The following is a 57,671-nucleotide window of genomic DNA, read 5'->3' as shown; positions in this document are numbered from 1 at the left end:
GGAGGATCGGGTTGGAGACCACCGCGAGCCGGGAGCCGTCGTCGAAGACGGCCTCCACGTGCACCTCGGTGACCACGTCGGCCACACCGGGCAGCACATCATCCGGGCCAAGGACGCCTCGCGCCGCCTCGATCGCCTCCGCCAGCCGCTTCCCGTCCCGGGCCGCCTCGCAGACGGTGTCCGCGATGAGCGCGGTCGCCTCGGGCACGTTCAGCCGCAGCCCGCGCGCCCGCCGTGCCCGCGCCAGCTCCGCGGCGCCGAACAGCAGCAGTCGGTCGCGCTCCGTCGGGGTCAGCCGCACCTCGCGATACCTCCCAATCGCCATGCCAGATAATTGAGCGTCACTCTAACAAGTCTCATCCAGCGAGAGAAGTATTGACCGGCTCGCATCCGTAAGCCACATTGAACGCTGCTCTAAATCTCCGACGGCCCCCTGGGAGAACCCCGCATGCAGATCGAGACGCGTGGCGCGGTGACCGTTGCCGCCTGCCTGGCGCTCAGCGCCGGGGAGCCGCGGCCCGTCCCGACCGTGAAGAAGGCCGGGGCGTCCGCGAAGCGGAGCGCGGCGGTTGAGGCTGATGCCCTTCGTCCGGGCTGAGGCCGGGCCGACGAGCCAGTCGGCCTGACCGCGACGTATCGCGTACGACGAAGGCGCGTCGTTTTCCCGCCCACCCGCCCCTTCTCAGGGCTGGGTGGGCGGGAAAGCGCCAGGCGAGGCGGGGCGCAGCGAGGCGGGGAAGCGCCAGGCGAGGCGGGGCGCAGCGAGAGTGCCGGGATCCGGCGAAGGGCCGAGTGCCCGGCAGGGGGCGCGCCTGGCGAGAGGGGCGGGCTCAGCCGCCCAGGCGGTGCATCCAGCCGTGGGTGTCGGGGGCGGCGCCGGTCTGGATGTCGAGCAGGGCCTTGCGCAGCTTCATGGTGACTTCACCGGGCTGCCCGTTGCCCACGGTCCAGTCGGCCCGGGTGGACTTCACCGAGCCGACCGGGGTGATCACGGCGGCGGTGCCGCAGGCGAAGACCTCGGTGAGAGAGCCGTCCGCGTTGCCGTTCTTCCAGTCCTCGACGGAGATCCGGCCCTGGGAGACCTCGTAGCCCAGGTCCGCGGCCAGCCGGAGGAGGGAGTCGCGGGTGATGCCGGGCAGCAGCGAGCCGGACAGCTCCGGGGTGACGATCCGGTCCCCGTACACGAAGTACAGGTTCATCCCGCCCATCTCCTCGATCCAGCGGCGCTCCAGCGCGTCCAGCCAGACCACCTGGTCACAGCCGTGCTCGATGGCCTGTGCCTGGGCGACGAGGGAGGCGGCGTAGTTGCCGCCGGTCTTGGCCGCGCCGGTGCCGCCGGGGCAGGCGCGCACGTACTCCTCCGACAGCCACACCGAGACCGGCTTCACACCACCGGGGAAGTAGGCACCCGCCGGGGAGGCGATGACCAGGAAGAGGTACTCGTTGGCGGGCTTCACACCCAGCCCGACCTCGCTGGCGAACATGAACGGCCGCAGGTACAGCGACTGCTCACCCTGCCTCGGCACCCACGCCTTGTCCTGCGTCACCAGCGCGTCGCACGCGGCGATGAAAGTCTCGACGGGCAGCTCCGGCATGGCCAGCCGGCGGGCGGAGGCCTGGAAACGCCTGGCGTTGGCATCCGGCCGGAACGTCGCCACGCCGCCGTCGGGCTGCCGGTACGCCTTCAGCCCCTCGAAGATCGTCTGTGCGTAGTGCAGCGTCATGTTCGCCGGGTCGATCGATAGCGGCGCGTACGGCACCAGCTGCGCATCGTGCCAGCCCCGGCCCTCCGTCCACTTGATCGTCACCATGTGGTCGGTGAAGTGGCGGCCGAAGCCGGGGTTGGCCAGGATCGCCTCGCGCTCCGCGTCGGAAAGCGGATGCGAAGAGGGCTTGAGCTCGATCGTGGGCGTCGTCATATCTGCGTGTCCTTCACCGTGAGGTCGTTGAGGACCGCACGGCGCACCGTTGCTAGGACGTCCAAGCTTCCCCGGCGAACAGCGGTCCACGGGCAATTATCGCGCGAGTGAATCCGCCGGACGGAACGACGATGGGCGTGCGGCCCTTGGATCGATGGTGGCACCCGCCATCCCCGGTTGTCAGGGGGCAGGAGCCGCCGGCCGTGAGAGGTGTCGCTGACCGGCCGGGCCGGCTGGAGAGGCGGACCTGTGAGGTCCACGACACGGCCCCCGCCACGGAAGGGACGAGGGCCGGTGAGCGGTGGGGCTTCCGGCGGTCAGCCGGATACTCGGGCGGCCAGCGCGTCACCGATCTCATCGGTGGTACGCGCGGTACCGTCCCGCTCGGCCAGATCCTCGGCCACGGCCCGCTCGATCCGGGCCGCCTCCTCGCCGTAGCCCAGGTGCTGGAGCAGCAGCGCGACGGAGAGGATGGTCGCCGTCGGGTCGGCCTTGCCGGTGCCCGCGATGTCGGGCGCGGAGCCGTGCACCGGCTCGAACATCGACGGGAACTCACGGGTCGGGTTGATGTTGCCGGACGCCGCGAGCCCGATACCGCCGGTGACCGCGGCGGCGAGGTCGGTCAGGATGTCGCCGAAGAGGTTGTCGGTGACGATCACATCGAACCGCTCGGGCTGGGTGACAAAGAAGATCGTCGCCGCGTCCACGTGCAGATAGTCGGTCGTGACCTCGGGGTACTCCTCGCCCACCTGGTCGAAGATCCGCTTCCACAGATGACCGGCGTGCACCAGCACATTGTTCTTGTGAACCAGCGTGAGCTTCTTGCGCGGCCGGGCCTTCGCCCGCTCGTAGGCGTCACGGACGACCCGCTCCACCCCGTAGGCGGTGTTGAGGCTGACCTCGGTGGCGACCTCGGCCGTAGTGCCGGTCCGCAGGGAGCCGCCGTTGCCCACGTACGGACCCTCGGTGCCCTCACGGACCACCACGAAGTCGATCTCGGGACGGCCGGCGAGCGGGGTCGCGGTGTTCGGGAACAGCTTCGACGGACGCAGGTTGATGAAGTGGTCGAAGGCGAAGCGCAGTTTGAGCAGCAGCCCGCGCTCGAGCACGCCCGACGGCACGGAAGGGTCGCCGATGGCCCCCAGCACAATCGCGTCGTGCTGCTTCAGCGCCTCCAGCTCCGCGTCCGGAAGCGTCTCGCCGGTCGCGTGCCAGCGCTTGGCGCCCAGGTCGTACTCCTTGGTCTCCAGCTTCACATCCTCCGGAAGGACCGCCGAGAGGACCTTCAGGCCCTGAGCCACCACTTCCTGGCCGATGCCGTCACCGGGGATCACTGCGAGATCGATGCTGCGAGACATGTGGCGCACCCTACTCCTGGTCCCAGTGGATGACACCCGGAGTCCGCCATCCGGACGCCATCGCCCGCCGCCGGAAGCGGCAACTCCGGATCCTTTTGGCTGACGTTCACCGAGTCGCTTGCCCCTCGTCGCAAGTTACTGGGAAGTTAGACCGCCATGGACACACCACGAATGGGGATCCCCGAGCACCTGCAGAGCCGGATGAGCATGCCGGAGCAACACGAGTATCTGCGGGCGAAGTTGTCGCGGCGCCGGGTGGTGCTCGGTGGGGTGGCGGCGGCCGGGGCCGCCGGTGGCACGGCTGTGCTGACCGGCTCGGGCGCTGTCACGGGCACGGCGTACGGCGCCGCCGGCCCGTCCCTGATCACCTCTCCCGCGACCGCCAAGGTCGACGGCTCGCTGGTCGCACCGTTCGGGCGCCATCTCGCCTTCGGGGCCGACCCGAAGACACAGATGCGCATCTCCTGGCAGGTGCCGTTCGCGGTCAAGCGGCCGTACATCCGGGTGGGCCCGAAGCCCTGGGATCTGAGCCGGAAGATCGACGCCGAGGTGCGTGACCTGCACACGCCGTCCCTCGGCAGCAAGCTCCCGGCCGTGGACCAGTACTACCTGCACGCCGCGCTGGACGGCCTGCGCCCGGGGACGACGTACTACTACGGCGTCGGGCACGACGGCTTCGACCCGGCCGAGGCAAGCCGGCTGTCGACCGTCGGCTCGTTCCGCACGGCCCCCGCGCAGCCGGAGAAGTTCGTCTTCACGGCCTTCGGCGATCAGGGCGTGAGCTATGACGCGCTCGCCAACGACCAGTTGATCCTCGGGCAGAACCCGTCCTTCCACCTCCACGCGGGGGACATCTGCTACGCCGACTCCTCCGGCCACGGCAAGGAGTCGGACACCTACGACGCCCGCGTGTGGGACCAGTTCCTGGCGCAGACGGAGTCGGTGGCGGCGAGCGTGCCGTGGATGGTGACCACGGGCAACCACGACATGGAGGCGTGGTACTCGCCCAACGGCTACGGCGGCCAGTCCGCCCGCTGGGCCCTCCCTGCCAACGGCCCGGACCCCGCGAGCGCCCCGGGGGTGTACTCCTTCGCCTACGGCAATGTGGGCGTGGTCGCGCTGGACGCGAACGACGTCAGTTACGAGATCCCGGCGAACCAGGGCTACACCGACGGCAAGCAGACGAAGTGGCTCGACCGGCGCCTGGGCGAGCTGCGCGCCCGGGCCGGCATCGACTTCATCGTCGTCTTCTTCCACCACTGCGCGTACTCCACCGCCACACACGCCTCGGACGGCGGGGTGCGCGACGCGTGGGTCGGCCTGTTCGAGAAGCACCAGGTCGATCTGGTGATCAACGGCCACAACCACGTCTACGAGCGGACCGACGCCATCAAGGGCGGCAAGGTCGGCAAGCCGGTTCCGGTCGGGGAGACGACGGACTCCACGCGCGACGGCATCGTCTACGTCACGGCCGGCGGCGCCGGAGCGAAGCTCTACGACTTCGGCCCCGGCGTGCCGGACAGCTACGAAGGACATGTCAACGACCGCGACAGCATCCTGAGCTTCCACTGGACGAAGCTTCGGGTGCCGGACCCGGACGTGGTGCCGTGGTCGCGCGTGCGCTATTCCGGCTTCTCCTTCATCGCGGTGGAGGCGGAGCCGGGGTCGAGGCCGCGGCTGAAGGTCACGGCGCTGGCGGAGAGCGGCGAGCGCGTCGATGCGTTCGAGGTGGTGCGCTCGCAGTCGTCGTAACGGCTCAATGCCCGGTGGCGCCGCCGTTGTCCCGGCGGTCCAGTGCCCGCTGCAGAGCGGCGGCGGCGTTCTTCCGGGCGAGAGCGTCGGCGGCACGGGCGGCGGAGTGGCGGACCTTGCGGACGGGCGCGGTCTGGTTCATGGCAGGCGGTCTCCCTACTCGAGCAACAACCCCGAGACAGAACATTCGGCAAAGAAACTGGGATCGCCGGCAGGGGCGGGGGCTGCGGTGCGACAGGGGTCACCTGCGTGAGAGCACCAGCCTCACCCGCCGATCGCTGGATCGAGCGAGACGTTCGGCTTCTACAAAGCTAGGACAGCTTGCTCGTGCTGTCTGCATAATTACTCGGACTTCCTACCATCTGAGACGCCAACCGCCCGCCCACCCCTGCGAAGGGGCGGGCGGGCGGTTGGCGAACGCCTGTACCGGGACCGGAAGGGCAGGTCAGCCCATGTGCGGGTAGCGGTAGTCGGTCGGCGGGACCAGCGTCTCCTTGATGGAGCGGGTCGAGGTCCAGCGCATCAGGTTCTGCTTGGCGCCGGCCTTGTCGTTGGTGCCCGAGGCACGGCCGCCACCGAAGGGCTGCTGGCCGACGACGGCGCCGGTCGGCTTGTCGTTGATGTAGAAGTTGCCGGCGGCGAAGCGCAGCGCCTCGCTGGTGCGGAGGGCAGCGGCGCGGTCCTGGGCGATGACGGCGCCCGTCAGGCCGTACGGCGACGCCGACTCCATCTGCTCCAGCATCTCCTCGTACTTCTCGTCCTCGTAGACGTAGACGCCGAGGATCGGGCCGAAGTACTCGTCGCGGAAGATCTCGTTCTCCGGGTCGGTGGAGACCAGGACCGTCGGCCGGATGAACCAGCCCTCGCTGTCGTCGTACGTGCCGCCCGCGACGATCTCGACCGTCGGGTCGGCCTTGGCCCGGTCGATCGCGGCCTTGTTCTTGGCGAAGGCACGCTCGTCGATCACGGCGCCCATGAAGTTCGACAGGTCGGTGACGTCACCGATCTTCAGCGACTCGACCTCGGCCACGAACTCGTCCTTGAGGCCGTTCTCCCACAGGGAGCGCGGGACGTACGCGCGCGAGGCGGCGGAGCACTTCTGGCCCTGGAACTCGAAGGCACCACGGGTCATCGCGGTCTTGAGCACCGCCGGGTCGGCCGACGGGTGGGCGACGATGAAGTCCTTGCCGCCGGTCTCGCCGACCAGCCGCGGGTAGGTCTTGTACTTCTCGATGTTGGCGCCGACTGTCTTCCACAGGTACTGGAAGGTCTTGGTCGAGCCGGTGAAGTGGATGCCGGCGAGGTCGGGGTGGTTCAGGGCCACCTCGGAGACATCCCTGCCGTCACCGGTCACCAGGTTGATGACGCCCTTCGGCAGGCCGGCCTCCTCCAGCAGCTGCATCAGCAGCACGGCCGCGTGGGTCTGCGTCGGCGACGGCTTCCAGACCACCACGTTGCCCATCAGCGCGGGCGCGGTCGGCAGGTTGCCGGCGATCGCGGTGAAGTTGAAGGGCGTGATCGCGTAGACGAAGCCCTCGAGCGGCCGGTGGTCGGTGCGGTTCCACACGCCGGGCGAGTGGGCCACCGGCTGCTCCGCCAGGATCTGCCGGGCGAAGTGGACGTTGAAGCGCCAGAAGTCGACAAGCTCGCAGGGGGTGTCGATCTCGGCCTGCTGCACGGTCTTGGACTGCCCGAGCATCGTCGAGGCGGCCAGGGTCTCGCGCCAGGGGCCGGAGAGCAGCTCGGCGGCCTTGAGGATGATCGCGGCGCGCTCGTCGAAGGGCATCGCACGCCAGGCGGGGGCGGCGGCCAGGGCGGCGTCGATGGCGTCCTTGGCGTCCTCCTTGGTGGCGTTGGCGTAGGTGCCCAGCCGGGCGGCGTGGTTGTGCGGCTGCACGACGTCGAAGCGCTCACCGCCGCCCATCCGCTTCTCCCCGCCGATGGTCATGGGCAGGTCGATCGGGTTCTCGGCCAGCTCCTTCAGCTTGGCCTCGAGCCGCGCACGCTCGGGGGTGCCCGGAGCGTAGGTGTGCACCGGCTCGTTCACCGGGGCGGGGACCTGGGTCACGGCGTCCATGTTTTTCTCCTTCGCCTGGGTGGCATTGCTACGCTACGTAAGTGCCTCAAAGCACCGGGCAGGGCTTGTCCGTTATGAGGTTGTGCAGTGCGCCGAGTAAGAAGCCCCGGCTTCGGTCGGGGAGGAGTCACGGTGGCCGTGTCTCCTTTCAGCGACCCGTGTCGCTGGTCCTTGGGGGACCGACACGACGAGGCCACGTACAGTGATGGAGCGTTGACCATGGGGACGGCGTTGTCGTTCCGGTGGCCAACGCCTCAGCCGCGGGTGGCGAGCGAGCGCAGGAAGAAGGCGAGGTTGGCCGGGCGCTCCGCGAGCCGCCGCATGAAGTACCCATACCAGTCTGTGCCATATGGGACATAAACCCGCATACGGTGTCCTTCCGCTACGAGCCGCAGCTGCTCGGCCTCGCGGATGCCGTACAGCATCTGGAACTCGTACTCGTCGAGCTTGCGCCCGGCGCGCCGGGCCAGCTCCTGGGCGATGGCCACCATCCGCGGGTCGTGCGAGCCGATCATCGGGTAGCCCTGGCCGGCCATCAGGATCTTCAGGCAGCGGACGTACGCCTTGTCGACCTCGCGCTTGTCCTGGAAGGCGACGGAGGCGGGCTCCTTGTACGCGCCCTTCACCAGTCGCACCCGCGAGCCTTCCCCGGCGAGCGCGCGGCAGTCGTCCTCGGTGCGGAAGAGGTACGACTGCACGACCGCGCCCGTCTGCGGGAAGCGCTTCCGCAGCTCGGCGAGGATGGCGAGCGTGGAGTCCACGGCGGTGTGGTCCTCCATGTCGAGGGTGACCGTCGTGCCCGCCTCGGCGGCCGCCTCGACCACGGGGGTGACATTCGCCAGTGCGAGGTCGTGTCCGCCCGGAAGCGCCTGGCCGAAGGCCGACAGTTTCACCGACATCTCGGCGCGGACACCCAGGCCCGCCTCCTTCAGTGCCTCGGCCAGCGCGAGGTAGGCATCGCGGTTGTGCAGCGCCTTGGCCCGGTCGGTGATGTCCTCGCCCAGGTAGTCCAGGGTGACCTCGAGCCCGCGCGCGCTCAGCGCGTGTACGGCGTCCATCGCCTGGTCGAGTCGCTCACCCGCCACGAAGCGGTCCACGACGGGCCGGGTGACAGGCGCGGCCGAGACGACACGGCGGATGGTGTCGCTGCGGGAAGCGGCGAGCAACACGGGACCCAGCACAGGGCACCTCCACGATGATGACGGCCGACGTCCCTCGGACAGGGGGCGGCATGGGGGGCACCACCCGGGCGTCAGCTCTGCGGGAGAACTCACCGTGAAAACTAAGGATCGCTCCGATCCTCGGCCATCGACAGGTGTCACGCATCCGTGGCTGGGATCTCAGACAGATGTATGAGAATGGAGAGCGGTACGGACGGTGAGAGTGCGGGGCGGCGGAATGCGCGGCGACTACCAGCAGCTGGTGGACGAGATCTCAGCGGTGCTCGGCGCGCCCGCGACGCTCGAGGACCGTAACTTCGGGCTGATCGCCTTCGGCGCGCACGACAGCGAGGACGACCTCGCCATGGACCCGGTGCGCACCCGGTCGATCCTGCACCGCCGCTCCACCGAGGCCGTGCGGGCCTGGTTCGAGTCCTTCGGGATCGCCCGGGCGAGCGGGCCGGTCCGGATTCCCCCCGATCCGGCCGCGGGCGTGCTCATGGGCCGTATCTGCCTGCCCGTACGCCACCGGGGCATCGTCCACGGCTACGTATGGCTGCTCGACGACGGGCATCTGTCGTCCCTGGAGACCGGTGGGTCGGGGGCACCGCCGGATCCGCGCCTCACTCAGGCCATGGACACCGCCGCCCGGATCGGAGTGCTGCTGGCGGCGGAAGCCCAGGCAGGGGCGCAGCTGGGCGAGATGCTGCGGGATGTGCTGGCGGGGCCGCCGGCCGGGCGGAACGCGGCCGCGGCCGGGCTGCGCGCCGCGCTGGGCGCGCCGGCGGACGGACCGCTGGCGATCGTCGCGGTCACGCCGTGGCTCAGCGAGGGCAACGGTGACGTGCCCGCCCCCGGAGGGCCGGGGTCCGTCCTGGCGGGGCAGCCGGGGGTGGCGGCCATGTGCCTGGCCCCCGTCGCCTCACCGGCAGGGGCCGGGGCGGGCACCGAAGGGCTGGCCGCGTTGGTGCGGCTGCGCGCGACGACGGCTGTCGAACCTGCCCTGACGGCAGCGCATCGCCTGCTGCGCTCACCTCGCGCAGGTTCGGTCACGGCGGGCACCCAGCCGGGCGGGCCATCTGCGGCGCCCAGGACGTCCGGTCGGGCGGCAGCGGCGGAAACGCCCCAGGCGGCGGCGGGCGTCAGCGGTCCGCGCCGGGGCCTGGACGATCTGCCCGCCGCGTGGCAGGAGGCGGTTGCGGCGTCCCGGGCGGCCCGGGCGGAAGCCCAGCTGGGCCCGGTCGCGCAGTGGTCGGACATCGGCCCGTACCGCATGCTGGCAGGGCTGCCGGCCAAGGCCATGCCTGACCTCGCCGTAGCACCGCTGCTCCGGGCCGAAAACAGCCAACTGGCCCGTACGGCCGAGGTGTTCCTCGACTGCGCCGGGCAGGCGGGCCGGGCGGCGGCGGCCCTGGGCATCCACCGGCAGACGCTGTACTACCGCCTGTCGCGGCTGGAGCAGCTCACCGGCCTCGATCTCGACGAGGGCGAGGACCGGCTGCTGCTGCACATGGCGCTGAAGTCCGCACGCCTGCGCTGAATCCGCCGCGGGCGCGAGCAGCCGGCGCCGCGCCGTGCGAACAACGGCTCGGGCCCGCGAGCGCTGGGTCCGTCAGCCCTGGAGGTTGACCGAGCGAGCGGAGGTCGCGCCGATCTCCTGGGAGATCTCCGCCAGTACGGCCGCCGGAACGTTGTCGTCCACCGTCAGGACGACGAGCGCCTCACCGCCCTGGACATTGCGCGACACCTGCATGCCGGCGATGTTCAGGCCCGCCTCGCCGAGGATGCGGCCCACCGTACCGACGACGCCGGGGCGGTCGGCGTAGCGCAGGAAGACCAGGTGGTCGGCCATCGCCAGGTCCACGTCGTGCTCGCCGACCGCGACGATCTTCTGGAGGTGCTTGGGGCCGGCCAGGGTGCCGGAGACCGCGATCTCCTCGCCGTCCGCCAGCGTGCCGCGGACGGTCACCATGTTGCGGTGGTCGGGGGACTCCGAGCTGGTGGTGAGGCGAACCTCGACGCCGCGCTCCTGCGCGAAGAGCGGCGCGTTGACGTAGCTCACGGTCTCGTCGACGACGTCCTCGAAGACGCCCTTGAGCGCGGAGAGCTCCAGCACCTTGACGTCGTGCTGGGTGATCTCGCCGTACACCTCGACGTCGAGCCGGACGGCGACCTCGCCCGCCAGCGCGGTGAAGATCCGGCCCAGGTTCTCGGCGAGCGGCAGCCCGGGACGGACGTCCTCGGCGATGACGCCGCCCTGGATGTTGACCGCGTCCGGGACCAGCTCGCCCGCGAGCGCCAGGCGAACGGACTTGGCGACGGAGATGCCCGCCTTCTCCTGCGCCTCGCCGGTCGAGGCGCCCAGGTGCGGGGTCACCACGACATTGTCGAACTCAAAGAGCGGGGAGTCGGTGCAGGGCTCCTTGGCGAACACGTCCAGCCCCGCGGCCGCGACCCGGCCCTCCTTCAGAGCGCTGGCCAGGGCCGCCTCGTCGACGATCCCGCCGCGGGCGGCGTTGACGATCCGGACCTCGGGCTTGACCTTGTGCAGCGCCTCGTCGCCGATCAGGCCGATCGTCTCGGGCGTCTTGGGGAGGTGGACGGTGATGAAGTCCGAGACCTCCAGCAGCTCGTCGAGGGTGAGGAGCTTGACGCCCATCTGCGCGGCGCGCGCCGGCTGGACGTACGGGTCGTACGCGACGATCTTCATGCCGAAGGCGGACATCCGCTGGGCCACCAGCACACCGATGCGGCCGAGGCCAACCACACCCAGGGTCTTCTCGGCCAGCTCGACGCCGGTGTACTTGCTGCGCTTCCACTCGCCGTTCTTCAGGGCGGCGTTGGCCTGCGGGATGTTGCGCGCCGTGGAGACGATCAGACCGCACGCGAGCTCGGCGGCGGTGACGATGTTGGAGGTCGGTGCGTTGACGACCATCACGCCGGCCTTGGTGGCGGCGGAGACATCGACGTTGTCGAGGCCGACACCGGCGCGGGCGACGACCTTGAGCTTCTTCGCGGCGGCGATCGCCTCGGCGTCGACCTTCGTCGCACTGCGCACGAGGATCGCGTCGACGTCGGCGATGGCAGGGATGAGCTCGGCTCGGTCGGCGCCATTGCAGTGCCGGATCTCGAAGTCCGGGCCCAGGGCATCGACAGTGGCGGGCGACAGCTCTTCAGCGATGAGTACGACAGGTTTCGAGCTCACGGGGGTCCTCAGTCCTCACTTGGTCCTTGGGGGTACCCCTGTGCCCGGAGGCTACAGGGGTGGACGGCCGTCCCGACGGCCGAAGGCGGTGAAGGGGGGCAGCCGCGTGGAAGACGCACGACGCTGTGAGCCTGAACGCGCTTGTGTAATGAGTGTATCGACGGATCCGGGTCAGTTCTGCGCCATCGCGGAAGGATCACCCGGTCGTGGCTGGACGCGGTGGACAACGAAGGGGTGGACAGCAGGGCCGCGGCAGTGGTCGCGTCTCGCGCTCGCTGCCGCGGCCCTGTTGTCGTGAGGCTCAGGCCTCGTCGTTCACCCAGCTCATGAGCTTGCGCAGGTCCTTGCCGGTGGTCTCCAGCAGGTGAGCGGAGTCGGCCTTCTTGTACTCGTTGTACTTCGGCAGACCCGCGTGGTACTCGTCCATCCAGTTCTTGGCGAAGCTGCCGTCCTGGATCTCGGAGAGGACCTTCTTCATCTCCGCCTTGGTCTGGTCGTTGACGATCCGCGGGCCGGTGACGTAGTCGCCCCACTCGGCGGTCTCCGAGACCGACCAGCGCATCTTCTCCAGGCCGCCCTCGTACATCAGGTCCACGATCAGCTTCAGCTCGTGGAGGCACTCGAAGTACGCGATCTCCGGCTGGTAACCGGCCTCGACCAGGGTCTCGAAGCCCGCCTTGACCAGCGCCGAGGCGCCACCGCACAGAACGGCCTGCTCACCGAACAGGTCGGTCTCGGTCTCCTCGGTGAAGGTGGTCTTGATGACACCGGCACGGGTGCCGCCGATGCCCTTGGCGTAGGAGAGCGCCAGCGCGAAGGCGCTGCCGGTCGCGTCCTGCTCCACCGCCGCGATACAGGGAACGCCGCGGCCCTCCTCGTACTGGCGGCGGACCAGGTGGCCCGGGCCCTTGGGGGCAACCAGGGCGACGTCCACGCCGGCCGGGGGCTTGATGAAGCCGTAGCGGATGTTGAAGCCGTGGCCGAAGAACAGCGCGTCGCCGTCCTTGAGGTTGTCCTTGATGGACTCCTCGTAGACCTTGGCCTGGATCGGGTCCGGAACCAGGACCATGATCACGTCGGCCTCGGCGGCCGCCTGTGACGGGGTGACCACACGCAGGCCCTGCTCCTCGGCCTTCTGCCGGGACTTGGAACCCTCGGGCAGGCCGACGCGCACGTCGACGCCCGAGTCACGCAGGGACAGCGCGTGGGCGTGGCCCTGGCTGCCGTAGCCGAGGACCGCGACCTTGCGGCCCTGGATGATGGACAGGTCGGCGTCGTCGTCGTAGAACAGCTCGGCCACTTGGGGTATCTCCTTGATTCGGGTTGTGCTCCCCCACCGTATGACGGGTGGGCGGGGAACGGATGGGGAGTCTCGTTATGCGGATCGTTCGAGAGCGCGCAGCGACCTGTCCGTGATGGAGCGGGCGCCACGGCCTATGGCGATGGTGCCGGACTGCACCAGCTCCTTGATGCCGTACGGCTCGAGCATCTTGAGCATGGCCTCGAGCTTGTCGCTGCCGCCGGTGGCCTCGATGGTGACGGCCTCCGGGGAGACGTCGACGGTCTTGGCGCGGAAGAGCTGGACGATCTCGACGATCTGCGAGCGCGTCTCGTTGTCGGCGCGGACCTTCACCAGGACGAGTTCCCGCTGAATGGCCGACGACGGCTCGAGCTCAACGATCTTCAGGACGTTGACGAGCTTGTTGAGCTGCTTGGTGACCTGCTCCAGCGGGAGCGACTCGACATTCACCACGATGGTGATGCGGGAGATGTCGGGGTGCTCGGTGGTGCCGACGGCGAGCGAGTCGATGTTGAAGCCGCGGCGGGAGAACAGGGCGGTGATCCGGGCCAGGACACCGGGCTTGTTCTCCACCAGGACGGAGAGCGTGTGCTTGGACATGGGCTGGTCGGTCTCTCTTCTCTCGGTCCCTGACTCAGTCGTCTTCGCTGTAGTCGCCGAAGTCCGGGCGGACGCCGCGCGCCGCCTGGATCTCGTCGTTGGAGGTTCCGGCGGCGACCATCGGCCAGACCATCGCGTCCTCGTGGACGATGAAGTCCACGACGACGGGGCGGTCGTTGATGGCGTTGGCCTCTTCGATCACCTTGTCCAGCTCGGCCGGGTCCTCGCAGCGCAGGGCGACGCAGCCCATGGCCTCGGACAGCTTGACGAAGTCCGGGACGCGGGTGCCGCCGCCGGGCTGCTTGCCGGACCCCGCGGCGGAGCCGGTATTGGACGCTGTGGGGCCGGAGTGCAGCACGGTGTTGGAGTAGCGCTGGTTGTAGAACAGGGTCTGCCACTGGCGGACCATGCCCAAAGCGCCGTTGTTGATGATCGCGACCTTGATCGGGATGTTGTTCAACGCACAGGTGACCAGCTCCTGGTTGGTCATCTGGAAGCAACCATCACCGTCGATCGCCCAGACCACCCGGTCCGGCTGCCCGGCCTTGGCACCCATCGCGGCCGGAACCGCGTACCCCATCGTCCCCGCACCACCGGAGTTCAGCCACGTCCCCGGCTTCTCGTAGTCGATGAAGTGCGCGGCCCACATCTGGTGCTGGCCCACACCCGCGGCGTAGATCGTGCCCTCGGGTGCCAGCTGTCCGATCCGCTGGATCACCTGCTGCGGCGACAGGCTGCCGTCCTCCGGCAGGTCGTAGCCCAGCGGGTAGGTCGCGCGCCAGCGGTTGAGGTTCTCCCACCACTCGGTGTAATCCCCGCGACGGCCCTCGGTGTGCTCGGCCTGGACGGCCTGGACCAGGTCGGCGATCACCTCACGGGCGTCACCGACGATCGGCACATCCGCCGCCCGGTTCTTACCGATCTCCGCCGGGTCGATGTCCGCGTGAACGATCTTGGCGAACGGGGCGAAGGAGTCCAGCTTGCCGGTCACCCGGTCATCGAACCGGGCGCCCAGCGCCACGATCAGATCAGCCTTCTGCAGTGCGGTCACCGCGGTGACCGAGCCGTGCATGCCCGGCATCCCCACATGCAGCGGGTGGCCATCGGGGAAGGCCCCCAGCGCCATCAGCGTGGTGGTGACCGGCGCACCGGTCAGCTCGGCCAGCACCTTCAGCTCAGCGGTGGCCCCGGCCTTGAGCACGCCGCCGCCGACGTAGAGGATCGGGCGCCGGGCCTGGGTGATCAGCTTGGCCGCCTCACGGATCTGCTTGGCGTGCGGCTTGGTGACCGGCCGGTACCCCGGCAGTTCCATCTGCGGCGGCCATGCGAACGTCGTCTGCGCCTGCAGCGCGTCCTTGGCGATGTCCACCAGCACCGGCCCCGGACGCCCACTGGCGGCGATGTGGAACGCCTCAGCGATCGTCCGCGGGATCTCCGCCGGATCGGTGACCAGGAAGTTGTGCTTGGTGATCGGCATCGTGATGCCGCAGATGTCCGCCTCCTGGAAGGCGTCGGTACCGATCGCCTTGGATGCGACCTGACCGGTGATCGCCACCAGCGGCACCGAGTCCATGTGCGCGTCAGCGATCGGTGTCACCAGATTCGTCGCGCCGGGGCCGGAGGTGGCCATACACACACCCACCTTGCCCGTCGCCTGCGCATAGCCGGTCGCAGCATGCCCCGCGCCCTGCTCATGGCGCACCAGAATGTGACGCACCTTCGAAGAGTCCATCAGCGGGTCGTACGCAGGCAGGATCGCACCGCCCGGAATACCGAATACCGTGTCGGCGCCGACCTCCTCCAGAGCACGGATGAGGGACTCCGCGCCCGTCACACGCTCGACGAAGGCGGGCTGCTGCCCGCCGCTACGGGCCCGCGGCTGCGGATGGTGGGCCCCGGTGGCCTGCTCGGTCATCGACATTCTCTTCTCGAAGCTGAGGATCTTACGGGGAGTTCTTGGAGTCGCTCCCCGGGTTGGAGTGCGGGGGGTGTGCGAACTACCAGTGGAGGTGCCTGTCAGGTGCCAGTGCAACAAAAAACCCCTCGTGCCGGGAGGCAAGCGAGGGGAGCGCGCCGGGTGCGGTCCGCAGGTCGTTCATGACGGTCCTGCTTCAGCCGACGCGCTTTCCAAGTACGAGAATTCGGGTGCGCATGGCATGACCCTCCCCCGGCACGGCCCCAGTGTCAAGTGGGTGGGACAGGCGTCTCATTATGTGAACACACTGGAGGACGCGTGATCGCGTCGGGACCGGCCTCCCGCCCCTCACTCACCCCCACCCTTTTGGGCAGCTCCGCGGCCCCGTGAGCGCCGAGCCGTACGGGCAGGGCGCTGCTGGTCAGGACGGCCTCGCGGTCGTCGGCCGGGGTCTCCTCGATCTCCGGCACCGGGTACGTGCCCAGCGCCAGGGCGCGACGCAGCCGGTGTTCGTCGAGTGGGCCGGAGAAGGCATTGCCCTGGCCGTGCGTACAGCCCATGGCCCGCAGGGCCGCCACCTGCTCGGGCAGGTCGACACCCTCGGCGACCGATTTGAGGCCCAGGTCCGCGGCGATGCGCAGCAGCCCGGAGGTGATCTTGCGCAGCCGGGGGGACTCGACCAGTCCCTCGACGAGTTCGCGGTCGAGTCTGAGCGCGTCCAGCGGGAGCCGTTGCAGAGCGCCGATGGCGGCACAGCCGCTGCCGAATCCGTCGAGGGCGATCCGTACGCCGAGGCGGCGCAGCGCGACCAGATCCCGCTCGAGCTCCTCGAGCGGGATCCGGTGATCGGTATCGGTCAGTTCCAGCAGTAGTGATCCGGACGGCAGGCCGTGCCGGGTGAGCATGCTTTCGATGCTGCTGAGGGGCACTCCGCGGTCCACCAGCCGACGGGCCGGCAGGCGTACGGCGACGAGGGCGGGGTGGCCTGCGCGGTGCCGCTCGGCGGCCTGCCCGACGGCTTCCTCCAGCAGCCAGCGGCTCAACTCGGCGATGCTGGCGTCCTCCTCGCCCCGGCCCCCGCCGGCGCGGCCCGGGCCCGAGACGCGCAGGAACTCGGCGGGGGTGAAGAGAATGCCCTGGGCGGAGCGCCAGCGCTCCTGCGCGGCGACCGCGGTGATCCGGCCGGTGTCCAGCGCCACGACGGGCTGGTGCAGCAGGATGAATTCGCCGCCCTGCAAAGCGGTCCGGAGCCGGCCGACCAGCTCGGTCCGGTGCACGACCTCGGCCCGCATCTGCGGCGCGTACAGCTCGACTCGGGCCTTGCCGGCGGCCTTGGCGCGGTACATGGCCAGGTCGGCGTTGCGCATCAGGTCGCTGGGGCCGATGCCGCCCTCGGCGAAGGCGACGCCGATGCTGGCCGCGACCCGCACCTCGGTGCCGGAGACGTGGTAGGGGCGGGAGAGGGTGATGCGCAGCCGGTCGGCGATCTCGAGAATGCGGCACTCGCGGGCGGCGGGGTCCCGGGAGCCGTCGCCGAGGATGAGGGCGGCGAACTCGTCGCCGCCCAGCCGGGCGGCCGTGTCCCCCGCTCGTACGGATTCCCGGAGGCGGCGAGCGGCCTGGATCAGCAGTTCGTCACCCGCCTGGTGGCCGATGGAGTCGTTGACCGCCTTGAAACCGTCGAGGTCGATGAAGAGCACGGCCGTGCCGGGGTCGGTGGTGCGGCGGCCGCTGAGCGCCTGCCGGACCCGTTCGGTGAACAGGGCGCGGTTGGGCAGGTCGGTGAGCGGATCGTGCTCGGCGTTGTGGCGCAACTGGGCCTGCAGCCGGACCCGCTCGGTGACATCCCGGCTGTTGAAGATCAGACCGCCGTGGTGGCGGTTGATGGTGGACTCGACATTGAGCCACTGCGGGCCACCGTCGTTGCCGGAGCGGAAACGGCACTCGATGCGGGTGGTGGGTTCCTCCTCGGGGGAGGCCGCCAGAAAGCGCCGTACTTCGTGCAGCACCCCGCCCAGGTCCTCGGGGTGGATGAGGGAGGCGAGTTCGGAGCCGACGAGGTTCTCGGCGTCGATGCCGTAGACGCCGGTCGCGGCGGGGCTGACGTAGCGCAGCACCCCGGTCGGCGCCGCGATCATGATGACGTCGCTCGAGCCCTGCACCAGGGAGCGGAAGTGGTTCTCCTGCCGAGCCAGTTCCTGCGCGAGGGTGATGTTGTCGAGCAGCATGATGCCTTGCCGGACGATCAGGGCGAGCAGCACCGTGCAGGCCGTGAAGACCACGACGCGGTCGACGTGTCTGCCGTCGATGATCGTGTAGAGGATGCCCAGGGTGCAGACGGCGGCCGCGAGGTACGGGGTGAGGGCAGCAAACGAGCCGGAAGCGGGGCGGCTGGAGTGTATGCGGCGCCCGCGGTCGTACTCGGAGCCGTCGCGCCGGGAAACCCATGGGGCGTACGCGAGGAGTGTCGAGCCCGCGAACCAGCCGGCGTCGAGGAGTTGTCCGGAGCGGTAGTGCTCGCGCAGCAGGGGCGAGGTGAACAGCGCGTCGCACAGCACGGTGAGGGCGAGCGCGGCGATGGCGGTGTTGATCGCGGCACGGTTGGCGGTGGACCGCCGGAAGTGCAGCGCCAGGACCATGCTGACCAGCACGATGTCGAGCAGCGGGTAGGCGAGGGCCAGCGCGGTACGGGACACGCTCCCGCCGTCCCAGTGGGCGGTGTGCGCGAGCGCGAGGCTCCAGGAAATCGTGAGGAGCGAGCCGCCGATGAGCCAGGCGTCCAGGGCCAGGCAGACCCAGCCGGTCCGGTCGACGGGGCGCTTGGCGAGAACCAGCAGGCCGACGATCGCCGGCGGGGCGAAGAGCAGGAAGCAGTAGTCGGCAGCCGAGGGCGTGGGCACGGGCTCCCGCAGGACGACTTCATGCCAGCCCCAGATCCCGTTGCCCAGTCCGGCCATCGCGGAGGAGAAGGCGAACAGCAGCCAGGCGGGTGCTAAGCGGCTCGTGCTCCTGCGCGCGTAGCACAGGCAGGAGACCGCGGCCGCCAGTGCGGCGGCACTGAGTCCGAAGTCGCCCATGATCAGGGCGATGCGCGGGGATCCCCAGCCGAACGCCGCGCCGGTGGCGTACCCGCCGCAGACCACGGCGAAAAGGACGTGGGGCAGCAAACCCGCTCCGCCGACGGGAACCTCACGGCGGGAGGCCTCGACCCCCGGGGGGCTCATCGCACCGCCCTGGGGGCGGCGTTCCTGCGTTTGGTTCTCCGCGTGCGTACGCACTTCAGTCGTGCTCTGCAGCCGCGTCGCGTCGGGTCGTTGGTCCATTGGCCATACATCGCCCGTCGCCCCCCTCGAGTTCCGGTCCACGCTGCGCCCGCCGTTCTGTCCGGGATTGCAGCCCCGTCGGACGATACACCAGATTGGTCACTCAGCGACATACCCAATCTACAGAGCGTAACCGGCAGCGAGGATGTGAACACTCAGCGCAGTCGTACACACTCGCAGCGTGAGATCAAATGATGATCAGCCGCTGGTGGCGACCACGTACCGGAGAGGCTCGCCGGCCGCGAAACGGGTCAACTGCTCGCGCAGCAACCGCTTGGCACGAGGCAGGAAAGCAGATGTCGGGCCGCCCACGTGCGGGGTAATGAGCACGCCGGGCGCGTGCCAGAGCGGATGTCCGGCAGGCAGCGGCTCGGGATCGGTGACATCCAGCGCGGCACGCAGCCGGCCGGAATCCAGCTCCGCGAGGAGGGCCTTGGTGTCCACGACCGCTCCGCGGGCGACGTTGACCAGCAGCGCTCCGTTTTTCATCCGGGACAGGAAGTCGGCTCCGACGAGTCCCCGGGTGGCGTCGGTGAGCGGGGTGGAGAGGATCACGACATCGGCATCCGGCAGGATGGCGGGCAGCTCGGTGAGCGGGTGCACCGGGCCGCGCGTAGTAGTGCGGGCGGAGCGCGCGACGCGCGTGATCCGCCCGCACTCGAAGGGGGCGAGCCGGTCCTCGATGGCACTCCCGATCGCTCCGTAGCCCACAATCAGCACGGACTTGTCGGCGAGCGCCGGGTAGAAGTCCTGCCGCCACTCCTCGGCGTCCTGCGCACGAACGAAGCCCGGGATGTCCCGCAGGGAGGCGAGGGTGAGCGCCACGGCCAACTCGGCGGTGCTCGCCTCGTGCACGCCACGCGCGTTGCACAGCTGTACGCCGGGCGGGAGATCGTGCAGTACGGGCAGGACGTGATCGACGCCGGCGGTCAGGGTCTGGACGACGCGTACGGCCGCCATTCGCGGCAGCGGACGGACGGCGACTTCGGGGCCCTTCATATAGGGGACGCCGTAGAAGACACAGCGCGCGGGGTCAGCCGGGAACTCCGGGGCCTCCTCCCAGTGGAAGTAGTCGAACCCCTCGGGGAGCCCCTCAATCTCGTCGGGTGGAAGCGGCAGCCACACGTCAGCAGTCATGTCGGGAGGCTATGCGAAAGCGTTTCCGCGGCTCACGTTAGTTTGTGGGTGGTACGAGGGAGGGGTGCAAGGCCAGGTGGAGCGCAGGACAATCGGCGCTGGGGCGCTCTCCGTGGGCGCGATCGGCCTCGGGTGCATGCCGATGAGCTGGGCATACACCGCCTCCCAGCAGAACGGCGAGAGCTCGCTGCGCACGGTGCACGCCGCTCTGGACCAGGGCACCACGCTGCTCGACACCGCCGATATGTACGGCCCGTTCACCAACGAGCTGCTGGTGGGACGGGTCCTGAAGGAGCGGCGTACGGACGCCTTCGTCGCCACCAAGTGCGGGCTGCTGGTGGGCGAGCAGCACATCGTGGCCAATGGCCGGCCCGGCTATGTCAAGCGGGCGTGCGACGCCTCGCTGCGGCGGCTGCAGACCGATGTGATCGATCTCTTCCAGCTGCACCGGCCGGACCCGGAGGTGCCGGTGGAGGAGACCTGGGGCGCGATGGCGGAGCTGGTCACGGCCGGCAAGGTGCGGGCGCTGGGCCTGTGCGCGTTTCACAAGGGCGCGCAGCGCTCCCGAAGAAGGGTGGGGGCGCCGGGACTGCCCGCACCGGAGGCCGCGCACAGACCGGTGCAGCGGCGCGCCGGGGCGAGGATGCACGATGCGACGATCCGCCAACTGACGCGGGTTCAGCAGGTGTTCCCCGTGAGCACGGTGCACGCTGAGCTGTCGGTGTGGGCGCCGCAGGCGCTGGAGGCGCTGCTGCCGTGGTGCGAGTCGCGCGGAATCGGTTTTCTGGCGGCGATGCCGCTGGGGAACGGGTTTCTCACCGGGACGCTGACGCCGGGGCAGGGCTTCGAGCCTGAGGACATGCGGGCCCGGCACCCGCGCTTCACGGCCGAGATGATGGCGGCGAACCAGCCGATCGTGGCGGGGCTGCGCCGGGTCGCCGAGCGGCATGGGGCAACGCAGGCGCAGGTGGCGCTGGCGTGGGTGCTGGCGCAGGGTCGGCATGTGGTGCCGGTGCCGGGTACGAAGAAGGAGCGCTGGGCGGTGGAGAACGCGGGGGCCGCCGCGCTCCGGCTCGAGCGTGCGGACCTCGCGGAGATCGCGGCGCTGCCGCCGGCCCGCGGCTCATGGGACTGATCGGGAACCTCGGCGCCTCCCGCGGTGTATGAAGCAGTGTGATGCACTTCTGACCGCCGAGAGGATGGCCCATCGTGCGACGACCTGCTGTCACTGCTGCGACTGCCCTGCTGGCAGCCAACGTGCTTCTGCTGCTGGCGGGATGCTCCTCAGGTGGCGGGCAGGACCGCGCCGGGGATCGTACCGAAACATCCCCGCATGCGTCCCGCCAGTCGCCGGCCGTCGACGGGCCCTCGCCGTCAGCCCCTCCGGCAAAGGGCTCCGTACGGGTGGTTCGCACGGTCGCGGAGAACCTGCCTTCGCCCTGGGGGCTGGCGCCGCTGCCCGACGGCGATCTGCTGGTGTCCTCCCGAGATACCGGGAAGATCTTCCGGATCGCCCCCGACAGCGGGAAGAAGACCGTGGTGGGGTCGGTGCCGGGGGTCTCCCCAGGCGGCGAGGGCGGACTGCTGGGCATCGCCGTGGCGCCGACGTTCGGCACCGACCACTTGGTGTACGCCTACTTCACCACCGAATCCGACAACCGCATCGCCCGGATGATCTACGACGAGAAGCGGCCGCCGGGCGACCAGCTGGGGGCGCCTGACACCATCCTCAAGGGCATCCCCAAGGGCACGATCCACGATGGCGGGCGGATCGCCTTCGGTCCGGACAGGATGCTCTACGCCGCGACGGGTGAGGGAGGTGACTCCGAGCTCGCCCAGGACAAGAAGTCGTTGGGCGGCAAGATCTTGCGGATGACGCCGGAGGGCGAGCCCGTGCACGGCAATCCCGAGGCCGACTCGGTGGTCTATTCGTACGGCCACCGCAATGTGCAGGGGCTGGCGTGGGATGCCGACAAGCGGCTGTGGGCGTCGGAGTTCGGGCTGCACACCTGGGATGAGCTCAATGTGATCCAGCCGGGGAAGAACTACGGCTGGCCCGTTGTGGAGGGCAAAGCGGGCAGGCCGCAGTTCGTCGACCCGGTCTTTCAGTGGAGGCCCGCCGAGGCCTCACCCAGCGGGATCGCCTACTCCCAGGGCTCCATCTGGATGGCGGCCCTGCGGGGCGAGCGGCTGTGGCGGATCCCGCTGAAGGGCACCCAGCTGGCGGCGAAACCACAGGCCTTTCTGCAGGGGAAGTTCGGGCGGTTGCGCACGGTGGTCGCCGACGGTGCGGACAGGCTCTGGCTGGTCACGAACGAGACCGACACCCGGGGCACTCCGGTGAAGGGGGACGACCGGATCCTGCAGCTGAAGGTCACCTGACGTCGGTTCGGTCCCGCAGTCGGTGAGTTGAGCGTTACGTGGCGCTGGGGCGCCGGGGCAGCCGGCCGGCTCCGGTTCGGCGAAGAGTCGCATCCGGTGAGCCAGGGCGGCCGCTCCGCCCCGGCCCGAGATTGCGGGTCCGTGGGCCTTGGGTCCACCAGTCCGGGCGGCCTCCGGACGGCCCCAGCACCCTGAGGCAGCCGGCCGCGGGCTGCCTGAGGTCACCTCAGGTCCTTATGTCGCTAACCACCGATGGACCGGCGCTTCCAGCCGCCGGCTGTGACCTCGGCTGCCTGCGTCGCCACGAGACCGCACTGCGCCCGTACGCGGACATGCCCGCACGAGCGCGGACCGCAAACCTACAGGGAGAAGCCCGTACGACAACGGACGGCCGATTCTGAGAACCAGCCCGCGCACCAGCGCGGGTGCCTACGTCCTCAAGAGCGCGACAGCGTGTCGCCGGTGGTGTCGGCCTGGTCGCCTTGGCGCTGGCCCGGCACGGTCGCCACCGGCCGCGCCTCGGGCGGCTCGATGCTGAACCTCGGCAGCAGCCGGTCGACCCAGCGTGGCAGCCACCAGTTCGCGTGCCCCAGCATGTGCATCAGCGCGGGGACCAGCAGCGTCCGCAGGACGAACGCGTCCAGCGCGACGGCCGCCGCCAGCCCGATGCCGAACATCGCGATGATCCGGTCACCGCTGAGAACGAACGCCGAGAAGACAGAGATCATGATGATGGCCGCGGAGTTGATCACTCGGCTGGTCTCGGCCAGGCCGACGCGGACCGCGCGCCGGTTGTCCCGGGTCTGCTGCCACTCCTCGTACATGCGGCTGACCAGGAAGACCTGGTAATCCATGGACAGTCCGAAGAGCACCGAGACCATGATCACCGGCAGGAAGGGCTCGATCGGTCCCGCCTTGCCCAGCCCCAGCAGCTCGCTGCCCCATCCCCACTGGAAGATGGCGACGACGATGCCGAAGGACGAGGCCACGGCGGCGATGTTCATCAGCGCCGCCTTGAGCGGGATGCCGATGCTGCGGAACGCGAGCAACAGCAGGAGGCAGCCCAGCGCGACGACCATGCCCACGAACAACGGCAGCTTGTCGATGATCAGCGAGGCGAAGTCGTCGTAAGCGGCCGTGACCCCACCCACAGCGGTGTCCAGCGAGGTGCCCTTCTCGGCCTTGGGCAGCACCTCGCCGCGCAGGTGCTTGACCAGGTCGGACGTGGCCTTCGACTGGGGAGCGGTCTGCGGCACCACCGTGATCATGCCGGTGCCGCCGCCGGCGTCGACCACGGCTGAGGACACCTGAGCGACGCCCGGGGTCTCCCGCAAGGTCGCGGGCAGCTTGTCGAACGCGACCCGGTCGGCGGCGCCGTCGATACGGGACACCAGCGTCAGCGGCCCGTTAAAGCCGGGGCCGAAGCCCTCGGAGAGCATGTCGTATGCCTGCCGGGTCGTGGTCCCGACCCGGTCATTGCCCTGATCCGAGGTGCCCAGATGGAGCGAGAAGGTCGGCAGTGCCAGCACGACCATCACGACGGCCGCGAGGCTGCCGAGCAGCTTCGGATGCCGCTCGACGAAGGCCGCCCAGCGGGCGGCCAAGCCGGTGGGCAGCTCGGGCTGCCCCCCGTGCCCAGCCAGACGACGACGCTCTCGGCGGCTCAGCGCCCGCATCCCGATGACGCCCAGCAGGGCCGGTAGCAAAGTGACCGAGGCAGCCACGGTGAGGACGACGGTGAGGGAGGCCGCCACGGCGACGCCGTTCAGGAAGTCCAGCCGCAGGAAGAACATGCCGAGCAGCGCTATGCAGACGGTGACTCCCGCGAAGACGACCGCTCGTCCCGAGGTGGCCACCGCGCGCTGCGCCGCCTCGGCCACCGGCAGCCCCCGCCGCAGCCCTCTGCGGTGCCGGGTGATGATGAACAGCGCGTAGTCGATGCCCACGCCCAAGCCGATGAGCATGCCCAGCATGGGTGCGAAGTCGGCCACTGTCATCGCGTGCCCGAGCAGCCCGATGCCCAGATAGCCGGTGCCGACGCTGACGAGGGCGGTGGCGATGGGCAGCAGCATCGCCGCAAGCGAGCCGAAGGCGAGGAGGAGCACCACCGCCGCGGCGAGGATGCCGACGACCTCACTGGTGTGCGCTTCGGTCTTCTGGGTGAGCCCGATGCCCGCTCCGCCCAGCTCGACCTGGAGATCGCCGGTCTCGGCGGCTTTCGCGGTGTCGATCACCCGCTGCACCTGGCCCCGGGCGAGGTCGTTGCTGGGCTTGTCGAAGGTGACGGTGGCGTACGCGGTGTGGCCGTCCCGGCTGATCTGGCCGGGTCCCTGCGTGCCGTACGGGCTGGTGACGGTGGCGACGCCCGGCATGTCCGCGATCTTGTGGAGCGCCGTGGTCATCCGGTCCTCGACGCCAGTGGCGCGGACCGTTCCCCGTTCCGTGTGCCAGACGATGGTGCCGCGGTCGCCGTCCTGTCCGGGGAAGGCCTTCCGTATGAGCTGCCCGGCCCGGCCCGACTCGGTCCCGGGCACCTTGTAGTCGTTGGAGTACGAGGATCCTGCGATGCCGGCGGTGGTGGCGACGCCGGCGAAGGCGGCGAGCCAGAGCACGATCACGACGAGGCGGTGCCGAAAGCACCACCTGGCGAGTGCGACCAAGATCTCTGCTCCCTGCCTGCTGCGTACCGTGGATCTTTCAGAGGAACCGCCCCTGAAAGGCGCAAGACGTACACAGCCTACTGTTACAGCCGAAAGTGATCTTTTGACCGGTTCGTGGGGTTACTCACACCAGACGCGGGCAACTGCGGCGGGGCGGCCCCACGCGTGCGGGGGCCGCCCCATGGGACGTCTCAGCGGTCAGCCGCTGATGCTCTCGTAGCCGTTCTCGATGTGCCCCATGAGACGCCGGTGAAAGCTGTCATCCTCGGTGACGGCGACGGCCAGGTCGTACCAACCGTGGGCGTCGGCAGCCGAGTGGACGATCGTACGGCTGCGCCCCGGCTTCACCACGACCTCGCGCGTCCAGTTGTCGAGGTCCGCCTCGTCCACGTAGCCGAGCGGGCGCACGCTGAAGGTGACCGGGCGCGTGCCGCGGTTGATGAGCGTGAGGTGGACGTCACGCTCTTGCGCGTCGATACGGGAGGCCACCTCGGGCCCGGCGGCCGCCGTCCCGGCGAACTCCCGGCGGAAGCCGTTCGGCCCGGTCACGGTGAAGCGGTACCTCTCCCCCGGCACGGGCACGTCCCAGTCCGCGGCCCCCTTGACGTCCTTGTGCTGCGGGGTCGCGAACTCGGACGCGTACGGGTAGAGCGCGAAGTGGGCGCTGGAGCGTCCGGTGTTGGCCAGGGACAGCCTGAAGGTCTTGCCGTCGAGCCGGCCGTGAGCGTCCGGCTGGTACGGCAGCGGGCGCGCGGGCCGGACGCCCGGCTCCTGCACGGGCATCTTCTGGTCGGCGGGCGGCTCGGGCCGCCAACGGCCGGTGAACGGCGGGATCGAGCCAGGCTGGTCGACCGCCGGCTGCGGCCGGCGGCGCCGGAAGTCGAAGGCCGAGGTGAGATCGCCGGTCACCGTACGGCGCCACGGGGTGATGTTGGGCTCCTCGATGCCCGTCCACCGCTCCAGGAAGCGGATCACGGAGGTGTGGTCGAAGACCTCGGAGCAGACGTAGCCGCCGACGCTCCACGGGGAGACGACGAGCATCGGCACGCGGATGCCGAGACCGGTGGGAAGGCCGTTCCAGGTCTCGTCCTCGTTCCCCGCCGGCGGAACGGGCGGCGGGACATGGTCGAAGAACCCGTCGTTCTCGTCGTAGGTGATCAGGACAGCGGTGTGCCGCCACACCTCGGGGTGTGAGGCGAGGGCGTCGAGGACCTTGTAGACGATGGTCGCGCCGGCGATCGGCGACGAGGAGCCGGGGTGCTCGGAGTCGACGGCCGACGGCACCAGGTACGAGACCTCGGGCAGCTTGCCGGCGGCGACGTCCTTGCGGAAGGTGTCGGCGAGGCTGCCGGTCGGCTCTCGGCGCAGCGCCCGCTCGAAGAGGCCGCGCTCAGCGGGGGTGAGGGTGGCCACGCCCTCGTCGAGCAGGGCGAGCAGCCGCTTGCGCTCGTCCTCGGAGGTGGCCTGGTCGCGCACCGTGGCGTAGAAGGCCTCCATGTATGTGAAGTCGCCCGCCCTGGCGAGCGCCTTGCGCGCGATCTTCTTGAAGGCGGTGAAGAACTCCAGGTTGTTGTCGGTGAAGTTCTCCCACTCCTGGTACGTCTTCCAGGTCCGCCCGGCCTTCTCCAGCCGCTCGGCGTAGGTGGTCCAGGGGTAGCCGGGGTGGGTGCCCTCGTCGTAGGCGTCATTGCCGACGGCCCGCTTGCCGCCGGCCTCGTAACCGGTCCAGCCGCTCCACAGATGGTTCCGGTTGGGGCTGGTGGAGGTGTGGATGGAGGAGTGGTAGGCGTCGCAGATGGTGAAGGTGTCCGCGAGCTCATAGTGCAGCGGCAGGTCGCGGCGGTCGTAGTACGCCATGGTGGCCGCGGTCTTCGCCGAGACCCAGTTGTCCATCCAGCCGCCGTGCCAGGCGGAGCCTCCGCCGTTCCAGCTGTGGTCCAGGGCGCTGATGTACTGCAGGTCCTTCTTCTGCGCCGCGGCCGCGTCCCAGATGGGGAAGGGCAGGACGGTGCTGCCGCGCGGGCCGGGCTGAGCGAAGACCGGTTTGCCGCCGGGGAGCTCGATCGCGTTGCGGTCGCTGAAGCCGCGCACACCCCGGAGGGTGCCGAAGTAGTGGTCGAAGGAACGGTTCTCCTGCATCAGGATCACCACATGCCTGATCGCTTCCAGACCACCGGTGGGAGGCCCGGCCGCGAGCGCCGCCTGCAGCGAAGGGGGCAGCAGCGATCCGGCGGCCGTCGCACCGACCGTGCCCGCTCCGAGGGCGAGCAGTCGCCGCCGTGAGATGTCCGTCGTCAAGAAAGCCTCCCCATTGAGCTGCTGACGGCGGGACGCTAGCCAGGGCAGATTGACGTGGGAAGGCCGGTGGACGACGTGGCGGGAAACGTCCCGGCGCCCCCGGAAGATCCGGGTGCCCCCGCCGCGCGACGCGACAGATCACCATGAATCGTCCGGAACCGGCCGCTATTCTCAGCCGTGAGTCGGCGGGACGTGAAGAAAGCGAGCCAGCATGTCATCCTCCGCAGAACCGACCGCCGCCCCCACCCCCACCCGCAGGCTCCGGATCGGCATCGGCGGTATGGCGACCGCGTCGAGCGCCTTCTCCCCGCACCGCTCGACGTACGACGACTTCCAGATCAAGCGCGGCCGCGCACTGCTGGAGCGCTACTCCTGGACCCGGCCGGACAGCGACCTGAGCACCCTCGCCGAGTGGGTGCCGCTCGTTCACGCCGAAGCCCTCCCCGGCGGCCCGGTCGACCCGGATACCTACCGGCGCATCAAGACCGAACTCGTCGAACGCATCCGGGAGGCCGCGCCCCTCGACGGCCTGGTCCACGACATCCACGGAGCGATGAGCGTGGTCGACATGGAGGACGCCGACGGCGATCTCACCGGCGCCGCACGGGAGGCCATCGGCCAACAGGCCCTCATTTCCGTCGCGATGGATACGCACGGCCACCTCTCCGAGCCCTTCGTCCGCGACCTCGACCTGATCACCGCCCACCGCCTCTCCCCACACCAGGACGCCGTGCACACGCGCGAACGCGCCGCCCGCAAGCTGGTGGAACGGCTCGTCGCCGGCAAGGCCCGGCCGCATGTGGCCTGGGTGCAGGTGCCCATGCTGCTGCCGGGAGAGAAGGCCGACACCCGCTGGGAGCCGGCCCGGTCGCTGTTCGGGCGGCTGTCCTCCATCGAGGCGATGGACGCGGTGGTGGATGCGGCGGTCTGGGTCGGCTACGCCTGGGGGGACGAGCCGCGCTGCAGGGCGGCGGTCGTCGTCACCGCCGACGATCCGGTGCTCGCCGTCGAGCAGACCCGCTCACTGGCGCGCGAGTACTGGGATGCCCGCCGGGACTTCACCCTCCCCGCACCGGCCTGCGGCGCCGACACGTGCATCGCCCAAGCCGTGGCGTCCGATGCCCGCCCGTTCTTTGTCAGCGACACCGGTGACAACCCGGCCGCGGGCGGGACCGGCGACCTGCCGTACATGCTGCGCAGGCTGCTGGCCAACGAGGAGCTGTGGGCCGGGCGGGTGACCGCTTTGCACGCGGGGATCGCCGACCCGCGCTCCGTCCTCGCGTGCCTCGCCGCGGGCATCGGCGGCCTGGTGACGCTGCACGTGGGCGGCGCGATCAGCGGGGGCACGGGCTCCTACGCGGATGCGTACGTGCTGAGCGGGGAGGTCGTGGCACTGCACCGGGACGACGCGGTCGGCGGCGCTCTGGCGGCAGTGCGCAGCGGCGGGGTCACGGTGGTGCTGACCAGCCGCCGCAAGCCGTTCCGCACGCTCGCGGACTTCGGGGAACTGGACCCACGGACGTACGACCTGGTCGTCGTCAAAACGGGGTGCCTGGAGCCGGAGCTGTACGAGGTGGCCGCGGACTGGCTGCTCGCCCTCACGCCGGGCGCGGTGGACCAGAGCTTGCTCGGGCTCGGCCATCGCCGCCTGCAGCGCCCGCTGTTCCCGTTCGATCCGGACATGACAGCAGAGCTGTCACCGGTGCTGCTCTGAGCACTTTCCCCGCCCACCCGCCCCGCAGCGGGGCAGGTGGGCGGGGAACGTCATGCATGCGAGGCGCTCAGCCCTCGACGCCCAGCTTCTCCAGGATCAGCTCGCGCACCCGTGCCGCGTCCGCCTGGCCGCGGGTGGCCTTCATGACCGCGCCGACCAGCGCGCCCGCCGCCTGCACCTTGCCGCCGCGGATCTTGTCGGCGATCGCCGCGTTGGCCGCGATGGCCTCGTCGACGGCCGCGCCGAGCGCGCCCTCGTCCGAGACGACCTTCAGGCCGCGCTTCTCGACGACCGTGTCCGGGTCGCCCTCGCCCGCGAGCACGCCTTCGATCACCTGGCGGGCCAGCTTGTCGTTGAGCGTGCCCTCCTTGACCAGGGCAGAGACGCGCGCGACCTGGGCCGGGGTGATCGGCAGTTCGGAGAGCTCGACGCCGTCCTCGTTGGCACGGCGGGCCAGTTCACCCATCCACCACTTACGGGCCTGGTCGGCCGGGGCGCCCTCCCGGATCGTGGCGACGATCGGGTCGATCGCACCGGCGTTGAGGACGGACTGCATCTCGTGCTGGGAGATGCCCCACTCCTCGCGCAGCCGGATGCGGCGCTCGCGCGGCAGCTCCGGCAGCGTGGTCCGCAGTTCCTCGACCCACTCGCGAGGGGGAGCGACCGGCACCAGGTCCGGCTCGGGGAAGTAGCGGTAGTCCTCGGCTTCCTCCTTCACACGGCCGGAGGTCGTGGTTCCGGCGTCCTCGTGGAAGTGCCGGGTCTCCTGGATGACCTTGCCGCCCGCGTTCAGTACGGCGGCGTGCCGCATGATCTCGAAGCGGGTCGCGCGCTCAACGGAGCGGAGCGAGTTGACGTTCTTGGTCTCGGAGCGGGTGCCGAACGTCGACTCGCCGATGGGCCGCAGCGACAGGTTCACGTCGCAGCGCATCTGGCCCAGCTCCATCCGGGCCTCGGAGACGCCCAGCGCCCTGATGAGTTCGCGCAGCTCGGCGACGTACGCCCGGGCGACCTCGGGAGCCTTCGCGCCGGCGCCGACGATCGGCTTGGTGACGATCTCGATCAGCGGGATGCCGGCCCGGTTGTAGTCGAGGAGGGAGTGCGTGGCGCCGTGGATACGGCCGGTCGCACCACCCACGTGGGTCGACTTGCCGGTGTCCTCCTCCATGTGGGCGCGCTCGATCTCGACCCGGAAGGTCTCGCCGTCGACCTCGACGTCCAGATAGCCGTTGTACGCGATCGGCTCGTCGTACTGGGAGATCTGGAAGTTCTTCGGCATGTCCGGATAGAAGTAGTTCTTCCGGGCGAAGCGGCACCACTCCGCGATCTCGCAGTTGAGGGCAAGGCCGATCCGGATGGCGGATTCGACGCCGGTCTCGTTGACGACCGGAAGCGAGCCCGGCAGGCCGAGGCAGGTGGGGCAGGTGTGCGAGTTGGGCTCGGCACCCAGGGCGGTGGAGCACCCGCAGAACATCTTGGTCTCGGTGCCGAGTTCGACATGGACCTCGAGGCCCATCACGGGCTCGTAGGCCGCCAGCGCGTCCTCGTACGACACCAGTTCAGTGACGGTCACGGAAAACTACCTCTCAGTCCGCCAGGACATCGTCGTCGCCGATACGGCGGAGTTCGCGTACGAGCAGGGCGACGCCGGTGGCGATGGCGGCGGCGGACACCACCGCATCCAGGAGCATCAGCTTGTCGCCCTCGAGACGGGCCTTCTTCGCCTGCTTCATCACGCCGAGCGCGCCGAAGAGCGTGGTCCCGATCGACAGGTATGTGCCGGGCTTGGACTTCTTGAAGTTCTTCGCCTTCTTCAGCGTGCTCACTGCGCCTCCTCGTTTGCTTCTCCGCCCGCTCGGCGCAGAGGTGCGGGTTTCGCGGCCGGGTGCGGCCCGGCGGCCTCGCGTGCGACGCTCACAGTGCCGGCGCCTCCTCCAGCAGCGGGTGACCCCAGCGGGCGGTGAGGGCGGCCTCGACCGCTGCGCCCACCCGGTAGAGCCGGTCATCGGCCAAGGCGGGGGCGATGATCTGCAGCCCCACCGGGAGCCCGTCCTCCGGAGCCAGGCCGACGGGCAGCGACATCGCGGCGTTGCCGGCCAGGTTGGACGGGATGGTGCACAGGTCGGCGAGGTACATCGCCATCGGGTCGTCGACACGCTCGCCGATCGGGAAGGCGGTGGTCGGGGTGGTCGGCGAGACCAGCACGTCGACCTGCTCGAAGGCCTTCTCGAAGTCGCGCTTGATCAGCGTACGGACCTTCTGCGCGGAGCCGTAGTAGGCGTCGTAGTAGCCGGAGCTGAGCGCGTAGGTGCCGAGCATGATGCGGCGCTTGACCTCGGGGCCGAAGCCGGCCGCCCGGGTCTTGGCCGTGACCTCCTCCGCCGAGCGCGTGCCGTCGTCACCGACCCGCAGGCCGTAGCGCAGGCCGTCGAAGCGGGCGAGGTTCGAGGAGCACTCGGACGGGGCGATCAGGTAGTACGCGGCCAGCGCCCGGTCGAAGGAGGGGCAGGAGATCTCGACGACCTCGGCACCCAGCTCGCGCAGCAGCTCCACGGACTCGTTGAAGCGCTGCATGACGCCGGCCTGGTAGCCCTCGCCGGCGAACTCCTTGACCACGCCGATACGCATGCCCTTGACGTTGCCGTTGCGGGCGGCCTCGACGACCGGCGGGACCGGGGCGTCGATGGAGGTCGAGTCGAGCGGGTCGTGCCCGGCGATGATCTCGTGGAGCAGCGCGGCGTCCAGGACCGTACGGGCGCAGGGCCCGCCCTGGTCGAGGGAGGAGGAGAAGGCGACCAGGCCGAAGCGGGAGACGCCGCCGTAGGTCGGCTTGACGCCGACGGTGCCGGTGACCGCGCCCGGCTGGCGGATCGAGCCGCCGGTGTCGGTGCCGATGGCCAGCGGTGCTTCGAAGGAGGCGAGCGCCGCGGCGGAGCCGCCGCCGGAGCCGCCGGGGATACGGGTGAGGTCCCAGGGGTTGCCGGTGGGGCCGTAGGCGCTGTTCTCGGTGGAGGACCCCATGGCGAACTCGTCCATGTTGGTCTTGCCGAGAACGACGACGTCCGCTGCCTTCAGCTTCTTGGTGAGCGTGGCGTCGTACGGCGGGATCCAGCCCTCGAGGATCTTCGAACCGCAGGTGGTCGGGACGCCCTCGGTGGTGAAGACGTCCTTGAGCGCGAGCGGCACACCCGCGAGCGGGCCCAGCTTCTCGCCGCGCTCACGCTTGGCGTCGACGGCGCGGGCCTGCGCGAGGGCGCCCTCCCGGTCGATGTGGAGGAAGGCGCGAACCTTCTCGTCGACGGCCTCGATACGGGCCAGGTGGGCCTCGGCGACCTCTACGGCCGTGACCTCGCCGGAGGCGATCTTCGCCGCGAGCTCAGCGGCGGTGAGCTTGATCAGATCGGCCATGCGGTTCACTCCTCCCCCAGGATCTGCGGCACCTTGAAACGCTGCTGCTCCTGCGCCGGGGCCCCGGACAGGGCCTGCTCGGGGGTCAGAGACGGACGGACCTCGTCCGCCCGCATGATGTTGGTCAGCGGCAGCGGGTGGGAGGTCGGGGGGACGTCCTCGTCGGCCACATCGGAAACGCGGGCGACCGCGCCGATGATCACGTCGAGCTGTTCGGCGAAGTGGTCGAGCTCTTCGTCGGTCAGCTCCATTCGTGACAGCCGAGCGAGGTGGGCGACCTCCTCGCGCGTGATGCCAGGCATGCAGCGATCCTCAAGGGTGAGTGTGTAGGTTTCGGGCCCAATCCTATGGCTCGCGGCTCGTTCCCCGCGAAAACGCCTCCCCGCTGTGGAATACGTGGCCACCGGGCTCGGCCCGCTGCCCCCCTGCCCAGCGCTCCGCGCCGGGCACTTTTCCCGCCTGCCCGGCCCCAAGGGGCGGCAGAGCGAGCAGCCATTCTGCGCAGCGGCGCGCCCGCGTGGAAGCGACCACCGGGCTCGGCCCGGATGCCCGCTTTCGGCGCTCGGGCCGGGGCACTTCTCCCGCCCGCCCCCAAACGCGGAGCGGGCGGGCAGCCGAAAAGGATGTACGGGCAGCCCCTCTGTGGCGGGGCAGGACCGCGTGCGCCGGCCTTGTGGCCAGTGCCGCGTCAGCCAGGGTTTGCCCCGCTCGCCGCCCTGGCACGGCCATCTGCTGCGTTGCCCGATCGACCGAGTAGGCCCACCACGAGGCCGATCCGGCGCCTTGCAGCTGACCGCACCAGGTCACCTCGCTACCGGGCAAACCCTGGCTGACGCGGCACTAGTTCACCGGTTGGCCGGAAGGGCTGTCGGCCTTCTTGATCGCGGCGGGATCCGGGTTCGCCCGCGGCTCGCGGTGCCAGCCGTGCTTCCCCCGCAGCTGCAGCCACGCCATCGTCTCCTCCGGCGGCATCGCCGCCGCGACGAGCCACCCCTGCACCGCGTCGCAGCCCAGGTCCCGCAGCCGCTCCCAGGTCTCGTCGTCCTCGACGCCCTCCGCGACGACCAGCAGCCCCAGCGAGTGCGCCAGGTCCACCGTGCAGCGGACGATCTCCGCATCCACCGCGTCGACCGCGAGCCGGGCCACGAACGACCGGTCGATCTTGAGTTCGCTCACCGGCAGCCGCCGCAGATGCACCAGCGACGAGTAGCCCGTACCGAAGTCGTCGAGCGACATCTTCACCCCGTGGCCCGTCAGCCCGGCCATGGTGTCCGCGGCGCGCTGCGGGTCCTCCAGCAGCACGTGTTCCGTTATCTCCAGCTGCAGCGCCCCGGGCGGGACCCCGTGCCGGGCCAGCCGGGCGGCGACCGCCCCCGCGAACCCGGGGGTGTGCACATCACGCGGCGAGACGTTCACCGCGACCGGGACCTCCAGGCCCGCCGCCCGCCAGCGGGCGACTTGACTGAGCGCGGCCTCCAGCACGTACTCGGTCAGCTGCGGCATCAGTCCGGACGATTCGGCGATGGCGATGAACTCATCGGGGCTCACCCGCCCCCGCTCCGGGTGCACCCACCGTACGAGCGCCTCCAGCCCGGCGACGCGGCCGTCGAAGCCGACCTTCGGCTGGTAGTGCAGCTCGACCTCACCCGCGTCCAGCGCGCGCCGCAGATCGGCGAGCAGGCCCAGCCGGTCAGGAGTGTTGCCGTCCCGCCTGGCCTCGTACACCTCGACACCGCTGCGGTCCCGCTTGGCCTGGTACATCGCCACGTCCGCACGCCGCAGCAGCCCCTCCGCGTCCACCGCGTGGTCGGGGAAGACCGCGAGGCCGGCGCTGGCTTCCAGGACGAGGGTGAGGCCGTCGAGGTCGAGCGGCGAGCCGAGCGCCGCGACCAGCTGCCGGGCCACGCGCTGCGCACTGGTCGTGGAGTCGGCCACGGGCAGCAGGACGGCGAACTCGTCGCCGCCGAGCCGCGCGGCCTCGGCGCCGCGCGGCAGCGCGACCCGCAGCCGCTCGGCGATCTGGAGCAGCAGCCGGTCGCCCGCCAGATGCCCGAGCGTGTCATTGACCGAGCGGAACCGGTCGAGATCGATCAACAGCAGAGCCGAGCGCGCCCCGATCCGCTCCGCCTCGTCCAGCGCGGTCCAGGTGCGTTCGAGCAGCCACTGACGGTTCGGCAGACCGGTCAGCGGGTCGCGCAGCTGCTCCTCGGCCCGCGCACGGGCGATCCACAGGGTGGAGTCGAGGGCGATCAGCGGCACCGCGAACAGCGGGAGCAGTACGGGCATGTACGCGGCCACCGCGCAGATGAGCGGCGCGATCCCGAGCAGCGCAACCGCTACAAGGGCCTGCCGGGCCAGGGCCGTTCGGGCGATGGTCGGCAGCCGGCCGGTGCGCGGGGCCACCAGGAACCACAGCAGGGCGCGGGTGACCCCGAGATACCCTAAGGCGGCGAGCAGGACCTCGGGCAGTACGAAGAGGTCCCAGGTCCCGGGCCGCCAGGGGTGTTCGATGGACGGTACGGTGCCGAACGCCGCGAGGACGAGCGCCGCCGCGCCGATTCCGGGGATGTCCACCGCCCCGTGCAGCACCCCCCGCCACCAGCGGTTCCGCCGGGCGGCGCCCACGAGCACCACCACGGCGAGGCTGACCAGCGCGGCGGGCACCCAGCCGTAGAGCAGCAGCACGGCCAGGGTGAGGGCGGCCCCGGACCCGGGGCCGCCCCACCAGCGGTCACGGCCGAGCGCGACCAGATGGCCCACGATCATGCCGGTGAGGATGGCCAGCGACCATCCCGTGGTGGCGTTCGGAAAGAACGCGCGGCCGTCGCTGACGATCTGGAAGGCGCCGGTGGCCAGGGCAAGTCCGGCGACGGCGACAGCGGCGATCGGCAGGGCGGAGTTCCGCTTCGGTCCGGCGGGCCGTCTCCGTACCTCGTGGGAGACAAAGCCCGTGAACCAGCGCAGCCGTGACGCCGGATCGGCGCTCTCGGTCGGTTTCATGCCCGTCCCTCTCACAGCCGGCGGTGCCCACGCCATGTCGCGATGGCCTGATCCGATGCCACCACGTCCGAGTTCCCACCACGCGGCCGTGCACGGCAGGCGCACGCTCTCAACAGTAGGCCGCAAAAGGCTGCTAGGGGCAGCGATCCGCAGCGGTTGCCCGAATGCGACCTGGGCATCCGCAACCGTCTGATATGCGCCGATCGAGTGGGAGCTGACGGCTATTCGGGTGACACGGCGGCAGCTTCCCGCGCGGCGTCCGCCCCATGCTCGAGCAGCACCGCGAAGCCGTCTTCGTCGAGCACCGGCACCTTCAACTGGACTGCCTTGTCGTACTTCGATCCAGGGTTGTCACCTACGACAACAAAGTCAGTCTTCTTCGAAACGGAACCGGTTACCTTCGCTCCGCGGCTCTGCAGCGCCTCTTTTGCGCCATCTCTGGTGTGCGACTGCAGCGTGCCGGTGACGACGACGGTGAGCCCCTCCAGCGGCCGGGGCCCCTGCTCCTCGCCGCCGGCCTCCTCCATCCGCACCCCGGCGCGCCGCCACTTCTCGATGATCTCGCGGTGCCAGTCCTCCTCGAACCACTGCTTGAGCGAGGCGGCGATCGTCGGGCCGACGCCCTCCACGGCTGCCAGCTCCTCCTCGGAGGCGGCCTGGATCCGGTCCAGTGAGCGGAACTCGCGGGCCAGCGCCTCTGCCGCGACCGGTCCCACGTGCCGGATCGACAGGCCGGCGATGATCCGGGCGAGCGGCCGCTGCTTGGCCGCCGCGATGTTGTCCAGCATGGCGAGGGTGTTCTTCTTCGGCTCGCCCTTCTGGTTGGCGAAGAAGGTGACGACCTTCTCCTTGCCCGTCTTCGGGTCCCGCTTGGGCAGGCCGCTGTCCGGGTCGAGGACGTAGGACTTGATGGGCAGCAGCTGCTCCACCGTCAGGTCGAACAGATCACCCTCGTCCTTCAGCGGCGGCTCGGACGGCTCCAGCGGCTGGGTGAGCGCGGCGGCCGCCACATAGCCGAAGTTCTCGATGTCCAGGCACTTGCGGCCTGCAAGGTAGTAGATCCGCTCACGCAACTGGGCCGGGCAGTACCGGGAGTTGGGGCAGCGCAGATCGACGTCGCCCTCCTTCATGGGCTGCAGCGGGCTGCCGCAGTCCGGGCACTCGGCCGGCATCACGAACTCGCGCTCGGTGCCGTCCCGCAGGTCGACGACCGGACCGAGGATCTCCGGGATCACATCACCCGCCTTGCGCAGCACGACGGTGTCTCCGATGAGCACGCCCTTGGCCTTGACCACGTCCTGGTTGTGCAGGGTCGCGAACTCGACCTCGGATCCGGCCACCTTGACCGGCTCCACCACGGCGTACGGTGTCGCCCGTCCCGTACGGCCGACGCTCACCCGGATGTCCACCAGCTTGGTATTGACCTCCTCGGGCGCGTACTTCCACGCGATCGCCCAGCGCGGGGCCCGGGAGGTGGAGCCCAGCCGGCCCTGCAGCGGGATCTCGTCGATCTTGACGACGACGCCGTCGATCTCGTGCTCCACGGAGTGGCGGTTCTCGCCGTAGTAGGCGATGAACTCACGCACCCCCTCCAGGGAGTCGACCACGGTGCAGTGCTTGGCGACGGGCAGGCCCCACGCGCCCAGCAGCTCATAGGCCTGCGACAGGCGGTCGATGGTGAAGCCTTCGCGAGCACCGATGCCGTGCACCACCATGTGCAGCGGGCGGGAGGCGGTGACCCGGGGATCCTTCTGGCGCAGCGAACCGGCCGCCGCGTTGCGCGGGTTGGCGAACGGCGGCTTGCCCGCCTCCACCAGCCGCGCGTTCAGCTCCTCGAACCGCTCCATCGGGAAGTAGACCTCGCCGCGGACCTCCACCAGGTCCGGGACCCGGTCCCCCTTCAGCCGGTCCGGGATCTCGGCGATCGTACGGACGTTGGGCGTGATGTCCTCGCCGGTCCGGCCATCGCCGCGGGTCGCGGCGCGGGTGAGCCGCCCGTGCTCGTACGTCAGGTTCACCGCGAGCCCGTCGACCTTCAGCTCGCACAGGAAGTGGTACGGCGTCGAGCCGAGCTCCCTGGCGATACGGTCCGCCCAGGCGGTCAGCTCCTCCTCGGCGAAGGCGTTGTCCAGGCTCAGCATCCGCTCGCGGTGCTCGACCGCCGTGAATTCGGTTTGGTAGTACCCGGCGACCTTCTGGGTGGGCGAGTCGGGGGTACGCAGCTCCGGGTACTGCTCCTCCAGCTCCTCCAGCGACCGCAGCAGCTGGTCGAACTCCGCGTCGCTGATGACGGGGGCGTCCTTCACGTAGTACCGGAAGCGGTGCTCCTCGACCTGCTCAGCGAGCCGGGCGTGCCGCTCCCGCGCCTCGGCGGGCACTGCTGCCTGCTGTTCGCCAGCCACCGTTTCGTCCTTCCGTCACTCAGGGTTGTCAGCGAGCGATCTCGCCGCCCGGACGCAGTGGGCCAGCGCGGCACGCGCGTACGTGGGCGAAGCGCCCGCGAGCCCGCACGCCGGAGTGACCACCACGGACTCGGCGAGAGTCCCCGGTGACAGCCCCAGCCTGCGCCACAGCGTCCTGACACCCATGACGCTACCGGCCGGGTCCGACAATCGAGAGTCTGTGCCCGGCACGACTCCGGCGAACAGTCTCGTGCCGCTCTCCACGGCCTCACCGATCGCGTCGTCGTCACGCTCGGTGAGCAGTCCGGCATCGAATGACACCGCTGCCGCACCGGCCCGCCGCAGCAGCGAGAAGGGCACCTCCGGCGCGCACGAGTGCACCACCACCGGGCCGTCCGCGACCGCCATCACCTGCCGCAGGGTGCCCTCGACGACGGCCCGGTCCACCGCCCGGTACGTCCGGTAGCCGCTGGCCGTCTTGACCCGCCCGCGCAGTACGGCGGTCAGCGAGGGCTCGTCGAGCTGCAGCACGATGTCGGCGCCCGGCACCCGCCGCCGTACGTCGGCCAGGTGCTCCCGCAGCCCCTCGGTCAGGGACTCGGCGAGGTACCGGCAGGCCCCGGGGTCCTGGAGCATCGCCTCGCCGCTCTTCAGCTCCAGCGCGGCGGCCAGCGTCCACGGGCCGACGGCCTGCACCTTGAGGGGCCCCGCATACCCCTGCGTGAACTCCTCCAGCGTGTCGAGATCCTCCCGCAGCCAGGACCGGGCGCGCCGGGTGTCCCGCCCGGGGCGGTCGCCGATCCGCCACCCGCTGGGCTCCACGCGCGCGTACATCTCGACGAGCAGCCCGGCCGTCCGCCCGATCATGTCCGCCCCGGGGCCCCGCGCGGGCAGCTCCGGCAGATGCGGAAAGGTCTCGAAGGACCCGGTGACGGTCTTCACGGCCTCCCGTACGTCCGTCCCCGGCATCGACCCGACGCCGGTCGCCGCGCCCGCGCCCCAGCTGGTGCTCTTCTTCTCGCTCACCCCGGAAGCGTACGAGACCGGGCGTGCGCGGGCCGGACCAGTGCCGTCAGCCGCGGGGGCGGACCGACAGATCGGTGATCTCCGCGTCCGGCGGGAGGTCCAGGGCGGTGAGGATGGTCGTGGCGACGGACTCGGGGGCCATCCAGCGCTCCGGGTCGTACTGCTTGCCCTCCTGCTGGTGGACCTTCTCCTGCATCGGGGTCGCGGTGCGGCCCGGGTAGACGGAGGTGACGCGAACGCCGTTGCCGGCCTCCTCCTGGCGCAGCGCATCCGCGAGGGCCTTCAGACCGTGCTTGCCCGCGGCGTACGCGCCCCACTCGGGATTCGCCCGCAGCCCGGCGCCGGAGTTGACGAAGACGACATGGCCGCGGGCCAGCCGCAGTTGGGCCAGCAGCAGCCGGGTCAGCTCGGCGGGCGAGACCAGGTTCACCGCGAGGTTCCGGTTCCACACCTGGGGAGTCAACTCGTCGACGCGGCCCAGATCGACGACGCCCGCGACATGCAGCAGGGAGTCAAGCCGGTCCGGCAGGGCCTGCTGGCTCAGCGCCCAGGAGAGCCGGTCCGGTGCGGCCAGGTCCCCGACGACCGTACGCGCGCCGGGGAACCGCGCCGACAGCTCCTTGGCCCGGCCCGCGTCCCGTGCCAGCAGCCACAGCTCGTCGCCGCGCTCCGCCAGCCGCCGGGCCACGGTGTAGCCGATACCGGAGCCCGCCCCCGTGATCAGATGTGCAGTCATGCCCCCAGCTTGCCGCAGCCCGCCCTATCGGATGCCGACGGCCTCTTCCAGGTATGCCAGCGCCGCGACTCCGTCCTCGGCGAAGAAGACGAGTTCGGTGAGCGGGAGCGGAAGGAAGCCCTCTTCCTCCATGCGCAGGAACTGCTGCTTGAGGCCGTCGTAGAACCCCGCCGCGTTGAGCAGCACGGCCGGCTTCGCGTGGAGCCCGTGCTTCTTCAGCTCCAGGATCTCGGTGGCCTCGTCCAGCGTTCCCGTACCACCCACCATGATCACGATCGCGTCGGCGCGGGCCAGCAGCATCGCCTTGCGCTCGGCCAGATCCTTGGCGATCACCATCTCGTCAGCGTTCGGACGGGCCTTGTGCTGCAGGAACTCCACCGAGATCCCGACCAGTCGCCCTCCGGCCTCCTGTACTCCGTCTGCCATGACCTTCATCAGCCCGGCATCCGAACCACCCCACACCAGCGTGTGCCCGCCCTTGCCGATGAGCTTGGCGAATTCGCGGGCGGGACGGGTGTATCGCTCGTCGAGATCCGCCGCGGAGCAGAAGACGGTGATATCCATGCGGCCACTCTACGAGCCGTCACCGACAGCTCCGCGGGAAGTCGATCAGCCCTGGGCGGCGGCCGACGCCCGCTGTGTCGTGGCGATCGTGGCCGAGCCGACGACGCGCGTGCCGTCGTACAGCACGATCGCCTGGCCGGGGGCCACGCCCCGCACCGGCTCGGCGAAGGTCACCCGCAGCTCCGCGCCGTCGACCAGCTCCGCCGTGACCGCCGTCTCGCCGCCGTGGGCGCGCAGCTGCGCGGTGTACGCGCCGGGGCCGGCCGGGGCGGTGCCGCACCAACGGGGCTTGATCGCGGTCAGGCCGGTGACGTCGAGGGCCTCGGCCGGGCCGACGGTGACGGTGTTGTTCACCGGGGAGATGTCCAGGACGTAGCGCGGCTTGCCATCCGGGGCGGGCACGCCCAGCCGCAGGCCCCTGCGCTGGCCGATCGTGAAGCCGTACGCACCGGTGTGGGTGCCGAGCTTGGTGCCGTCCTCGTCGACGATGTCGCCCTCGGCAGTGCCGAGGTGCCCCGCGAGGAAGCCCTGGGTGTCGCCATTGGCGATGAAGCAGATGTCGTGGCTGTCGGGCTTCTTCGCCACCGCGAGGCCCCGGTGCTCCGCCTCGGCCCGGATCTCGTCCTTGGTGGTGACCGTGTCGCCCAGCGGGAACATCGCGTGGGCGAGCTGCCGCTCGTCGAGCACACCGAGGACGTACGACTGGTCCTTGGCCATGTCGGAGGCGCGGTGCAGCTCGCGGGTGCCGTCCTCCTTGACGACGATCTTCGCGTAGTGGCCGGTGCACACCGCGTCGAAGCCCAGGGCGAGGGCCTTGTCCAGCAGCGCGGCGAACTTGATCTTCTCGTTGCAGCGCAGGCACGGGTTGGGCGTGCGCCCCTCGGCGTACTCGGCGACGAAGTCCTCGACGACGTCCTGGCGGAAGCGCTCGGCGAGGTCCCAGACGTAGAAGGGGATGCCGATGACGTCGGCGGCGCGGCGGGCGTCACGGGAGTCCTCGATGGTGCAGCAGCCGCGGGCTCCGGTCCTGAAGGACTGCGGGTTCGCGGACAGCGCGAGGTGTACGCCGGTGACGTCGTGCCCCGCTTCCGCCGCGCGGGCGGCCGCGACCGCGGAGTCGACGCCGCCTGACATGGCGGCGAGGACGCGGAGGCGACGTCCGTCGCGAGGAGCGTGGGGATCAGGGGCGCCCGGGAAGTCAATCGTCATAGCCCTACCAGAGTAAGGGGAGGGACGGGAACCGTCCGGCGGTCGCACGCGTTATCGATCACGAAGGGGCGGCGGATACGGGGCGGGGGGCTCATGCAGCAGCGGACGAAGCCGGAGCGGCGGGGGATCGGCAGGCGCTCTCTGCTCATCGGCGGCGGTGCGGTGGCCGGGCTCGGCACGGCCGGCCTGCTCGGGTCGGACGCGCTCGCCCGCTGGTGGTGGCGCCTCCCCGGCCATGAGAAACCGCGCAAGGACGGCGCGGTCGATCACCGGGGTGCTCAGTGGATACCGGCCTCGGCCGCCAACGCGCGCCGCGCCAGCCGGCCGTACGACTACACCATCGACCGCGTGATCATCCATGTCACACAGGGGAGTTATCCAACGACCCTCAAGGTGTTCCAGGATCCCTGGCACGGCGCCGCGGCCCATTACGTGGTGCGCTCCGCGGACGGCCACATCGCGCAGATGGTCCGGGAGCTCGATATCGCGTACCACGCGGGCAACTTCCTCTACAACCTGCGCAGTGTGGGCATAGAGCACGAAGGCTGGATCGACCGCGAGGAATACTTCACGGACGCGATGTACCGCTCCTCGGCGAAGCTGACCGCAGGGGTCTGCGACCGGTACGGCATACCCAAGGACCGCGAGCACATCATCGGCCATGTCGAGGTTCCCGGCACCGACCACACCGATCCCGGGCCGCTGTGGGACTGGGACCGCTATCTGCGGCTGGTACGCCGGGCCTGATCCCCTCGGCTCTCGGTAGCGGCCCTCAGCTGAGTCCGGCGGTCCGGGCCCGCTCCACCGCCGGGCCGATCGCCTCGGCCACGGCCTCGACATCGGCCTTCGTCGAGGTATGGCCGAACGAGAAGCGCAGCGTGCCGCGGGCGAGGTCGGGGGCCGTGCCGGTGGCCAGGACGACATGGCTCGGCTGGGCGACGCCGGCCGTGCAGGCCGATCCCGTCGAGCACTCGATGCCCTGCGCGTCGAGCAGCAGCAGCAGGGAGTCGCCCTCGCAGCCGGGGAAGGCGAAGTGGGCGTTGGCCGGGAGGCGCCCGCCCGGGTCGGGGTCGCCGCCCAGGATCGCGTCGGGCACGGCCTCCCGGACCCGCTCGATCAGCTCGTCGCGCAGCGCGCCGATCTCCCGGGCGAACTCCTCGCGGCGCTCGGCGGCCAGCCGTCCGGCGACGGCGAACGCGGCGATCGCGGGGACGTCGAGGGTGCCGGAGCGTACGTGCCGCTCCTGCCCGCCCCCGTGCAGCAGCGGTACGGGCGCGTACTCACGGCCCAGCAGCAGCGCTCCGATGCCGTACGGGCCACCGATCTTGTGCCCGCTGACGGTCATCGCGGCCACTCCGGAGGCGGCGAAGTCAAGCTTCAGCTGACCGAAGGCCTGTACCGCGTCCGCGTGCAGGGGGATGCCGAACTCCTGGGCCACCTCGGCCAGTTCGGGGACCGGCATGACCGTGCCGATCTCGTTGTTGGCCCACATCACGGTGACCAGTGCCACGTCCGAGGGGTCGCGGGCGATCGCCTCGCGCAGCGCGTCGGGATGCACCCGGCCGTACTCGTCCACCGGCAGCCATTCCACCCGCGCACCTTCGTGCGCGGCGAGCCAGTCCACGGCGTCGAGGACCGCGTGGTGCTCCACGGGGCTGGCCAGCACGCGCGTACGGCGCGGGTCGGCGGTCCGGCGGGCCCAGTACAGGCCTTTGACGGCGAGGTTGTCGGACTCTGTTCCGCCCCCGGTGAACACCACCTCACTGGGGCGGGCACCGAGCGCGGCCGCGAGCGATTCGCGGGCCTCCTCGACCGTACGGCGGGCCCGCCGACCGGCCGCGTGCAGGGAGGAGGCGTTTCCGGTGGCGGCGAGATGGGCGGTCATCGCCTGCACCGCCTCCGGGATCATCGGGGTGGTGGCGGCGTGGTCGAGGTAGGCCATGATGTGCACGATTCTACGAGCCACGGCGGGGGCGCTGGGCGGGGGCGCAGGGCGGGGTACGTGCGCCCCCGGATCCGGTGCGGCGAGCCGCGGGCGTCAGCGGCCACCCGTGACATCACCCCTTGCCATCGGACCGATGGCGTCACCGCGGGCGTTACCGTTCTCCTGTCGCGCGTACCCGGCCACGACGCCCCCGATGCGGACTACGCCGGGACCCGGCTCAGCCCTGCGGGGCCCGCGCCAACTGGCGGGACTGGGCGACCAGACGATCCTCACTGTCCCAGACCTCGGCGTCCTCCTCCAGGAAGCCGCCCGCGAGATTGCGGGTGGTGATCGCGACCCGCAGCGGCCCAGGAGCCGGCCGGCAGCGGATGTGAGCGGTGAGTTCGACGGTGGGGACCCAGCCCTTCAGGCCCAGCTCGAAGGCGGTCGGCGGCAGCGCATCGACGGCCAGCAGCACGGACAGCGGATCGGGGTCGCGCCCGTCGGCGAGCCCGAACCAGGCGCGCATCTCCCCGCGCCCGCTCGGCGCGCCGACCGCCCAGCCGGCCGTCGCCGGGTCGAGCCGCAGGTTGAGCCGTTCGGTGATCGCGGTGCTGCCGGGGATGGGCCGGCCGCCCTCGGGCGCATGCTCGGAGCCGAGGCAGTGCTCGTACGGCGGCATGGCGGGCGGCTTGGCCGACGTACGGACGTCGTCGGTGAGGGCGTCCAGATCCCCGTACGAGGCGAGGACGCGGATGCGCTCCACCTCGCTGCCGTCCTCTGCGCGCTGGATGAGGGAGGCCTGGCCGGTGGACAGGGTGCGACCGGTGCGTACGACCTCGGTGCGGATCTCGGCGGGCCCCGGCCGGGAGGCGGTCAGATAGTGCGCCGTGATGGTGAAGGGATCGCGGTGCGGCAGGGTGTCGCCGAGCGCGCGGCCCAGCATCGCCAGCAGATAGCCGCCGTTGACGGCGTGGATGATGGTCCAGCCCGCCGACAGTTCGGCGCCGTAGACCCCGGGTTCACGCTGGACGACCGCCGTGTCCCGGTCGAACTCGCTGTCCCCGATGCTCGCCTGCGCCGTGTCCGGCGCCTCGCCCTGTGCCATGAGATGCACCGTACAGGTAAAAGTTACCCATGGGTAGGGTCTGGTTGAAACTCAGACTTCCTCGGTCGCCGAGGAGCGCCGGTGCCAGGCTCTGGGGGCGCGCCAGCCGAAGCGCATCGCCAGCAGCCGGATCACGAACGCCGCCACCGCGGCCAGCACACCTGTGGTCCCGTTCAGCGACTGGAAGTGGATCAGCACCGCGACCATGGCGGCGCCGACGATGGCCGGTACGGCGTACAGGTCACGGTCCCAGCGCAGCAGCGAGGGCACCTCGTTGGCGAGCACATCCCGCAGCACACCGCCGCCCGCGGCCGTCACCAGGCCGAGGACGGCGGAGAAGGGGAGAGCGAGCCCATACGCGTACGCCTTGGTGGTGCCCGCCACGCAGAACAGCCCGAGCCCGGCCGCGTCGAAGATGAGCACCGCGCCGGTCATCCGCTCCACGTGCGGATGCAGAAAGAAGACGATGCCGGCCGCGAGCAAGGGGGTGGTGAAGTACCCGACGTCGGTGAAGGCCGCCGGCGGCACGGCGCCGATGATCAGGTCACGGATCAGCCCTCCGCCCAGCGCGGTCGCCTCGGCGAGCACCGCGATGCCGAACACGTCGAAGTTCTTGCGTACGGCGAGCAGCGCTCCGGAGATCGCGAAGACGAAGATCCCGACGAGGTCGGTCCAGTGCTGGACGGAGGGGGTGAACAGATCGGTGAGCACCCGGCAATTGTGCCGGTCCTACTCCTGCGGTCCCTCCTTGGAGACCTCCGCCGCGTTCGTGACGTCCGCCGCATGCGCCGCCCCGGGCAGCGCGGCGTCGGCCGGTACCTGGTCGGGAGCGTTCTCCGGGTGGTGGCAGGCCACCTGATGCCCGGTCTTCAGCGCCACCAGCGGCGGCTCCTGCGTCTTGCACACCTCCGTGGCCTTCCAGCAGCGCGTATGGAAGCGGCAGCCGGACGGCGGCGAGATCGGCGAAGGGACATCGCCCTTGAGCAGGATGCGCTCGCGCTCGGCCTTGCGCCGGGGGTCCGGCACCGGCACCGCGGAGAGCAGCGCCTTGGTGTACGGGTGCATGGGCGACTCGTAGAGCGTTGTACGGTCCGCCAGCTCCACGATCTTGCCCAGGTACATCACCGCGATCCGGTCCGAGACGTGCCGGATGACCGACAGGTCGTGCGCGATGATCACGTACGTCAGGCCGAGCTCGTCCTGGAGGTCGTCCAGCAGGTTGACCACCTGCGCCTGGATCGACACGTCCAGCGCCGACACCGGCTCGTCCGCCACCACGAGCCTCGGCTTGAGGGCGAGCGCCCGCGCGATGCCGATCCGCTGCCGCTGCCCGCCGGAGAACTCGTGCGGGTAGCGGTTGTAGTGCTCGGGATTGAGGCCGACGAGCTCCAGCAGCCGCTGGACCTCCTTCTTGATGCCGCCCTCGGGGGTCTTGCCCTGCAGCTTGAACGGCGCGCCCACGATGGTGCCCACCGTGTGCCGCGGGTTCAGCGACGAGTACGGGTCCTGGAAGATCATCTGGACGTCGCGGCGCAGCGGCCGCATGCGCGCGGTGCCCAGGTGCGTGATGTCCTTGCCCTCGAACTCGATCTTCCCGCCGGTCGGTTCGAGCAGCCGGGTGATCAGCCGGCCCATCGTCGACTTGCCGCAGCCCGACTCACCCACCACGCCCAGGGTCTCCCCCGGCCGCACGTCGAAGTCGAGGCCGTCCACGGCCTGCACCGCACCGACCTGCCGCTGCAGGATCCCCTTCTTGATGGGGAAGTGCTTGACCAGGCCGGTGACCTTGAGGAGGGGCTCAGGCGAAGCGGTGGCCTGCGCCGGGACCGTCACGTCCTTCTTCACGGTGGCGTCCTTTGCGTTGCTCACAGCTTCGGGGCAATCTCTTCGGTCCAGATCCGCGTCCGGTCCTCCTGGGCCATGTGGCAGGCGGAGAAGTGCCGGCTGCCGACCTCACGGAGCTCGGGGCGCTCGGTGCGGGTCACCCCGCCCTTGGGCACGTCCGCGTACGGGCAGCGCGGGTGGAAGGCGCAGCCGCTCGGGATGTTGATCAGGCTGGGCGGCGAGCCCTTGACCGGGATGAGCCGGTCGGTCTGCTCGCGGTCGATGCGCGGCATGGAGCCCAGCAGGCCCCAGGTGTACGGGTGCTGGGGCTCGTAGAAGACCTTCTCGGCGGGCCCGCGCTCGACGCAGCGGCCGCCGTACATCACCAGGATGTCGTCGGCCAGTTCGGCGACGACACCCAGGTCGTGGGTGATGATCACGACCGCGGAGCCGAACTCCTTCTGCAGATCCCGGATCAGGTCGAGGATCTGCGCCTGGACGGTGACGTCCAGGGCGGTGGTGGGCTCGTCGGCGATCAGCAGCTCGGGGTTGTTGACCAGCGCCATCGCGATCATCGCGCGCTGGCGCATGCCGCCGGAGAACTCGTGCGGGTAGCTGTCCACGCGCTTGTCCGGCTGCGGGATGCCGACGCGGTCGAGCATCTCGATTGCCCGCTTGCGGGCGGTCTTCTTGTCGACGTCGTGGTGGACCCGGTACGCCTCCACGATCTGGTGCCCGACCGTGTAGTACGGGTGCATCGCGGACAGCGGGTCCTGGAAGATCATCGCCATCTCCCGGCCGCGCATCTTGCGCACGACGTCGGGGGACGCCGAGAGGAGCTCCTGGCCGTTCAGCCAGATCTCGCCGGAGATCCGGGCCTTGCTGCGGCCGTACTGGCCGACCGTGTGCAGGCCCATGACGCCGAGCGAGGTCACCGACTTGCCGGAGCCGGACTCGCCCACGATGCCGAGGGTCTTGCCCTTCTCCAGCCGGAAGGAGAGCCCGTCGACGGACTTGACGAGGCCGTCGTCGGTCGGGAAGTGGATCTTCAGGTCGCGTACGTCGAGGAACGCGGTGGGCTCCGTCGAAGCCGATATCTGGGGCTCGTTGACGGCGCCGGTCTTGTTGATGTCCGTCACGAGAGCCTCACTCGGGGGTCGATCACGGCGTACAGGAGGTCCACGACGAGGTTGGCCAAGACCACGGCGGCGGCCGTGATCAGAGTGACGCCGAGGATCAGGGGCAGGTCGCGGTCCCGGACCGCCTGGAAGGCGGAGAGCCCCAGACCGTGCAGGGAGAACGTGGTCTCGGTGAGGATCGCGCCGCCGACCAGCGCACCGAGGTCCATGCCCAGGATGGTGAGGACCGGGGTCATCGTGGACCGCATGGCGTGCTTGCCCAGGACGACCGGTTCCCGCAGACCCTTGGCCCGCGCGGTGCGTATGTAGTCCTCGCCGAGCACCTCGAGCATCGTGGCCCGGGTAAGGCGGGCGTACATCGCGGCGTAGAGGAAGGCCAGCGTGACCCAGGGGAGGATCAACCCGCTGAACCAGCCGGTCACGCTCTCCTCCAGCGGGACGTACTCGCTGTTGAACCAGCCCAGTTGGGTACGGAAGATGGCCAGGGAGATCAGGCCGGTGAAGTAGATCGGCAGCGACACACCCGCGAGGGCGGTGATCATTGCCGCACGGTCGATGGCGGTGCCGCGCTTGAGCGCGGAGAGCACACCGGTCGCGACACCGGTGACCAGCCAGAGCACGACGGCGCCGGCGATCATCGAGACCGTCACCGGGAACGCGTCCACGAGCATCGGCCAGATCTCCTGCTCCGTGCGGAAGGAGTAGCCGAAGCAGGGGGCACTGCAGTGAATGGTCTCGCCGCCGCCGGTGTAGTCGCGCCCGGCCACGATGCCGACGATGAAATGCCAGAACTGCACCAGGATCGGCTCGTCCAGGCCCAGCTTCTGACGGACGCCTTCGATGGCTGCCGGGTCCGCCTGCTTGCCGACGAACATCGCGGCAGGGTCACTGCCGGTCAGCTTGGGGATGAGGAAGAAGATGCCGAACGTCACCAGCGTGACGACGAGCAGCATCACAACGACGGCGGTCAGCCGCCTGATGAGATATGCAAGCATGCAGTCGGCCCGGGCGGTGGCCCGGGAACCGTCGGACGGTTCCCGGGCCACCGCTCGCGGCCATCACCTGCCCTTCGAACCTAGCGGCGGGTGCGCCGGTGGAGCGTGTGGACGGTCACTTGACGACACCCAGCGACGCGTAGTCGTAGCGGCCGTTGTAGGAGTCGGCCGTGTAGACGTTGGTCAGGCGGGAGCTGCGCCAGATGATGTTCTTCTCGTTCGTGAAGGGCAGGTAGACCGCGGCCTCCGACACCTTCGTGTTGATCTGCTTGTAGATCTCGCCGGCCTTCTCCGGGTCGGTCTCGAGCAGGGCCTTGTCGAACAGCTTGTTGATCGCGGGGTCGTCCAGCTCGGAGAAGTTGTTGTTACCGCTCTGGAGGATGAACCGGCCGTCGACCAGCGGCTGCAGGAAGCCCTGGCCGGACGGGAAGTCGGCACCCCAGCCCATGATGATGATGCCGTAGCCCTTTTGCTTGACCACCTTCGGCGAACCGATGATGCCCGAGGTCTGGGCGCCGTCGTACTGGTCGATGTCGGCGTCGATGCCGACCTTCTTCAGCGACTGCTGGAGCGACTCGGCGGTGGCGACCTCGATCGGCTTGTTGTTGCGGACCGCGATGCGGGTCTTGAAGCCGTTCGGCTTGCCGCAGGCCTTCAGAGCGGCCTTGGCCTTGGCGATGTCCGGCTTGCCGGAGAGCTTGCCGTACGGGTCGGCCTTGACGTCCGCGCCCTTGATGGACGGGGGCAGCATGTTGGGGGCGATGTCACCGCCGGCCTGCGGGCCGCCACGGGCGGTCTGCAGCGACTTGGTGTCGGCCGCGTAGATGATCGCCTTGCGGCAGTCTATGTTGTCGAGCGGCTTGACCGTCTGCGGGAAGACCGCGTAGCGGATGAAGCCGGTCTGCGGGTTGTCCGCGTTCTCCTTGTGCTGCTGCAGCACCTTGGCACGGGCGGCCTGGCCGACGCCGGTGGCGTTGATGTCGAGGTCGTACTCGCCCTCGATCAGCCGGTTGTCCATGTCATCGGCGTTGGTGGTCAGCTTGACCGTGATCTTGTCCGGCAGCGCCTTGCGGACCTGGTCCGTCTTGGCGTCCCACTTGTCGTTGCGGATGAGCGTGATGGACTTGTTGGGCGTGTACTGCTGCCACTTGTAGGGGCCGTTGGAGAACGGCTTCAGGCCGTACTTCGCCTTGGTGTCCTTGTCCTGACGCACCGGGGTGGCCGAGGGCATGGCCAGCATCTGCAGGAAGTCACCGTTGGGCTTCGGCAGCTTGAAGACGATGGTCTTGTCGTCCGGCGTCTCGATGGCCTTCAGGCCCAGCTTGTCGGCGGACTTGTCCTTGTACGGGCCCTTGTACTCGCCCTTCGGGTCCAGGACCTGCTGCAGGTAGATCGGACCACCCGAGATGACGTCCTGCGCCCAGATGCGCTCGATGCCGTACTTGATGTCCTTGGAGGTGACGGGCTTGCCGTCCTCCCACGTGAGGCCGTCCTTCAGCGTGAAGGTGTACGTCTTGCCGTCCGCGGACACCTTGCCGGTGTCGGTGGCCATGTCCGGGACCAGCTCGGTGCTGGCCGCGCCCGGCTCCGGCTTGAAGGTGATCAGCTGACGGGTGTAGTAGCGGGCGAAGTCCCACATGAAGCCGTAGTAGCCGCGCTGCGGGTCCCACGAGTCGGCGTCCTGGGTGCCGATGAACTTGAGGGTGCCGCCCTTCTTGTCAGAAGCGTTGGCGACCTTGTTCACCGCCGCGTTGAAACCGGCGGCACCGCCTTTGCCCTCGTTGTCCTTGCCGCCGCCGCACGCCGCGGTGCCGAGCAGGGCCGCAACGACGAGCGCCGATCCTGCGGCCAGTCTGCGCCTCGATGAACTGTTGGTTGTCACGATCTCGCAACCTCCGGGTTGGTCGCGGTCCAAGCTTCCGGACCGACGGTTGGGGGGCCTCCTGTCGGATCGGCAGGGGCGGTCTGCAGGGGGTTGGTGGAGCGGCGCACCCTGGTGCGCCTAGCGGGCACCCTTGGGGTCCAGTGCGTCGCGCACGCCGTCACCGAACAGGTTGAACGCCAGAACTGTGATGAAGATGGCCATACCGGGAATCACCATGAACATGGGATCGGCCTCGTAGGTGCTGACCGCCTTCGAGAGCATCTGGCCCCAAGAGGCGGTGGGCGGCTTGACGCCGGCGCCGAGGAAGCTCAGCGCGGCCTCGGTGAGGACGTTCGTGGGGATCATCAGCGTCGCGTAGACGGTGATCGGCGCCACGAGGTTGGGGAGCAGCTCCCGGAAGAGGATGTAGATCCCTCCGGCCCCGAGGCTGCGGGCGGCCTCCACGTACTCGCGCTCCCGGAGGGAGAGCGTCTGGCCTCGCACGATGCGCCCGACGTACGGCCAGCCGAAGAAGCCGATCACCACGATCAGCGCGCCGATGCGCACCCCGCTTCCGGCGAGCCCGAACAGCTCGTTGGGAAGGACGGACACGAGCGCGATGATGAACAGCAGCTGCGGGAAGGCGAGCAGCACGTCCATGACCCGGCTGATGGCCGCGTCGACCCAGCCGCCGAAGTAGCCGGCGATGATGCCGAAGACGGTGCCGAGGACGACCGCGAAGACGGCCGCGAGGAACGCCACGAGCAGCGAGATGCGGGCGCCGTAGACGACCCGGCTGAAGACATCGCGGCCGTTGACCGGCTCCACCCCGAAGAGGAAGTCGGAGCTGATGCCGCCCCAGGAACCCGTGGGTGTTCCGAACAGCGGGTCGATCTTGTCCTCGTGGAAGTCGTTCGGCGGGTGCCCCAGGAGACTGACGATCAGCGGCGCGAAGACGGCGACGAGGATCAGGAAGAGCACCACGACGCCGCCGACCAGCGCGATCTTGTCTCGCTTCAGCCGTACCCAGGCGATCTTCCACGGCGAGCGGCCTTCGATCGCCTTCGCCGGGACATCGGCCGCGACATCGACGGCCGCGGTCTCGGCCGCGCTCGTGTCGTGCAGTGGTGCCGTCATCGTGGTAGGGACCCCTCTCGGCTCGGCCGGTTGTATCCGGCCCGTGCCTGCCGCTGTAGCGGCTGTTTCAATCACAAGTGCTGGTCGTACGGGTGGTGCGAGGTTGCGGCAAGCGCGGCCGGTGCCGGTGATTGCACACAATGTGCAGCAGATCGCACAAAGGGCCGACCGCCCGGCGAACGTGAGTCTTCATCTCGTTTGCGATCACCCGCCAGTCCCCCCAGGGAAAGGATGCGCAACTGTGATGTGGTCAGATGATTTCCGTTATACGAACACTGAAGCCAGCTGAGCGGTTGAACAGCCGTCAATGAGGAGTGGATTGAGGGGCATATCCGCCTTAAACGGACGCCCGGATACTGGACGGTCAGTAGGGCCGCGGAGCGGGTCCGGTCTGCCAGCCGTACTGCGGGGGATAGCCGTATCCAGGGGCCTGCGTGCCGTGCGCGGGCGGCACGGCGGGCGCGGGCGGTGCGCCGGCGCCGTAGGCCTCCCGGTCGAAGAAGGGACGGGAGTTGGCCCGCATCCACATCGCCACAGGGTCGTACTCATCGGACATCGCGACGCTGGAGACGGGCAGCCCGTCCGGCACGGCGCCGATCGACTGCTGGATCATGGCGCGCACCGACTCCACGGCCTGCGGGCCGGCGTCGTACAGGTCGAGACCGATGGCGAGATAGGGCGCGCCGACCGCAGGCTGCACCCAGGCCCGGCGCAGCGACCGGACCGCGGGCGTACGGTGCGCGTTCTGGGTGAGCAGGGCGTAGAACTGCGGGAGCTGGATGGACGGTTCGGACAGCTGCAGCGGGCCCGCGGGCAGCCGGTCCAGCCCCACGGCGATCCGGCGCAGGTCGAGCCAGGGGATGCCGACACCGCCGCCCGGGCTGTGGGGATTGAGCCAAATGCCCCAACGGTCGGGATAAAGGGCGTTCGCGATGTCCCAGCCGCTGACGACCTCGTGGGACCGGTTCCAGCCACTGGTGACGAGTTCCTGGGCCGAGGTGACACAGGGGGCGTAGCCCAGCCCGTCGACCTCCATGTTTCCGTACTGGGCGTCAGGGGCCCCGGGGTCGCCGTGCCAGAGCAGCATCCACAGCTCGCCCTCCGCGAGGGCACGCAGCAGCGCTTCGTAGGCGTCGTACCGCCCGGGCGTCACCTGCCGCAGCAGGTGCTCGACCGCACCGGCCGCTTCTGCCCCGCCTCCCGCGCTCACCTGGCTCCGCCCTCTCTCTCGGCCTCCCGGCCCTTCCGGGGTACGGCCTGCACCCCGCTGGTCATCCAACCAGCTTACGAGTCCGGGAAGGCGGCTATCGCGCGCACTGTGGCGCAGTTGACGCGGCACCTCGGCGCGGGCCTTGGCATGGCGCCGGTCGGTTACACCGCGGTGTGGAAGGGGTGCACGCGCTGCAGCATCCAGTCGCCGACAGGGTCCTGGGCGATGTCCAGCAGCACCAGCTGGACGGGCCACGGCACCGGGACCGCGCCCAGCGCACGGCCGAGCGCGTCCATCACCACGGTCCGCTCGCTCGGGCCGCAGGGGGTGAGCAGTTCGACGCCGATGAAGAGCGAGGGATCCTCGCCCTCCACACTGGCCAGGGCCCGGCGCGCGGTGCGGACGACCCCCGTCGTGGCGAACTCGCCGGCGGCCGCGGCGAGAAAGTCGACGGGCTCCTCCTGCCAGTCGGGCTCAAAGAGCCGCACCCGGCCGCCACTTGCGGCGCCATCGAGTTCGGTGCGGCCGACGCGGCACAGCTCGGCGACGGCGGACGGCGGCAGCGGCACGCCGACCGCGCCGCCCGGATTGACCGCGATACCCAGCTGCGGCGGCAGACCGCGGGCGAACTCCCGGGCCGGGGCGATGGTGTACGACATATGGGCGCCGACGACCTGCAGGAACTGCTCCTCGGAGCTGAACACCGGGACGTACGCGGCGCCGTGGATCTCGACCGTGGGCAGGTCGAGATCGCGGCTGTGGGGACTCCCACCGTTCGGCAGCGGGACCCAGACATGGCTGCGGCCGAGCACCTCGACGATCCGGGGGCCCGCGCCGTCGACGCCGAGGGAGGCGGCGAGCACCTCTTCCAGTTCATTGCCGGGAAATCCGCCGGAAGGCATGGAGTAGCCGTGCTGCTCCGCCGCCATGCTCATCGCGCCCCACCACCGTTTCGTACCACGTGCACACGCACCCTAACGGCTGCATCCGTAAGCGTTGCCGCCGGTTGCATCCGATCCGCAGCGAAGCGCCTGGTCAACGGGACAGACGAGGACATCTCCCGACGACCACATGCCACGACTCTCCGCAGTTGACCAGTTGCGCTGCGTGTCCATTCCTTCGCACTGTGATCGGTAAAGCCGTTCATACCACTGAAGGGAAACCCTCCATGCCCGTAAGAGGGAAGACCGGCATTCTCGCCTCGTCCGTCGTGTGTGGCGCCCTGGCGTTCGGCACCCTCGGCGCAGCCGCCCCGGCGATGGCCGACGCTCCCATTCGTTCCGTAAGCGCATCCGACTCCCCGCCGCTCCCCGTCCCTCCCGCCTCGGGACCGGCCGCGCCGGCCCCGGGCAGCGACCAGCTGCTCGACCAGACAGAGACGCTCGGCCGCTTCGGCAATGTCCTGCCGCCCATCACCGATCTTCTGGAGTCCGTGAAGGAAGCTCCTGGCAACAAGCTCTCGGCCGACGAGAGCGACCAGCGGATCGACGCGATCAAGGAGGCGCTCGCGCCGCTGACACAGGGCGCCGCTGCGCAGCCCGACCGCGAGTCCAGCACCTCCACAGCCGTCCAGCCGGACCGGACGAACCTCGCAAACGCATCAAGTCTCAGCCTCGGGCTGTTGCTCAAGGCCGCCGCCCTGGCCGGGGCGAAGGCTGCCCAGCAGGATCAGCACGGCAGCGGGGACGCCGCGGCCCTGCCCTCCACCAACGCTGAGACCAGCGTCGAAGCCAACGAAACCAGCGCCGCTGAGAACGCCGAAACCAGCGCCGCTGAGAACGCCGCATCCCCCAGCACCGGACCCAGCCTGCCCGAGAACAACACCCCACCGAGCACCGGACCCAGCTTGTCTGAGAACGCCGCATCCCCCAGCACCGCGCCGAGTGTGCCCGAGACCGCCACCACCGGCACCGCACCCAGCCTGCCTGAAAGCGCCGACTCCCCCAGCACCGCACCCAGCTCCCCCGAGAACACCGCCACCCCCAACACCGCACCCAGCTCCCCCGAGAACACCACCACCCCCAACACCGCACCCAGCCTGCCTGAAAACGCCGACTCCCCCAGCACCCCACCGAGCCTGCCCGAGAACACCGCGGCCCCCAGCACCGCACCCAGCTCCGCCGAGAGCACCCCCTCCACATCCACCTCCGAGGACGTTCCTGCCGAGGATCTCGACGAAGAGATCGACGCGCTGCGCGAGGCCCTCTCCTCCGGCGACGTGCAGGCCATCACGGCAGCCCTCCAGGACCTCCTCACCGCCGCCATCGGCGATGTGCTCAAGGATCTGCCGCCGCTGGACGACAACATGCAGGAGGCCTCCACCCTGCCGGCGCCCCTGATGCTGCCGCAGAACTCCTGACCAGCTGGGCCGACTGACACGGAGGGCGGTGCGGGGGCCTACCGGAAGCCGATGCCCTGCAAAGCGTCGGCAGCCGGGCGGTCCAGCAGTACGGCGGATGCGCAGCCATCCGGCAGCCGCCCGCCCTCCACGTCGGCCACCAGCCGTCGCACCGCACCGCGGTGCCGCCCGAAGGCGTAGTCGGAGACCCCGCGCCCACGGGAGGCCTGACCGGCCAGGGCCGTCCGCGGCGGCACATCCAGCAGCACCAGGTGCACCGCGCGCCCGCGGCGCCGCGCGTCGCGGGCCAGCCAGCGCCGTACCCAGGCGTGCGAGCCGCAGTCGTGTACGACGATGCTGCGACCGGAGCGCAGGGCCCGGCGCAGCCCCGCATAGTGCGCGATCCGCACCAGGGGCCGGTAGATCCCGTACGGCAGCGCGGCAGGCAGTCGGCGCTCCCAGCGGTCCCGGGTGTCCTGGGAGTCGATCCGGTGTACGGCGGCGCCGCGGGCGTCGCGTCCTGCGACGGTCCGCTTCATCAGCGTGCTCTTGCCGCTGCCCGGCAGCCCTGAGACGACGACCACGTCACCGGCCGGGTAGTGCAGCTGCCGTACGGGCTGCTCACGGTCGGCGGATGTCTCCCCGGAGTCCGGTCCCCGCAGGTCGAGCGCGGACTGGAATCGACCGGGCGTGAAAGCGTGCGGCTGCGGCGGTGCCGGCATCGCTCCTGCGGACTTCGTCCGGGTGGGGGCATCCCCTGGGAACAGCTCGTATCTGTGGGAGGTACCTGGGGCAATGCCCCCGTGCGCGACGACCTCAGCGGTCGTCGCGCACGCACTATGCCAGTGCACCGTGATCGTCCTCCCCGTTCATAAGGTCGCCGTGGGCCCTCCGAGCAGACTGTCAAGAAAAGGTAATGCCGTAAACCTCAATACCTCGCCACCGGCCTGCCCATACCCGCCCGGCCGTGCAATGATGAGCCCGCCAACTCCATACCGGCCGTATAAACCCGCGCGGGAGAGTCCTCGGAGACCGGCAGCTGTGTCGGCCGCCCGGGGCGCCGAAGGAGCAAGTCCTCCCTTGAATCTCTCAGGCCCCAGTACTGCGCGGGCGAGGCAGATCTGAAAAGCGGGCCGCTACGTGCGGTCCCACCCAAGGTGCAAGCCGTGACCCACTCACGTGCGGGGTCGTGGCGAACCTCTCAGGTTCCGATGACAGATGGGGAGGCTGTGTTTTCCGACAGCGCCTCGCCATCGACCCCACGGGAGCCTGACCCTCATGACCGACGCTCCACGCCGCACAGCACTCGATGCGGTCCATCGCGCGCTCGGTGCGACCATGACCGACTTCGCGGGCTGGGACATGCCGCTGCGCTACGGCAGCGAGCGCGACGAGCACCTCGCCGTCCGCACCCGCGCCGGACTCTTCGACCTCTCGCACATGGGCGAGATCACCGTGACCGGCCCACAGGCCGGTGAGCTGCTCGACTACGCACTGGTCGGCAACCTCTCCGCACTCGCCGTCGGCCGCGCCCGCTACACCATGATCTGCGAGGAGTCCGGCGGCATCCTCGACGACCTGATCGTCTACCGCCTCGCCGAGCAGGACTTCATGGTGGTGGCCAACGCCTCCAACGCCCAGGTGGTGCTGGACGCCATCAAGCGGCGGCAGGGCGGCTTCGACGCGGCCGTCCGGGACGACCGCGACAACTACGCACTGATCGCCGTCCAGGGGCCCGAAGCACCGGGGATCTTGAAGTCGGTCACCGACGCCGATCTGGACGGGCTGAAGTACTACGCGGGCCTGCCCGGCACCGTCGCCGGCGTCTCCGCACTCATCGCCCGGACCGGCTACACCGGCGAGGACGGCTTCGAGCTGTTCGTCGCCCCGGGCGACGCTGAAGCGCTGTGGCAGGCGCTGACCGAGGCGGGCAAGGACGCCGGCCTGGTCCCCTGCGGTCTGTCCTGCCGGGACACCCTGCGCCTGGAGGCGGGCATGCCGCTGTACGGGCACGAGCTGACCACCGCGCTCACCCCCTTCGACGCGGGCCTCGGCCGGGTCGTGAAGTTCGACAAGACGACGAACGGCGGCCGCTTCGTCGGCCGGGAGGCCCTGGAAGCCGCGGCCAAGCAGGCCGAGGAGGCCCCGCCGCGCAAGCTGGTGGGGCTGGTCGCCACCGGCCGCCGGGTACCGCGGGCGGGCTACCCGGTCGTGGAGAACGGCTCCGGCACGGTCATCGGCGAGGTCACCTCCGGTGCCCCGTCCCCCACCCTCGGCAAGCCGCTCGCCATCGCGTATGTCGACGCCGCCCACGCCGAGCCGGGTACGGAAGGCATCACCGTGGACATCCGCGGCAGCCACGAGCCGTACGAGGTCGTCGCTCTCCCCTTCTACAAGCGGCAGCGCTGAGCGCCGGTCCGCGGCTCCGCCACGTGGCGCCTCTCACACCGAACCGTCTTACCTGTCAAGACCCCATTCACGAGCAGTCCCTTGCATCCAGGAGAATTCAGGTCATGAGCAACCCCCAGCAGCTGCGCTACAGCAAGGAGCACGAGTGGATCTCGCCCGCCGAGGAGGGCGTGTCCACCGTGGGCATCACCTCGCACGCCGCCGACGCACTCGGTGACGTCGTCTACGTCCAGCTCCCGGAGGTCGGCGACACCGTGACCGCGGGCGAACCCTGCGGCGAGCTGGAGTCGACCAAGTCCGTCAGCGACCTGTACGCGCCCGTGTCCGGAGAGGTCACCGAGGTCAACCAGGATGTGGTGGACGACCCGGCGCTGGTGAACTCCGCCCCCTTCGAGGGCGGCTGGCTGTTCAAGGTGAAGGTGAGCGACGAGCCGGAGGACCTGCTCTCCGCCGATGAGTACGCCGCCTTCATCAGCTAACCGACACCACCTGCCCACCCGCCACCCGTCCAAGGGACCCTGATGTCGCTTCTCAACAGCTCCTTGCACGAGCTCGACCCGGACGTCGCCGCCGCGGTG

The 57,671-nt window shown here is 70.1% G+C and carries 45 protein-coding genes and 2 riboswitches (1 of these 47 running past the window's edge); of the genes, 10 read left to right on the top strand and 35 right to left on the bottom strand.

All coding sequences use genetic code 11. The features are described from left to right. On the bottom strand, nt 1-301 hold the 5' portion of the coding sequence (gene ureA / locus ACY34J_RS19915) for an urease subunit gamma (protein ID WP_462727851.1). Its footprint begins 410 nt before the window's first position; the window shows 301 of its 711 coding nt (coding positions 1-301); the start codon lies at nt 299-301; its stop codon lies off the left edge, out of view. Nucleotides 302-448: 147 nt separating this feature from the next. Here ureA and ACY34J_RS19910 point away from each other — a divergent pair, with 147 nt between their 5' ends. Beyond that, a complete protein-coding gene (locus ACY34J_RS19910) occupies nt 449-598 on the top strand; it encodes a hypothetical protein (RefSeq protein ID WP_462727839.1) in 150 nt (49 codons plus the stop codon). Between the two features lie 232 nt (nt 599-830). Here the strand turns inward: ACY34J_RS19910 and ACY34J_RS19905 are convergent, their stop codons facing one another. Both ACY34J_RS19905 and ACY34J_RS19900 read right to left on the bottom strand, forming a co-directional pair. Then, a complete protein-coding gene (locus ACY34J_RS19905) occupies nt 831-1,919 on the bottom strand; it encodes a branched-chain amino acid aminotransferase (RefSeq protein ID WP_462727838.1) in 1,089 nt (362 codons plus the stop codon). A 317-nt stretch (nt 1,920-2,236) separates the two neighbouring features. Continuing rightward, a complete protein-coding gene (locus ACY34J_RS19900) occupies nt 2,237-3,277 on the bottom strand; it encodes a 3-isopropylmalate dehydrogenase (RefSeq protein ID WP_462727837.1) in 1,041 nt (346 codons plus the stop codon). A gap of 156 nt (nt 3,278-3,433) precedes the next feature. On the opposite strand from ACY34J_RS19900, the gene ACY34J_RS19895 reads away from it, so the two are divergent. Continuing rightward, nucleotides 3,434-5,029: a purple acid phosphatase family protein gene (locus ACY34J_RS19895; RefSeq protein ID WP_462727836.1), complete on the top strand. Its 1,596-nt coding sequence runs from the start codon at nt 3,434-3,436 to the stop codon at nt 5,027-5,029. 4 nt (nt 5,030-5,033) lie between these two features. Here ACY34J_RS19895 and ACY34J_RS19890 read toward each other — a convergent pair whose 3' ends face one another. The 3 genes from ACY34J_RS19890 to ACY34J_RS19880 all read right to left on the bottom strand — a co-directional run bounded on the left by ACY34J_RS19890 (nt 5,034) and on the right by ACY34J_RS19880 (nt 8,287). Next, nucleotides 5,034-5,171 carry a hypothetical protein gene (locus ACY34J_RS19890; protein WP_462727835.1) on the bottom strand — a complete coding sequence of 46 codons (138 nt, stop codon included), beginning with the start codon at nt 5,169-5,171 and terminating at the stop codon, nt 5,034-5,036. Between the two features lie 303 nt (nt 5,172-5,474). Continuing rightward, nucleotides 5,475-7,106: an L-glutamate gamma-semialdehyde dehydrogenase gene (gene pruA / locus ACY34J_RS19885; protein WP_462727834.1), complete on the bottom strand. Its 1,632-nt coding sequence runs from the start codon at nt 7,104-7,106 to the stop codon at nt 5,475-5,477. 254 nt (nt 7,107-7,360) lie between these two features. Next, nucleotides 7,361-8,287 carry a proline dehydrogenase family protein gene (locus ACY34J_RS19880; RefSeq protein WP_462727833.1) on the bottom strand — a complete coding sequence of 309 codons (927 nt, stop codon included), beginning with the start codon at nt 8,285-8,287 and terminating at the stop codon, nt 7,361-7,363. 217 nt (nt 8,288-8,504) lie between these two features. On the opposite strand from ACY34J_RS19880, the gene ACY34J_RS19875 reads away from it, so the two are divergent. After that, on the top strand, nt 8,505-9,806 hold the full coding sequence (locus ACY34J_RS19875) for a PucR family transcriptional regulator (protein WP_462727850.1): 1,302 nt from the start codon (nt 8,505-8,507) through the stop codon (nt 9,804-9,806). 72 nt (nt 9,807-9,878) lie between these two features. Here ACY34J_RS19875 and serA read toward each other — a convergent pair whose 3' ends face one another. The 6 genes from serA to ACY34J_RS19845 form a co-directional block, all read right to left on the bottom strand. Then, nucleotides 9,879-11,471 carry a phosphoglycerate dehydrogenase gene (gene serA, locus ACY34J_RS19870; RefSeq protein WP_462727832.1) on the bottom strand — a complete coding sequence of 531 codons (1,593 nt, stop codon included), beginning with the start codon at nt 11,469-11,471 and terminating at the stop codon, nt 9,879-9,881. Nucleotides 11,472-11,772: 301 nt separating this feature from the next. After that, nucleotides 11,773-12,771 carry a ketol-acid reductoisomerase gene (gene ilvC, locus ACY34J_RS19865; RefSeq protein ID WP_462727831.1) on the bottom strand — a complete coding sequence of 333 codons (999 nt, stop codon included), beginning with the start codon at nt 12,769-12,771 and terminating at the stop codon, nt 11,773-11,775. A 75-nt stretch (nt 12,772-12,846) separates the two neighbouring features. Further along, entirely contained in the window at nt 12,847-13,371 is a 525-nt protein-coding gene (gene ilvN / locus ACY34J_RS19860; RefSeq protein WP_462727830.1) for an acetolactate synthase small subunit, read from the bottom strand. A gap of 34 nt (nt 13,372-13,405) precedes the next feature. Beyond that, nucleotides 13,406-15,292 carry an acetolactate synthase large subunit gene (locus ACY34J_RS19855; RefSeq protein ID WP_462727829.1) on the bottom strand — a complete coding sequence of 629 codons (1,887 nt, stop codon included), beginning with the start codon at nt 15,290-15,292 and terminating at the stop codon, nt 13,406-13,408. Nucleotides 15,293-15,555: 263 nt separating this feature from the next. Further along, nucleotides 15,556-18,510: a putative bifunctional diguanylate cyclase/phosphodiesterase gene (locus tag ACY34J_RS19850; protein WP_462727828.1), complete on the bottom strand. Its 2,955-nt coding sequence runs from the start codon at nt 18,508-18,510 to the stop codon at nt 15,556-15,558. Nucleotides 18,511-18,807: 297 nt separating this feature from the next. Further along, the gene (locus ACY34J_RS19845) at nt 18,808-19,746 is read right to left on the bottom strand and encodes a 2-hydroxyacid dehydrogenase (RefSeq protein WP_462727827.1); all 939 of its coding nucleotides are present in this window, start codon (nt 19,744-19,746) and stop codon (nt 18,808-18,810) included. A gap of 76 nt (nt 19,747-19,822) precedes the next feature. Here ACY34J_RS19845 and ACY34J_RS19840 point away from each other — a divergent pair, with 76 nt between their 5' ends. After that, a complete protein-coding gene (locus ACY34J_RS19840; protein ID WP_462727826.1) occupies nt 19,823-20,881 on the top strand; it encodes an aldo/keto reductase in 1,059 nt (352 codons plus the stop codon). 74 nt (nt 20,882-20,955) lie between these two features. Then, the gene (locus ACY34J_RS19835; RefSeq protein ID WP_462727825.1) at nt 20,956-22,128 is read left to right on the top strand and encodes a PQQ-dependent sugar dehydrogenase; all 1,173 of its coding nucleotides are present in this window, start codon (nt 20,956-20,958) and stop codon (nt 22,126-22,128) included. Nucleotides 22,129-22,565: 437 nt separating this feature from the next. Here ACY34J_RS19835 and ACY34J_RS19830 read toward each other — a convergent pair whose 3' ends face one another. Both ACY34J_RS19830 and ACY34J_RS19825 read right to left on the bottom strand, forming a co-directional pair. After that, nucleotides 22,566-24,788: an MMPL family transporter gene (locus tag ACY34J_RS19830; RefSeq protein ID WP_462727824.1), complete on the bottom strand. Its 2,223-nt coding sequence runs from the start codon at nt 24,786-24,788 to the stop codon at nt 22,566-22,568. 198 nt (nt 24,789-24,986) lie between these two features. Beyond that, nucleotides 24,987-27,086, bottom strand: a complete 2,100-nt coding sequence (locus ACY34J_RS19825; RefSeq protein ID WP_462727823.1) for a phosphocholine-specific phospholipase C — start codon at nt 27,084-27,086, stop codon at nt 24,987-24,989. A gap of 211 nt (nt 27,087-27,297) precedes the next feature. Between ACY34J_RS19825 and ACY34J_RS19820 the strand changes: the two genes are divergently transcribed. Then, the gene (locus ACY34J_RS19820) at nt 27,298-28,800 is read left to right on the top strand and encodes a M81 family metallopeptidase (RefSeq protein ID WP_462727822.1); all 1,503 of its coding nucleotides are present in this window, start codon (nt 27,298-27,300) and stop codon (nt 28,798-28,800) included. 67 nt (nt 28,801-28,867) lie between these two features. Here the strand turns inward: ACY34J_RS19820 and gatB are convergent, their stop codons facing one another. From gatB to mnmA, 10 genes are all read right to left on the bottom strand, one after another. Then, nucleotides 28,868-30,373 (bottom strand): Asp-tRNA(Asn)/Glu-tRNA(Gln) amidotransferase subunit GatB, encoded by a 1,506-nt coding sequence (gene gatB / locus ACY34J_RS19815; RefSeq protein WP_462727821.1) that lies wholly within the window; start codon nt 30,371-30,373, stop codon nt 28,868-28,870. A gap of 13 nt (nt 30,374-30,386) precedes the next feature. Beyond that, entirely contained in the window at nt 30,387-30,626 is a 240-nt protein-coding gene (locus ACY34J_RS19810) for a hypothetical protein (protein ID WP_462727820.1), read from the bottom strand. A gap of 88 nt (nt 30,627-30,714) precedes the next feature. Continuing rightward, the gene (gene gatA, locus ACY34J_RS19805) at nt 30,715-32,208 is read right to left on the bottom strand and encodes an Asp-tRNA(Asn)/Glu-tRNA(Gln) amidotransferase subunit GatA (protein WP_462727819.1); all 1,494 of its coding nucleotides are present in this window, start codon (nt 32,206-32,208) and stop codon (nt 30,715-30,717) included. 5 nt (nt 32,209-32,213) lie between these two features. After that, nucleotides 32,214-32,510: an Asp-tRNA(Asn)/Glu-tRNA(Gln) amidotransferase subunit GatC gene (gatC, locus tag ACY34J_RS19800; protein ID WP_462727818.1), complete on the bottom strand. Its 297-nt coding sequence runs from the start codon at nt 32,508-32,510 to the stop codon at nt 32,214-32,216. A gap of 538 nt (nt 32,511-33,048) precedes the next feature. Continuing rightward, a complete protein-coding gene (locus tag ACY34J_RS19795) occupies nt 33,049-35,208 on the bottom strand; it encodes a putative bifunctional diguanylate cyclase/phosphodiesterase (protein WP_462727817.1) in 2,160 nt (719 codons plus the stop codon). A gap of 221 nt (nt 35,209-35,429) precedes the next feature. Next, on the bottom strand, nt 35,430-37,610 hold the full coding sequence (ligA, locus tag ACY34J_RS19790; protein WP_462727816.1) for an NAD-dependent DNA ligase LigA: 2,181 nt from the start codon (nt 37,608-37,610) through the stop codon (nt 35,430-35,432). A 15-nt stretch (nt 37,611-37,625) separates the two neighbouring features. Beyond that, nucleotides 37,626-38,636, bottom strand: a complete 1,011-nt coding sequence (locus tag ACY34J_RS19785; RefSeq protein WP_462727815.1) for a methionine synthase — start codon at nt 38,634-38,636, stop codon at nt 37,626-37,628. 46 nt (nt 38,637-38,682) lie between these two features. Further along, nucleotides 38,683-39,372: an SDR family oxidoreductase gene (locus ACY34J_RS19780; RefSeq protein WP_462727814.1), complete on the bottom strand. Its 690-nt coding sequence runs from the start codon at nt 39,370-39,372 to the stop codon at nt 38,683-38,685. Between the two features lie 24 nt (nt 39,373-39,396). Beyond that, nucleotides 39,397-39,936: an LOG family protein gene (locus ACY34J_RS19775; RefSeq protein ID WP_462727813.1), complete on the bottom strand. Its 540-nt coding sequence runs from the start codon at nt 39,934-39,936 to the stop codon at nt 39,397-39,399. A 45-nt stretch (nt 39,937-39,981) separates the two neighbouring features. Next, nucleotides 39,982-41,145: a tRNA 2-thiouridine(34) synthase MnmA gene (gene mnmA / locus ACY34J_RS19770; protein ID WP_462727812.1), complete on the bottom strand. Its 1,164-nt coding sequence runs from the start codon at nt 41,143-41,145 to the stop codon at nt 39,982-39,984. Nucleotides 41,146-41,238: 93 nt separating this feature from the next. On the opposite strand from mnmA, the gene ACY34J_RS19765 reads away from it, so the two are divergent. Beyond that, nucleotides 41,239-41,892 carry an N-acetylmuramoyl-L-alanine amidase gene (locus tag ACY34J_RS19765; protein WP_462727811.1) on the top strand — a complete coding sequence of 218 codons (654 nt, stop codon included), beginning with the start codon at nt 41,239-41,241 and terminating at the stop codon, nt 41,890-41,892. Nucleotides 41,893-41,917: 25 nt separating this feature from the next. On the opposite strand, the gene ACY34J_RS19760 is transcribed toward ACY34J_RS19765, so the two are convergent. The 10 genes from ACY34J_RS19760 to ACY34J_RS19715 form a co-directional block, all read right to left on the bottom strand. After that, complete coding sequence (locus tag ACY34J_RS19760) at nt 41,918-43,087, bottom strand: cysteine desulfurase family protein (protein ID WP_462727849.1); 1,170 nt, start codon at nt 43,085-43,087, stop codon at nt 41,918-41,920. Between the two features lie 220 nt (nt 43,088-43,307). Next, nucleotides 43,308-44,177 (bottom strand): thioesterase family protein, encoded by an 870-nt coding sequence (locus ACY34J_RS19755; RefSeq protein ID WP_462727810.1) that lies wholly within the window; start codon nt 44,175-44,177, stop codon nt 43,308-43,310. Nucleotides 44,178-44,228: 51 nt separating this feature from the next. Continuing rightward, on the bottom strand, nt 44,229-44,888 hold the full coding sequence (locus ACY34J_RS19750) for a trimeric intracellular cation channel family protein (protein ID WP_462727809.1): 660 nt from the start codon (nt 44,886-44,888) through the stop codon (nt 44,229-44,231). 18 nt (nt 44,889-44,906) lie between these two features. Next, a complete protein-coding gene (locus tag ACY34J_RS19745; protein ID WP_462727848.1) occupies nt 44,907-46,010 on the bottom strand; it encodes an ABC transporter ATP-binding protein in 1,104 nt (367 codons plus the stop codon). Nucleotides 46,011-46,042: 32 nt separating this feature from the next. Further along, entirely contained in the window at nt 46,043-47,140 is a 1,098-nt protein-coding gene (locus ACY34J_RS19740) for an ABC transporter ATP-binding protein (RefSeq protein ID WP_462727808.1), read from the bottom strand. Then, nucleotides 47,137-48,135, bottom strand: a complete 999-nt coding sequence (locus ACY34J_RS19735) for an ABC transporter permease (RefSeq protein ID WP_462727807.1) — start codon at nt 48,133-48,135, stop codon at nt 47,137-47,139. Before ACY34J_RS19735 ends, ACY34J_RS19740 begins: the two co-directional genes overlap by 4 nt. Nucleotides 48,136-48,250: 115 nt before the next feature. Beyond that, nucleotides 48,251-50,017, bottom strand: coding sequence for an ABC transporter substrate-binding protein (locus ACY34J_RS19730; RefSeq protein ID WP_462727806.1), 1,767 nt, complete (start codon nt 50,015-50,017; stop codon nt 48,251-48,253). Nucleotides 50,018-50,137: 120 nt separating this feature from the next. Next, nucleotides 50,138-51,136: an ABC transporter permease gene (locus ACY34J_RS19725; RefSeq protein WP_462727805.1), complete on the bottom strand. Its 999-nt coding sequence runs from the start codon at nt 51,134-51,136 to the stop codon at nt 50,138-50,140. A 364-nt stretch (nt 51,137-51,500) separates the two neighbouring features. Then, complete coding sequence (locus ACY34J_RS19720) at nt 51,501-52,346, bottom strand: enhanced serine sensitivity protein SseB C-terminal domain-containing protein (RefSeq protein WP_462727804.1); 846 nt, start codon at nt 52,344-52,346, stop codon at nt 51,501-51,503. Between the two features lie 161 nt (nt 52,347-52,507). Beyond that, a complete protein-coding gene (locus ACY34J_RS19715) occupies nt 52,508-53,281 on the bottom strand; it encodes an enhanced serine sensitivity protein SseB (RefSeq protein WP_462727803.1) in 774 nt (257 codons plus the stop codon). 233 nt (nt 53,282-53,514) lie between these two features. Here ACY34J_RS19715 and ACY34J_RS19710 point away from each other — a divergent pair, with 233 nt between their 5' ends. Beyond that, the gene (locus ACY34J_RS19710) at nt 53,515-54,705 is read left to right on the top strand and encodes a hypothetical protein (protein ID WP_462727802.1); all 1,191 of its coding nucleotides are present in this window, start codon (nt 53,515-53,517) and stop codon (nt 54,703-54,705) included. A gap of 38 nt (nt 54,706-54,743) precedes the next feature. Here the strand turns inward: ACY34J_RS19710 and ACY34J_RS19705 are convergent, their stop codons facing one another. Beyond that, nucleotides 54,744-55,406, bottom strand: a complete 663-nt coding sequence (locus ACY34J_RS19705) for an AAA family ATPase (RefSeq protein ID WP_462727801.1) — start codon at nt 55,404-55,406, stop codon at nt 54,744-54,746. Between the two features lie 282 nt (nt 55,407-55,688). After that, a riboswitch (glycine riboswitch) is annotated at nt 55,689-55,799 on the top strand. Beyond that, nucleotides 55,800-55,912, top strand: a riboswitch (glycine riboswitch). Nucleotides 55,913-55,962: 50 nt separating this feature from the next. Between ACY34J_RS19705 and gcvT the strand changes: the two genes are divergently transcribed. Both gcvT and gcvH read left to right on the top strand, forming a co-directional pair. After that, a complete protein-coding gene (gene gcvT, locus ACY34J_RS19700) occupies nt 55,963-57,093 on the top strand; it encodes a glycine cleavage system aminomethyltransferase GcvT (protein WP_462727800.1) in 1,131 nt (376 codons plus the stop codon). A gap of 104 nt (nt 57,094-57,197) precedes the next feature. Continuing rightward, a complete protein-coding gene (gene gcvH / locus ACY34J_RS19695) occupies nt 57,198-57,572 on the top strand; it encodes a glycine cleavage system protein GcvH (protein ID WP_462727799.1) in 375 nt (124 codons plus the stop codon). Nucleotides 57,573-57,671 lie beyond the last annotated feature (99 nt).

It is taken from the genome of Streptomyces sp. HSS9-12, from assembly GCF_054963655.1.
Note: the sequence above shows the minus strand (reverse complement) of the source record. Positions and strands in the feature narration are given on the sequence as shown.

Excerpts from the sequence above, each read along its gene's own strand:
- ACY34J_RS19910 (WP_462727839.1), top strand. The coding sequence starts at position 449 with ATGCAGATCGAGACGCGTGGCGCGGTGACCGTTGCCGCCTGCCTGGCG.
- ACY34J_RS19905 (WP_462727838.1), bottom strand. The coding sequence starts at position 1,919 with ATGACGACGCCCACGATCGAGCTCAAGCCCTCTTCGCATCCGCTTTCC.
- ACY34J_RS19900 (WP_462727837.1), bottom strand. The coding sequence starts at position 3,277 with ATGTCTCGCAGCATCGATCTCGCAGTGATCCCCGGTGACGGCATCGGC.
- ACY34J_RS19895 (WP_462727836.1), top strand. The coding sequence starts at position 3,434 with ATGGACACACCACGAATGGGGATCCCCGAGCACCTGCAGAGCCGGATG.
- ACY34J_RS19890 (WP_462727835.1), bottom strand. The coding sequence starts at position 5,171 with ATGAACCAGACCGCGCCCGTCCGCAAGGTCCGCCACTCCGCCGCCCGT.
- pruA (WP_462727834.1), bottom strand. The coding sequence starts at position 7,106 with ATGGACGCCGTGACCCAGGTCCCCGCCCCGGTGAACGAGCCGGTGCAC.
- ACY34J_RS19875 (WP_462727850.1), top strand. The coding sequence starts at position 8,505 with ATGCGCGGCGACTACCAGCAGCTGGTGGACGAGATCTCAGCGGTGCTC.
- ilvN (WP_462727830.1), bottom strand. The coding sequence starts at position 13,371 with ATGTCCAAGCACACGCTCTCCGTCCTGGTGGAGAACAAGCCCGGTGTC.
- ACY34J_RS19855 (WP_462727829.1), bottom strand. The coding sequence starts at position 15,292 with ATGTCGATGACCGAGCAGGCCACCGGGGCCCACCATCCGCAGCCGCGG.
- ACY34J_RS19850 (WP_462727828.1), bottom strand. The coding sequence starts at position 18,510 with ATGAGCCCCCCGGGGGTCGAGGCCTCCCGCCGTGAGGTTCCCGTCGGC.
- ACY34J_RS19845 (WP_462727827.1), bottom strand. The coding sequence starts at position 19,746 with ATGACTGCTGACGTGTGGCTGCCGCTTCCACCCGACGAGATTGAGGGG.
- ACY34J_RS19820 (WP_462727822.1), top strand. The coding sequence starts at position 27,298 with ATGTCATCCTCCGCAGAACCGACCGCCGCCCCCACCCCCACCCGCAGG.
- gatA (WP_462727819.1), bottom strand. The coding sequence starts at position 32,208 with ATGGCCGATCTGATCAAGCTCACCGCCGCTGAGCTCGCGGCGAAGATC.
- gatC (WP_462727818.1), bottom strand. The coding sequence starts at position 32,510 with ATGCCTGGCATCACGCGCGAGGAGGTCGCCCACCTCGCTCGGCTGTCA.
- ACY34J_RS19795 (WP_462727817.1), bottom strand. The coding sequence starts at position 35,208 with ATGAAACCGACCGAGAGCGCCGATCCGGCGTCACGGCTGCGCTGGTTC.
- ACY34J_RS19780 (WP_462727814.1), bottom strand. The coding sequence starts at position 39,372 with ATGACTGCACATCTGATCACGGGGGCGGGCTCCGGTATCGGCTACACC.
- ACY34J_RS19775 (WP_462727813.1), bottom strand. The coding sequence starts at position 39,936 with ATGGATATCACCGTCTTCTGCTCCGCGGCGGATCTCGACGAGCGATAC.
- mnmA (WP_462727812.1), bottom strand. The coding sequence starts at position 41,145 with ATGACGATTGACTTCCCGGGCGCCCCTGATCCCCACGCTCCTCGCGAC.
- ACY34J_RS19765 (WP_462727811.1), top strand. The coding sequence starts at position 41,239 with ATGCAGCAGCGGACGAAGCCGGAGCGGCGGGGGATCGGCAGGCGCTCT.
- ACY34J_RS19760 (WP_462727849.1), bottom strand. The coding sequence starts at position 43,087 with ATGGCCTACCTCGACCACGCCGCCACCACCCCGATGATCCCGGAGGCG.
- ACY34J_RS19755 (WP_462727810.1), bottom strand. The coding sequence starts at position 44,177 with ATGGCACAGGGCGAGGCGCCGGACACGGCGCAGGCGAGCATCGGGGAC.
- ACY34J_RS19735 (WP_462727807.1), bottom strand. The coding sequence starts at position 48,135 with ATGCTTGCATATCTCATCAGGCGGCTGACCGCCGTCGTTGTGATGCTG.
- ACY34J_RS19725 (WP_462727805.1), bottom strand. The coding sequence starts at position 51,136 with ATGACGGCACCACTGCACGACACGAGCGCGGCCGAGACCGCGGCCGTC.
- ACY34J_RS19715 (WP_462727803.1), bottom strand. The coding sequence starts at position 53,281 with ATGAGCATGGCGGCGGAGCAGCACGGCTACTCCATGCCTTCCGGCGGA.
- ACY34J_RS19710 (WP_462727802.1), top strand. The coding sequence starts at position 53,515 with ATGCCCGTAAGAGGGAAGACCGGCATTCTCGCCTCGTCCGTCGTGTGT.
- ACY34J_RS19705 (WP_462727801.1), bottom strand. The coding sequence starts at position 55,406 with ATGCCGGCACCGCCGCAGCCGCACGCTTTCACGCCCGGTCGATTCCAG.
- gcvT (WP_462727800.1), top strand. The coding sequence starts at position 55,963 with ATGACCGACGCTCCACGCCGCACAGCACTCGATGCGGTCCATCGCGCG.
- gcvH (WP_462727799.1), top strand. The coding sequence starts at position 57,198 with ATGAGCAACCCCCAGCAGCTGCGCTACAGCAAGGAGCACGAGTGGATC.